Origin of the sequence: Chitinophaga barathri (genome assembly GCF_003807585.1) — a bacterium.
Classification (GTDB): domain Bacteria; phylum Bacteroidota; class Bacteroidia; order Chitinophagales; family Chitinophagaceae; genus Chitinophaga; species Chitinophaga barathri.
Window position 1 is genome coordinate 1 of record NZ_RMBX01000017.1, and the last position, 57,671, is coordinate 57,671.

At 50.9% G+C, this 57,671-nt stretch carries 40 protein-coding genes (1 of these 40 running past the window's edge); 19 read left to right on the forward strand and 21 right to left on the reverse strand.

Translation table 11 applies throughout. From position 1 onward, the window contains the following. Positions 1 to 279 precede the first annotated feature (279 nt). The 6 genes from panB to panC all read right to left on the reverse strand — a co-directional run bounded on the left by panB (position 280) and on the right by panC (position 7,088). The gene (gene panB / locus EG028_RS25755; protein ID WP_120516003.1) at positions 280 to 1,098 is read right to left on the reverse strand and encodes a 3-methyl-2-oxobutanoate hydroxymethyltransferase; all 819 of its coding nucleotides are present in this window, start codon (positions 1,096 to 1,098) and stop codon (positions 280 to 282) included. Between the two features lie 81 nt (positions 1,099 to 1,179). Beyond that, positions 1,180 to 2,073, reverse strand: coding sequence for a Ppx/GppA phosphatase family protein (locus tag EG028_RS25760; RefSeq protein WP_120516002.1), 894 nt, complete (start codon positions 2,071 to 2,073; stop codon positions 1,180 to 1,182). 84 nt (positions 2,074 to 2,157) lie between these two features. Beyond that, the gene (gene ppk1, locus EG028_RS25765; protein WP_120516033.1) at positions 2,158 to 4,314 is read right to left on the reverse strand and encodes a polyphosphate kinase 1; all 2,157 of its coding nucleotides are present in this window, start codon (positions 4,312 to 4,314) and stop codon (positions 2,158 to 2,160) included. 188 nt (positions 4,315 to 4,502) lie between these two features. After that, positions 4,503 to 5,525, reverse strand: coding sequence for a lysylphosphatidylglycerol synthase transmembrane domain-containing protein (locus EG028_RS25770; protein ID WP_162946380.1), 1,023 nt, complete (start codon positions 5,523 to 5,525; stop codon positions 4,503 to 4,505). A 28-nt stretch (positions 5,526 to 5,553) separates the two neighbouring features. After that, positions 5,554 to 5,898, reverse strand: a complete 345-nt coding sequence (gene panD / locus EG028_RS25775) for an aspartate 1-decarboxylase (RefSeq protein WP_120516000.1) — start codon at positions 5,896 to 5,898, stop codon at positions 5,554 to 5,556. A 344-nt stretch (positions 5,899 to 6,242) separates the two neighbouring features. Further along, positions 6,243 to 7,088 carry a pantoate--beta-alanine ligase gene (gene panC / locus EG028_RS25780; protein WP_120515999.1) on the reverse strand — a complete coding sequence of 282 codons (846 nt, stop codon included), beginning with the start codon at positions 7,086 to 7,088 and terminating at the stop codon, positions 6,243 to 6,245. A gap of 110 nt (positions 7,089 to 7,198) precedes the next feature. Here panC and EG028_RS25785 point away from each other — a divergent pair, with 110 nt between their 5' ends. The 5 genes from EG028_RS25785 (at position 7,199) to EG028_RS25805 (ending at position 17,456) form a co-directional block, all read left to right on the forward strand. Beyond that, positions 7,199 to 8,020: a glycogen/starch synthase gene (locus EG028_RS25785; protein WP_120515998.1), complete on the forward strand. Its 822-nt coding sequence runs from the start codon at positions 7,199 to 7,201 to the stop codon at positions 8,018 to 8,020. Positions 8,021 to 8,124: 104 nt separating this feature from the next. After that, positions 8,125 to 9,507, forward strand: a complete 1,383-nt coding sequence (locus EG028_RS25790; protein ID WP_120515997.1) for a DUF4270 domain-containing protein — start codon at positions 8,125 to 8,127, stop codon at positions 9,505 to 9,507. An 18-nt stretch (positions 9,508 to 9,525) separates the two neighbouring features. Continuing rightward, the gene (metK, locus tag EG028_RS25795; RefSeq protein ID WP_120515996.1) at positions 9,526 to 10,779 is read left to right on the forward strand and encodes a methionine adenosyltransferase; all 1,254 of its coding nucleotides are present in this window, start codon (positions 9,526 to 9,528) and stop codon (positions 10,777 to 10,779) included. A 109-nt stretch (positions 10,780 to 10,888) separates the two neighbouring features. Next, a complete protein-coding gene (locus tag EG028_RS25800; RefSeq protein WP_120515995.1) occupies positions 10,889 to 11,917 on the forward strand; it encodes a polysaccharide deacetylase family protein in 1,029 nt (342 codons plus the stop codon). A gap of 475 nt (positions 11,918 to 12,392) precedes the next feature. Continuing rightward, entirely contained in the window at positions 12,393 to 17,456 is a 5,064-nt protein-coding gene (locus EG028_RS25805) for a PKD domain-containing protein (protein ID WP_120515994.1), read from the forward strand. An 11-nt stretch (positions 17,457 to 17,467) separates the two neighbouring features. Here the strand turns inward: EG028_RS25805 and EG028_RS25810 are convergent, their stop codons facing one another. The 10 genes from EG028_RS25810 to EG028_RS25855 form a co-directional block, all read right to left on the reverse strand. Further along, positions 17,468 to 18,253 carry a carboxylesterase family protein gene (locus tag EG028_RS25810; RefSeq protein WP_120515993.1) on the reverse strand — a complete coding sequence of 262 codons (786 nt, stop codon included), beginning with the start codon at positions 18,251 to 18,253 and terminating at the stop codon, positions 17,468 to 17,470. 40 nt (positions 18,254 to 18,293) lie between these two features. Next, positions 18,294 to 18,998: a TolC family protein gene (locus EG028_RS25815; RefSeq protein WP_120515992.1), complete on the reverse strand. Its 705-nt coding sequence runs from the start codon at positions 18,996 to 18,998 to the stop codon at positions 18,294 to 18,296. A 12-nt stretch (positions 18,999 to 19,010) separates the two neighbouring features. After that, positions 19,011 to 20,513 (reverse strand): O-antigen ligase family protein, encoded by a 1,503-nt coding sequence (locus tag EG028_RS25820; RefSeq protein ID WP_120515991.1) that lies wholly within the window; start codon positions 20,511 to 20,513, stop codon positions 19,011 to 19,013. Positions 20,514 to 20,619: 106 nt separating this feature from the next. Continuing rightward, on the reverse strand, positions 20,620 to 21,855 hold the full coding sequence (locus EG028_RS25825) for a glycosyltransferase (protein ID WP_120515990.1): 1,236 nt from the start codon (positions 21,853 to 21,855) through the stop codon (positions 20,620 to 20,622). Continuing rightward, positions 21,840 to 23,189: a flippase gene (locus EG028_RS25830; RefSeq protein WP_120515989.1), complete on the reverse strand. Its 1,350-nt coding sequence runs from the start codon at positions 23,187 to 23,189 to the stop codon at positions 21,840 to 21,842. The genes EG028_RS25825 and EG028_RS25830 overlap by 16 nt, the downstream gene beginning before the upstream one ends. A 21-nt stretch (positions 23,190 to 23,210) precedes the next feature. After that, positions 23,211 to 24,293, reverse strand: coding sequence for an acyltransferase family protein (locus EG028_RS25835; protein ID WP_162946378.1), 1,083 nt, complete (start codon positions 24,291 to 24,293; stop codon positions 23,211 to 23,213). A gap of 34 nt (positions 24,294 to 24,327) precedes the next feature. After that, on the reverse strand, positions 24,328 to 26,517 hold the full coding sequence (locus EG028_RS25840) for an exopolysaccharide transport family protein (RefSeq protein ID WP_120515987.1): 2,190 nt from the start codon (positions 26,515 to 26,517) through the stop codon (positions 24,328 to 24,330). A 94-nt stretch (positions 26,518 to 26,611) separates the two neighbouring features. Continuing rightward, entirely contained in the window at positions 26,612 to 33,421 is a 6,810-nt protein-coding gene (locus EG028_RS25845; RefSeq protein WP_120515986.1) for a fibronectin type III domain-containing protein, read from the reverse strand. A 520-nt stretch (positions 33,422 to 33,941) separates the two neighbouring features. Further along, on the reverse strand, positions 33,942 to 34,700 hold the full coding sequence (locus EG028_RS25850) for a methyltransferase domain-containing protein (RefSeq protein ID WP_120515985.1): 759 nt from the start codon (positions 34,698 to 34,700) through the stop codon (positions 33,942 to 33,944). 38 nt (positions 34,701 to 34,738) lie between these two features. After that, positions 34,739 to 35,836 (reverse strand): glycosyltransferase family 2 protein, encoded by a 1,098-nt coding sequence (locus EG028_RS25855; RefSeq protein WP_241559084.1) that lies wholly within the window; start codon positions 35,834 to 35,836, stop codon positions 34,739 to 34,741. A gap of 565 nt (positions 35,837 to 36,401) precedes the next feature. On the opposite strand from EG028_RS25855, the gene EG028_RS25860 reads away from it, so the two are divergent. From EG028_RS25860 to EG028_RS25900, 9 genes are all read left to right on the forward strand, one after another. Continuing rightward, positions 36,402 to 36,788, forward strand: coding sequence for a response regulator (locus EG028_RS25860; RefSeq protein ID WP_120515984.1), 387 nt, complete (start codon positions 36,402 to 36,404; stop codon positions 36,786 to 36,788). 123 nt (positions 36,789 to 36,911) lie between these two features. Beyond that, positions 36,912 to 37,997 carry a sugar transferase gene (locus EG028_RS25865; protein ID WP_206614413.1) on the forward strand — a complete coding sequence of 362 codons (1,086 nt, stop codon included), beginning with the start codon at positions 36,912 to 36,914 and terminating at the stop codon, positions 37,995 to 37,997. Between the two features lie 55 nt (positions 37,998 to 38,052). Then, entirely contained in the window at positions 38,053 to 38,949 is an 897-nt protein-coding gene (locus EG028_RS25870) for a glycosyltransferase family 2 protein (protein WP_206614412.1), read from the forward strand. A 12-nt stretch (positions 38,950 to 38,961) separates the two neighbouring features. Beyond that, complete coding sequence (locus EG028_RS25875) at positions 38,962 to 39,987, forward strand: NAD-dependent epimerase/dehydratase family protein (RefSeq protein WP_120515982.1); 1,026 nt, start codon at positions 38,962 to 38,964, stop codon at positions 39,985 to 39,987. Positions 39,988 to 40,013: 26 nt separating this feature from the next. Next, positions 40,014 to 41,153 carry a glycosyltransferase family 4 protein gene (locus EG028_RS25880; RefSeq protein ID WP_241559083.1) on the forward strand — a complete coding sequence of 380 codons (1,140 nt, stop codon included), beginning with the start codon at positions 40,014 to 40,016 and terminating at the stop codon, positions 41,151 to 41,153. Then, the gene (locus EG028_RS25885) at positions 41,150 to 41,932 is read left to right on the forward strand and encodes a class I SAM-dependent methyltransferase (protein ID WP_120515980.1); all 783 of its coding nucleotides are present in this window, start codon (positions 41,150 to 41,152) and stop codon (positions 41,930 to 41,932) included. The genes EG028_RS25880 and EG028_RS25885 overlap by 4 nt, the downstream gene beginning before the upstream one ends. An 11-nt stretch (positions 41,933 to 41,943) precedes the next feature. Then, the gene (locus EG028_RS25890) at positions 41,944 to 43,176 is read left to right on the forward strand and encodes a glycosyltransferase (protein ID WP_120515979.1); all 1,233 of its coding nucleotides are present in this window, start codon (positions 41,944 to 41,946) and stop codon (positions 43,174 to 43,176) included. A gap of 53 nt (positions 43,177 to 43,229) precedes the next feature. After that, positions 43,230 to 44,753 (forward strand): carbon-nitrogen hydrolase family protein, encoded by a 1,524-nt coding sequence (locus tag EG028_RS25895; protein WP_120515978.1) that lies wholly within the window; start codon positions 43,230 to 43,232, stop codon positions 44,751 to 44,753. A gap of 3 nt (positions 44,754 to 44,756) precedes the next feature. Next, positions 44,757 to 45,056 carry a thiamine-binding protein gene (locus EG028_RS25900; RefSeq protein WP_120515977.1) on the forward strand — a complete coding sequence of 100 codons (300 nt, stop codon included), beginning with the start codon at positions 44,757 to 44,759 and terminating at the stop codon, positions 45,054 to 45,056. A 356-nt stretch (positions 45,057 to 45,412) separates the two neighbouring features. On the opposite strand, the gene EG028_RS25905 is transcribed toward EG028_RS25900, so the two are convergent. Further along, positions 45,413 to 46,195 carry a hypothetical protein gene (locus EG028_RS25905; protein WP_120515976.1) on the reverse strand — a complete coding sequence of 261 codons (783 nt, stop codon included), beginning with the start codon at positions 46,193 to 46,195 and terminating at the stop codon, positions 45,413 to 45,415. A 295-nt stretch (positions 46,196 to 46,490) separates the two neighbouring features. Between EG028_RS25905 and EG028_RS25910 the strand changes: the two genes are divergently transcribed. Together EG028_RS25910 and EG028_RS25915 are read left to right on the forward strand one after the other, a co-directional pair. After that, a complete protein-coding gene (locus tag EG028_RS25910; RefSeq protein WP_120515975.1) occupies positions 46,491 to 47,750 on the forward strand; it encodes an AAA family ATPase in 1,260 nt (419 codons plus the stop codon). Positions 47,751 to 47,777: 27 nt separating this feature from the next. After that, positions 47,778 to 48,521: an RloB family protein gene (locus EG028_RS25915; protein WP_120515974.1), complete on the forward strand. Its 744-nt coding sequence runs from the start codon at positions 47,778 to 47,780 to the stop codon at positions 48,519 to 48,521. On the opposite strand, the gene EG028_RS25920 is transcribed toward EG028_RS25915, so the two are convergent. Next, the gene (locus EG028_RS25920; RefSeq protein ID WP_120515973.1) at positions 48,518 to 49,786 is read right to left on the reverse strand and encodes a YeiH family protein; all 1,269 of its coding nucleotides are present in this window, start codon (positions 49,784 to 49,786) and stop codon (positions 48,518 to 48,520) included. The two genes, EG028_RS25915 and EG028_RS25920, sit on opposite strands and share 4 nt — an antisense overlap. Before the next feature lie 13 nt (positions 49,787 to 49,799). Further along, positions 49,800 to 51,038: a nucleoside recognition domain-containing protein gene (locus tag EG028_RS25925; RefSeq protein ID WP_120515972.1), complete on the reverse strand. Its 1,239-nt coding sequence runs from the start codon at positions 51,036 to 51,038 to the stop codon at positions 49,800 to 49,802. A 150-nt stretch (positions 51,039 to 51,188) separates the two neighbouring features. Between EG028_RS25925 and ychF the strand changes: the two genes are divergently transcribed. Next, complete coding sequence (ychF, locus tag EG028_RS25930) at positions 51,189 to 52,292, forward strand: redox-regulated ATPase YchF (protein WP_120516030.1); 1,104 nt, start codon at positions 51,189 to 51,191, stop codon at positions 52,290 to 52,292. A 95-nt stretch (positions 52,293 to 52,387) separates the two neighbouring features. Here ychF and EG028_RS25935 read toward each other — a convergent pair whose 3' ends face one another. Continuing rightward, positions 52,388 to 55,228 (reverse strand): TonB-dependent receptor, encoded by a 2,841-nt coding sequence (locus EG028_RS25935; protein WP_120515971.1) that lies wholly within the window; start codon positions 55,226 to 55,228, stop codon positions 52,388 to 52,390. A 365-nt stretch (positions 55,229 to 55,593) separates the two neighbouring features. Then, on the reverse strand, positions 55,594 to 56,712 hold the full coding sequence (locus EG028_RS25940; RefSeq protein WP_120515969.1) for a homoserine O-acetyltransferase family protein: 1,119 nt from the start codon (positions 56,710 to 56,712) through the stop codon (positions 55,594 to 55,596). Positions 56,713 to 56,869: 157 nt separating this feature from the next. Here EG028_RS25940 and EG028_RS25945 point away from each other — a divergent pair, with 157 nt between their 5' ends. Together EG028_RS25945 and EG028_RS25950 are read left to right on the forward strand one after the other, a co-directional pair. After that, on the forward strand, positions 56,870 to 57,289 hold the full coding sequence (locus EG028_RS25945; RefSeq protein ID WP_120515968.1) for an OsmC family protein: 420 nt from the start codon (positions 56,870 to 56,872) through the stop codon (positions 57,287 to 57,289). A gap of 19 nt (positions 57,290 to 57,308) precedes the next feature. Beyond that, positions 57,309 to 57,671, forward strand: the start of a protein-coding gene (locus EG028_RS25950; RefSeq protein WP_120515967.1) for a trans-sulfuration enzyme family protein. The gene runs 831 nt beyond the window's last position; 363 of the gene's 1,194 nt are visible here — the first part of the coding sequence; its start codon is at positions 57,309 to 57,311; the stop codon falls past the right edge of the window.

Consider the following 57,671-nt stretch of genomic DNA (forward strand, 5'->3'; position numbering starts at 1 on the left):
ATAAACTCATTTACAGAATGTTTGCTGTCATAAAACGCCAAACGCCTTTTGATAAGAACTATTTAGCAGCGGCCTGAATTTTTTTTTGGTAGTCTCTTTATCTTAGAATACGCAATGACGACCTTTTTAACAAAGACGCCCCAAACAAAGTCACCGCTGGCGCAAGTAACTGGTAAAATGCAAGATCCCCGGAGCACAGGCCCCGGGGATCTTTTATATACACCGGCAACGCCGGTAACGTTCATGTACATATGAAGCAGTTATACCGCCTCACGGTGGCTAATACTGCTCACGGTCCGTCGGGAAGTCCCTTCTTTTGACGTCGTGGATGTATTCCTGCGTGGCTTTGTAGATATCGTCGTACAGGTTCAGATAGCGGCGGAGGAAGCGGGGCTTGAACTCTTTGTTGATACCCAGCATATCGTGCATCACCAGCACCTGCCCGTCCACATATTTGCCGGCACCGATGCCGATCACGGGGATCGTAAGCTGCTCGGCTACCTGTTTGGCCAGCATGGCGGGTATTTTTTCCAGCACCAGTGCAAAAGCGCCTGCTTCCTGGAGCAGTTTGGCGTCCGCCAGCAGTTTGGTCGCTTCCACGTCGTCCGTGGCGCGTACGGCATAGGTGCCGAACTTGTAAATGGACTGCGGCGTGAGGCCGAGGTGGCCCATCACGGGCACGCCTGCACTAATGATCCTTTTTACGGATTCTATCACTTCTTCCCCGCCTTCGATCTTGATACCGTGCGCGCCGGTCTCTTTCATGATGCGGATCGTGGAAATGAGGGCTTCTTTGCTGTTGCCCTGGTAAGAGCCGAACGGAAGGTCCACTACCACAAAGCTCCGGCGGATGGCCCGCACTACGGAAGAAGCGTGGTAGATCATCTGGTCGAGGGTAATGGGCAGCGTGGTTTCGTGGCCTGCCATTACATTGGAGGCGGAGTCGCCTACCAGCAGGATGTCTATCCCCGCATCATCCAGTATCCTTGCCATGGAAAAATCGTAAGCGGTGAGCATGGATATTCTCTCGCCGTCGGTCTTCATTTTTTGCAGGATATGCGTGGTGATGCGTTTGATCTCTTTGTTTACAGCAGACATTGCAGATAAATTTATACCCGGCCAACCCCGGGAATCCACAAAGTTGCAACATAATTCGGATTTGACTGCATTTTTTTGATGTCAGGTAACGCTGAGCTTGCTGATCTCGTTGTAGAGGGAGCGTACAAGACCGTCCGCAAGACCTATTTTAGGCACAAATATCTCGGGGATGTCCATCCAGCGCATCACGTTCACGTAGATCTGGAGGGCGGGCACGATCACGTCTGCGCGGTCTTCACGGAGGTTGTATACGTGGATGCGTTCTTCCACGGTGAAGTTGCTGAATTCTTTATAATAATCCTTGAGCAGGTCCAGGGTGAGGGGTTTGCCTTCCTTCTTTTTGGACATGGAAAATATCTTGTTGATATTACCGCCGGACCCGATGGCCACTACGGGGCCGTATGCCCGCAATTGCTGCCGCAGGAAATCCTTCATCTGCTGCCAGTGCGATTCTTTCACCTGGTTCTGCATCAGGCGGATGGTGCCGATGTTAAAGGATTCTTTGAACACGAGGCGGTTGCCGCTGAAAAAGGTGAGCTCGGTGGAGCCGCCGCCTACGTCTATATAAAGGTAACCTTTGGTTTTATCGAGGTTTTCGGCAATGTGATTTTCGTAAATGTAGGATGCTTCTTCCTGGCCGGTGATCACTTTGATGTCCATCCCTGTTTCGTTCCTCACCCTTTCCAGTATTTCCTTCCCGTTGGCCGCGTCGCGCATGGCGGAGGTGGCGGCGGCTTTGAGGTATTTCACCTCGTACACGTCCAGCAGCAGTTTGTAGGCTTTGATGGTATTCACCAGGCTGTCCGCCCGTTTGTCTGAAATGGCGCCGGTGGAAAACACGTCGATACCTAAACGCAGGGGTACACGCACCAGGTTTACCTTGGTGAAGTCCATTTCGCCGGTAGATTTGGGAGAAGCCTCCGAAATCAGCAGACGCGCCGCATTGGATCCGATATCTATTGCTGCCAGCTTCATGCCTGTTCAGATTAACAATAACGTGTACACACTACAACAGGCTCAAAGATATTTAAAACGCTGCTGAAATCGAAACGCAATTGATCAGGAATATGACTTTTCCGCAAGGTATTTTCCTATCTCAAGCTGGGCGCGCATCTTACGGCCACTTGCATGTTTGTATGCGTTGCGCTGATCGTTGTCTATGATGCGCACTTTCACATTGCTGTTCAGCTGTATGTTGAGGATCTCTATCAGTTCCTGCCTGATGGAAGGGTCTTCTATGGCTGCTGCGGCCTCCACGCGGTGGTCCAGGTTGCGGATCATCCAGTCGGAGCTGGCGATGTATACTTTGTCCTGCCCGTTGTTGTGGAATACGAACACACGTGCATGCTCCAGGTATTCGTCTATGATGCTCACCGCTTCCATATTGCGTTTCCACTTTTTGTTCTCCGTATAGGCGCAGCAGATGCCGCGGATGATGAGTTTTACCTCCACACCGGCTTTGGCGGCGTCGTAGAGTTTAGAGATCATCTCATCGTCGGAGAGGGAGTTCATTTTCAGGATGACGGATGCCGGTTTTTTGCGGCGGGCGTTCCTGATCTCGCGGTCTATCATACGGAGGAAAAACTTCCGCATGTTATAAGGGCTTACGATCAGCGTTTTGCAGGCCTGGAGGAACTTCACGTCGTGACGCGGGCTTTCCAGGTAGGCGAATATCCGGTTGATGTCCGCCATGATGTTCCGGTTCGAGGTCAGCAGGCAATGATCGCCGTATACTTTGGCGGTCCTTTCGTTCATATTGCCGGTGCTCACGAAGCCGAACTGGGTGGTGGTGTTGCCGGTGCGTTTTTTGATCACGCAGAGTTTGGCGTGCACTTTCATGCCCGGTACGCCCAGGATCACTTTTACGCCATCTTCTTCCAGCCGTTCTTTCCATTGCAGGTTCGCTTCCTCGTCAAACCGGGCGCGCAGCTCCAGCACTACCACTACCTGTTTGCCGTTGCGCACGGCGTTGATCAGGGCGTTGATGATCTTGCTGTTCCGCGCCAGGCGGTAGGCGGTGATCTTGATGGTGGTCACTTCCGGGTCCATGGCCGCTTCGCGAAGCAGGTCTATCACGGTATCGAAAGAATGATAGGGCAGGTGCAGCATCACATCCTGTTCCTGCATCACTTTCATCACGCTGGGCGCGTTGTGGAACAGGGGATGGGTGAGTACTTTGCGGCGCATACGTTCCCGGGTGAACACCTTTTCGGGGAAGTCCATAAAGTCCTTGAAGTTATGAATGCGGCCGCCGGGTATCAGGTTGTCCTTTTTGGAAAGGCCCAGCCTGCGCATGAGGTATTCCAGCAGCAGCGGGTCTATCTGCTGGTCGTATATAAAACGGACGGGCTTGCCTTTGCGGCGCGCCTTGATGCCTTTTTCGATCTGGTGGATGATGCTGGTGGAAATGTCGTTGTCTATATCCAGCTCCGCGTCGCGGGTCACTTTGATGACCCAGGAGGAGAACTTGTCGTACCCGAAATACGAAAAGATATGCGGCAGGTTGTACCGGATCACGTCTTCCAGCAGCATGATGCTGTGCTCTCCTTCTTTGGAAGGCAGGATGAGGAAACGGCTCAGCACGGCCCTGGGCACTTCGATGAGGGCGAATTTCTGGCGGATGGAATTGTCTTCCTTCGCCAGCATCACGGCGAGATAAATGGATTTATCGCGCAGGTAGGGCATTTGCTGGATGCCTTCTATCATGAGGGGAATGATGTTCGTGCGCACTTCTTCGTTGAAGTAGTTCTGTACAAACTTCTGCTGCTCTCGGTTGAGCTGCTTTTCCGTATGGAGGGTGATCTTTTCGTGTTTCAGTTCTTCCTCGATCTCGTGCCAGATGCGGTTAAATTCAGCCTGCTGGCTGATCACGGTGCTTTGGATATCCTGCAGGATCTCGTCGGGATTTTCTTCGAGGTGCATTTTGGCGGTGCGGTTCATGATGTTGTCCATCCTTTTGAGGGTGGCCACGCGCACGCGGAAAAATTCGTCGAGGTTATTGGAAAAGATGCCGAGGAAGCGGAGCCTTTCGTAGAGGGGTACCGTGGTGTCCGCGGCTTCCTGCAATACACGGGCGTTGAAGGAGAGCCAGCTGATGTCCCTGACAATGGTCTTTCTTTTAGAGGTTACTGCTTTGCTGGTTTTCGTTGTTTTTTTCACCGGCGGTTTTTTTGTTTTTACCGGCTCTAAAGCGCTGGCGGCGGAGTCCAATTTCATATTCACGATGATTTGAGGCGCGGGCATAATACGCGGCACGCGGAAGTTATAAATTTCTCACCAACAAGGCCTTAGAGTCCGTGTTATCTTTTCATTAAATTACACAATTCCCGCCGGATTGTTTAACCCGTGGCAGTAGTAAGGCATCAGAAAGGGGAGGATCCGCACCTTTTTCTCCGGTAAGTAGTTTATGTTGTTTTCCTGGGAGCCGGCTGGTAATGTTTGTTGTACACGGGGAATCCCAGCATGCTGAGCAGGCCCAGTACGATCACCAGCAGGGTTTGGGCCACCCAGATGATCCAGCCGAAGGCGTAACCGATGGTTTGCTGGATGCCATAGAGCACGAGGGTATTTTGCACGATGATCTGGTATGCACCGATGCCGCCCTGGGTAACGATCATGCCTATACTGCCGAACGCGAGGATGGACAGGCCGGCTTTTACGCCCAGGCCCATGGTTTCAGGCAGGCAGCGGAAGGCGATGTATACCTGTGAGAAGTATAGCAGCCACATAGCCACGGTATAAAAAAGGAACCAGCCCTTTTGTTTCATTTTAAACACGGAGAAGATGCCTTCCATCACGCCGCGGATCAGTGCGCGGAGGGCAATGGCGGCTTTGGTGCGGGCAAAGCGGCGCAGCAGCCACACGAACAGCAGTACCACCCCGGCGATAATGGCCAGGATGATCAGCAGGCGGCTCACGCTGGCGTTCTGGTACATATTGTTCAGCGGGTTTGTAATATAACTTTCCACCACGCCGGCCACCACATCTACCTGCACCAGGATGGTGACGGTGATGAGGATAATGAGACAGATCAGGTCAAAACCTCTTTCCGCGATCATAGTGCCCACGAGTTTATCCACCGGGATCTTTTCGTACCGGGCCAGGATGCCGCAGCGGGTCACTTCTCCCAGGCGGGGCACGGCGAGGTTCACGAGGTAACCTATCATCACGGCAAAAAAGGTATTGAGTTTACGGGGCTGATAACCGAGCGGGAAAAAAAGCAGGCGCCAGCGCATGGCCCGTACCCAGTGACTGAGAAAACCCAGTACCGCGGCGGGCAGCAATATCCAGTAGTTCGCCCTGCGGAGGGCGTCTTTGATTTCTTCAACCTGTGAGGGGGTGAGATTTTTGGTGACCAGCCAAATCAGCAGGATGCCAATTCCCAGAAAACCGATGAACTTTAAAATGGTTTTGAGCAGTTTAGGCATTTGTTTGTGCTGATAATGGTGAACCAATCTATAATTTGTTGCCTTCTTTCGGGAATATGGCGATGGGGGTGAATTTTTTGGCTTCTTCGAAGTCCATGGTGGCATAGGAGATAATGATCACCACATCTCCCACGGCTACCAGGCGGGCTGCCGGGCCGTTCATACAGACTACCCCTGAGTTTCTTTTGCCTTTGATAACGTAGGTTTCCAGGCGTTCGCCGTTGTTCACGTTCACGACCTGCACTTTTTCATTGGCGATCAGGTTGGCCGCTTCCATCAGGTCTTCATCGATGGTGATGCTGCCTACGTAGTTCAGATTGGCTTCCGTAATAACCGCCCTGTGAATCTTGGATTTTAATACTTCGATCAACATATTTCTGGTGTAGTCCGCAAAGGTAGAGGAATTTTGATGAATACCGAGAACGGAGGGGAGTATTTGTGAATATGTTATGACAGGCTGGCTTTTTTCGTCAGTAAAACATCAGCGATCCTTCGGTCATCCTTCGGTGATCGTTCGGTCATCCTTCGGTGAAACACCCTCAAACCCGGGCTGCGACCGAACACCACCGAAGGATCACCGAAGGATGTCAGTAGCATGTCAGTAGCCTTGCCGGTCAAATGCGGCACCATGGCCGTTTGATGACTGGTTAATATCCTAGTGGTTAAGTAGGGAATGTGGTCAGGATGGCAGGAGGACTGATATTATTTTCACATGGTTTAGGTGAGCATATTGTCGATCAGGCGGATCTCTCCCAGTTTGGCGGCTATTAACATCACCATTTGGCCGGAAGGGAGCGGTTTATCCAGTAACTGCAAATCGTCCGCATTGGCGATCTCCACATAATCCGGCTGAAAACCAGCATCTTGCAGCTGTTTCCAGGCATTCTGCTTAATTTCCGGAAAGGGGAGCTGCTTTACATTTTCCTTTATATAAAGAAGCGTACGGCTGATCTGGGCGGCGGTTTGCCTTTCGGAGGGGCTGAGGCGCATATTCCGGCTGCTCATGGCCAAACCATCCGTTTCGCGGAGGGTAGGGCAAATGTGTAATTTTGCCGGAATTCCGGTTATTTCCAGTAACCGCTTGATAATCATACATTGCTGGAAATCTTTCTGTCCCATGAAGAGGTCATCGGGCTCCACGATGTTCAAAAGCTTGTGAACGACGATGCCGACCCCCTGGAAATGGTTGGGGCGGTAGGCGCCCTCGAGCACAGTTTCGAGGTATCCGAAGCCATAGTGGGGATGTTTGCCGTTAACACCCTCCGGGTACATCTCCTCCACGGAGGGTAGAAAAAGTATATCTGTGCCGGCCCCGCTGAGGGCGAGGATATCTTCTTTGATAGTGACCGGGTATTTCTCGAAATCCTTGGGGTCATTAAATTGTGTAGGATTCACGAAAATGCTGCTAACTACTATGTCGCACTGCGTTTTAGCTTCATTGATAAGGGAAATATGGCCCTGGTGCAGAGCACCCATGGTGGGAGCGAAGCCGATCCGTTTTCCTGCCTTTTTTTCCTGCCCTAGCGCCTCCTGTAGATCCGCTACCCGTTTGAATAGATACATAAACCTTTGCTTAAAAGGATGTTAAAAGTGACAATTTGGCCCTTTTTACCTAAATTTTTCGTAGTTTTGCAAGCCAAATTAAAAATAACTGCATTAATAATCAGCAATAAATGTCCACAAAGAAAAGAATTCTTTTTATTGCCCAGGAAATGTCGCCATACCTTGATCTGAGTGAATATGCGGCAATGGTCAATAAAATGGCGATCAAATCTAATGAGGCCGGTCTTGAAGTGAGGGTTATCATGCCAAGGTTTGGGAACATTAACGAACGGAGGCACCGGTTGCATGAAGTGGTTAGATTGTCCGGCATCAACATCGTGATAGACGGGGATGACTATCCCCTGATCATCAAGGTGGCGTCTTTGCCGAATGCGCGGCTCCAGGTGTACTTCCTGGACAACGAGGATTATTTCAAGCGGAAAGCTGTGTTTAATGACGATGACGGTACGTTTTACGACGATAACGCCGCGCGGATGGTATTTTTCTGTAAAGGAGCGCTTGAAACCGTTAAGAAATTCGGCTGGCCTCCGGACATTATCCATTGCAGCGGATGGATGACCTCCCTCATCCCCGTATACCTGAAGACGGCCTATAAAAAGGAACCGGTCTTCGCCCATTCCAGGACGGTCTATTCGATGGAGCCCAATTCCTTTAAGGAAAAACTGGGCGCCACCTTCCTGAAAAAGGCCGTGATCAGCAACCAGATCAAAGAAAAGGACCTGGAACTTTACAAAGAAGGAACCAATGCCGCCCTCAATAAAGGAGCTGCCAAATATGCGGACGCGGTGGTGCTTACCAGCGATAAAGCAGATAAAAAGATCGTGGATGAACTGAAGACCGAGAAAGGCAAAATTATTCTCCCCTTCAAAAAAGACAACGAAGACCTGGCAGATTACATCCAGCTTTATCACCAGCTGTTAGGCGCTAAATAAGACTGGGAATCAAAAAATGAAAAGTTAAAACTGTAACGTGTTCATCGTTTCCTGCGTTTAACTTTTTATTTTTAGTTTTTCAACAAACCGTTCAATTCAATTACGTGAAGATCAATTTCAGGAACCTGGGCTTTGCAGCTGCTTTTTTAACTGCCCTTTATGCTTTTTCCGGATGTAATGAAGCTACCGTACTCGGTAAGGACCTCATCCCCGGCGCTGATAAGGTGATAGTAAAAGATACGACCATTAATACGCTGATCACCCATAATATCGCCAACATCGATTCCAGCATCTTCACCGGGCAGGACAACTTTGTGGGCGCGCTGGGCAGTTTCAGCGACCCTCTCTTTGGCAAAAGCCATGGCTTCCTGTACACACAGGTAGGCCTTCCCAAGGCGGAATTCACCTTCGAAGGCACCGGCTGGACGGTGGACTCAGTGGTACTGTATATCGGCTGCGATACCGTATGGTACGGCGAAAATGCTCCGCAGAACCTCAGCGTGTACAGGATGAACGAGCCAACCTTTAAGATCGATTCCAATTACCGTTACGACCGCGCATTGTCTTACGACCCGTCCAAACAGCTGGCTTCCGCCACTGTGTACCCGGTATACCCGAAAGACTCCCTGAACATATATGGTACCAAAGTAGGCCCCCAGCTTCGTATTAAGCTGAACAACTCATTTGGCACCGAACTGTTCCAGCAGCGCGCGGACGGCGCCTTCCTGTCGGACTCCGCCTTCAACAAATGGCTGGGCGGCCTGGCCATCGTGCCGGATACCACCAGCGGAGCCAGCAAAACCATGCTGTTCACCAACCTGAACACCGGCGAGACCCGCCTGACGGTATACTATAAAAACTCAGAGAAAGATTCCATCATTGCGAACTTCCCGTTTGTGCCCAACCCGGGCGTAGGCGGCAGCGCGCATGCGAACTACTTCAGCCGCAACTACACCGGCACGGAAGTGGCGAACAATATCAATACAAACAGGCCCGGCGGGGACAACCTGCTGTATCTCCAGGAAGCGCCCGGCATCTATGCACAGCTGCAGCTGCCTGAGATAGAGAACATCCCGAAAGCCGTAATCAATAAAGCCGAACTGGTGATCACCGAGATCAACAGCGGCAGCAGCGGCAGGGACGACCTGTTCACCGAACCGGACCGCCTCTTCCTGATGCGTTATATCACGCACGACAGCCTTGGATTTCTTATAGACTACGGAAACCCCTCGCAGCCTGACCTGGCGTATTTCGGCGGTAATAAAACTGTCATTAGTGAGGTAGGGCCCTATAAAGTTGTCCAATATAAGTTTAATATTGCACGGCATTTGCAGTTCATCCTGGACAAAAAACTGGAGAACTCGGTGCTGAAACTCGAAGCTTTATCCAGCCGTTACCCGATAGACATGAGAAGATTGAAAGCAGGCGGCGGCAATGCCACGCCACCGGCTAATGTGAAGCTAAGGATCATTTACACTCAACTATAATCATAGAATTCATCTTTTATGCCTTATTTATTTACCTCAGAATCCGTGTCCGAGGGACATCCGGACAAAGTGGCCGACCAGATTTCAGACGCCCTTATCGATAACTTCCTTGCCTACGATCTTACCTCCAAGGTAGCATGCGAAACGCTTGTAACCACCGGCCAGGTAGTACTCGCCGGAGAAGTGAAATCAGATGCATATTTAGACGTACAGGACATTGCCCGTGAAGTGATCCGCCGTATTGGTTATACCAAAAGCGAGTACATGTTCGAGGCGAATTCCTGCGGCATTTTCTCCGCTATTCACGAACAGTCACCAGACATCAACCAGGGTGTTGAACGCAAAAGCCCCGAAGAGCAGGGTGCCGGCGACCAGGGTATGATGTTCGGTTATGCCACGAAAGAAACGGAAAACTTCATGCCGCTGGCGCTGGACCTGGCACACAAACTCCTCATCGAGCTGGCTGCCCTCCGCCGCGAAAATAAAGACATCCAATATCTGCGCCCCGATGCAAAATCACAGGTGACCATCGAATATTCCGATGACAACCAGCCCATCCGCATCGATACCATCGTGATCTCCACACAGCACGACGATTTCGAAAGCGAACAGGCTATGCTGGCCAAGATCAAGCAGGACATGATCGACATCCTGATCCCCCGCGTGAAAAAAGGCCTGAAACCTGAGCTGCAGAGCCTCTTTACAGACAAGATCACTTATCATATCAACCCGACCGGCAAGTTCGTGATCGGCGGCCCTCACGGCGATACCGGCCTCACCGGCCGCAAGATCATCGTGGATACCTACGGTGGTAAAGGCGCGCACGGCGGCGGTGCATTCTCCGGTAAAGATCCTTCCAAAGTGGACCGTTCCGCTGCATACGCTACCCGTCACATCGCCAAAAACCTGGTAGCTGCCGGTGTTGCGGACGAAGTACTGGTACAGGTTTCCTACGCTATCGGCGTGGCCAAACCCTGCGGCGTGTTCGTGGACACCTACGGTACCGCGAAAGTAGGCCTGAAAGATGGTGAGATCGCCCGCAAAGTGGAAGAGATCTTCGATCTCCGCCCTTACGCTATCGAGCAGCGCCTGAAACTGCGCAACCCGATGTACGGCGAAACCGCTGCTTACGGTCATATGGGCCGCGAAAGCAAAACGGTGACCAAAGTATTCAACGCAGGTAAAAAGAACGAAAAGAAAGTGGACGTGGAACTGTTTACCTGGGAGAAACTGGACTACGTAGATAAAGTGAAGGCAGCCTTCGGCTTGTAATACGGAACTTTAAAGATAAAAAGCCGGCAGGAAGCGTATGTTCCCTGCCGGTTTTGTTTTGGTATCATCAATTAAGCTTTAACTTTCACCCCAAGGAATTCCTGATACTATGGGCATCGCTAAAAATCTCTACTACAAGGGCGTGCGGCTTGTTAATTTATCCTTGCTGAAAAGCCTGACCCCACAGCGTTTGCTGTTACCTTACCATCACCTCGTTTCGGATGTGGATGTGCCGCATATCAAACACCTGTACCCCTACAAAGGCCTGGCGGCATTCAAAAAAGACCTTGATTACCTGCGTAAATATTTTAAACCGGTGACCTTGCAGGACGTGATCGGAAATATCCGCCGTCAAACGCCGTTGCCCGAACACAGCTTCCTGCTTACGTTCGACGACGGCCTGCGGGAGGTACATGAAACGATTGCACCGCTGCTGTACCGGGAAGGGATCCCGGCGGTGTTTTTCCTGAACAGCGCTTTTGTGGACAACAAAACACTGTTTTACAAATTCGGCGTAAGCCTGCTGACGGAAGCCCTGCTCACGAAACAATACAGCGCGGCCACGCTAAAGGCGCTGGGAGAAACGCTGGCCGTGCCTGCTGCCGGCAAACAGCAGCTGATCGACGCCATAAAAAGCATTACTTATGCCAACCGCGCGATGGTCCGGGCGGCGGCGGCAGTGCTGGAGATATCGCTGGAGGAGTACCTGGCGGAGAAAAGACCCTTTATGACCTCGGAGGAGATCAGCGGGCTGGCAGGGCAGGGGTTTGCCCTGGGCGGGCATAGTGTGGATCATCCGTATTATACGGGGCTTACGCTGGAGGAAATGATCCGGCAGACGGTGGAGTCGGTGGATTTTGTGACGGAACGGTTCAGGCTGGATTACCGGGCATTTGCGTTCCCGCATAGCGACGCGGGGGTGCCGCAGGCATTTTTTGACCGGTTGCTGGAGCGCCAGGCTCCGGCGCTGGATGTAATGTTCGGGACCAATAATCAGCGGCGGGAGATCTATCCGCAGATCCTGCACCGGTTCAATTGCGAGCGCCCTTCTATTGCTGTTGAATCCGCTGTGAAAGGCATTCTGGCGTTAAATTCACTGCAGGAGGTACGCGGTAAATCCGTCATCCGGCGTGACTGAGACCTTTTTTCTCTAATATATTAATACAGAAATACGTTAAAACATCGGTTCGTTCTTTTATTTGGAGGTTACGATTTTATGCATTAAATTTATTAATAAATGATCAGATAATTTATATGTGTTTTTTACTGAAAACACTATAATTAGTAGCATTTATGTGTTATTTTTGTAAGGATTAACGGAGAACAGGTGGGCTTTGTATTAGGAAAAGGTATTATTTAGAATCTGTAAAATTTAACCTTTAGTGAAAAACCGAACTATTGTAAAGGCATTTAACCGTGTCTTTCTATCCGCCTTACTATTCTCTTATTCCTGCCTATGTTTTGCGCAAGGCGATCAAAAAGCTATCCAAGTAAAGGTTAATGCCACCGGAACTACCGGTGCGTGGCTCCATCTTCCCGCCGATTACAACAGTACGACCGAAAAATATCCCCTTATAATATTTATTCATGGCGTTGGCGAAGGCGGGACGGATGTGAACAAAGTGTTGGCACAGGGTCTTCCGAAGGCGATAGCCCGGGGGGCGAAAATGGAGTTTACGGTAGGCGGCAAATTGTACAAATTTATTGTTGTATCCCCGCAGATCGCAGGAGGCTGGGCCAGTGAGGCCATGATCCAGAATGTGATGAACGACGTGAAGGCGAAATACCGTGTGGATGAAACCAGGGTATATCTGACTGGCTTGAGCGCGGGCGGTTACGGTACCTGGAATTATGTAGCCTCCGGCAAAGAATATGCAGACAATGTAGCCGCGATAGTGCCCGTTTCCCCGGCGGCCATCGCGGTAAATAAGCTGGATAATTTCTGTAACACGGTAGTTGCAGCCAATGTACCCGTGTGGCAGTTTTCCGGCGGCACCAGCGGAGATGCTTCTTTCCGCGGCAACATGGAGAAATTCGAAACCAGGTATAACAGCTGTAACCCTACTGTAAAAGCTATTTCTACCGTGATCGCAGGCGGCGGCCATGATGCCAATACCTGGGACAAGGCGTACGATGCAACGCATACGTACAATAATCCGAATATTTACGAGTGGATGCTGCAGTTCAAAAAGGGAGGCGTAACGCCGCCCCCGGCTGCCAATAAGCCCCCTGTAGCCAATGCCGGCACGAACGTTACCGTTACCTTACCGGTTAGTTCCGTGAGCCTGAACGGCAGCGCATCCGCCGATTCCGACGGGAATATTTCAGCTTACAGATGGGCGCAGGTGTCCGGCCCTGCCACCAGCACCATCAGCCCCAATACCGCGGCAAGAGCAACGGCATCCGGTCTTACGGTGGCCGGTACCTATGTGTTTGAACTGACCGTGACCGATAACTACAATGCAACCGCCAAAGCAAGAGTAACAGCAGTGGTGCAGGCGGCGGCAATACCGCCCCCGGTTGTAAATTTTGTCAGCAATAATATCAGCGTTACAGCTCCCGTAACGGCGGTCACGCTCGACGGCTCCCGGTCTTCCGCGCCCAGCAGTACGATCTCCAGCTACGAATGGGAAAAGGTCTCCGGCCCCACGGGCGGCGCCATCAGCTCACCCACAGCTGCAAAAACAAACATCACCAACCCGGCTGTCGGGAATTACGTATACAGTCTTACCGTTACCAATGCCGCGGGCATTTCCAGCTCAGGCACCGTAAACGTGGTGGTAGCCAATACACCGCCGCCCGCCGGCGGCTGCCATTGCAGTCATACCATTACCCCCGGCCCTGACGGCGGTATTTACAGCGACGGCAGCAAATACAATATCCAGCCGGGAGACACTATCTGTGTACCCGCCGGCAAATATCCCTACGCGCAATTCTTTAATTACTCCGGCACCGCTGAAAAGCCCCTGGTGTTCATCAACTGCGGCGGCATCGTTCAGATCGGCGACGGCGGTAAATACGGTCTTATCTTCAACCAGTGTAAGTTCTTTAAAGTAACCGGCTCCGGCACGGCGGACAAATACGGTTTTGTGGTAGACGGAAGGCCGAATGCCATCCCTTTGAATGCGGGCCTTTCCATGGGTAAAGGATGTACCGATTATGAAGCGGAAAGGATCGAGGTGTCCGGCGCATCCGCGGGCCTGCTTTGTAAAGTGAACCCGGACTGCGACCCCGCTACCCATTACCCGAATTTTAAGATCCGCAACGTAAGCCTGCACGATCTGTATGTGCATGATATCGGCGGCGAAGGTTTATATATCGGTCATACGCTGCCTAACCCGGGAGAAGTGACCTGTACGGACGGCAGCGTGATCATGGCGGCGCCCCCGCGCATCTACAACCTGAAGATCTACAATGTGACCACCCGCAATACAGGCTGGGACGGCATCCAGGTAGCCAGCGCACCGGAAGGCGTGGAGATCTACAACAATGATATCTACAACTACGGAACGGTGAACAAGGGCAGCCAGCAGGCGGGTATTATTATGGGCGGCGCATCCAGCGGCCTGATCTACAACAACAAAGTTGAAAAAGGCACCGGCAGCGGCATCCAGATATTCGGCTCAGGCCTTACCAAAGTATATGACAACATCGTGATAGACGCCGGATGGGATGGCGGCACCGTGGGCCAGGATGCTATTTTCGCGGATGACAGGCCTATTACCGACGGATATGTGCCCCTCCAGGTGGAGATCATCAATAACACCATTATAAATGCCAGGAGACACGGCGTCATGATCCTTAGCTCGAAAGGCACAACAGGCAAGAACAACATCGTATATAACAACCTGATCACGAAAGTTGGTTCCCCGATGACGGGAGACAGGGCTTACATCAATATCATGACCGGGGTTGATAATAAAACATCGAACAACGTGCTGCTGACGGACATTGCCGCGGCGGAATACAAAAACGTGGCAGGTGGCGATTACAGCCTCCTGGCCGGTTCCCAGGCTATAGACAAGGGCATTGATGCGAGAAGTTTTGGCGTGAACCTGGACTTTGACGGCAATGCAAGACCCTTCAACAATGTATTCGATGCGGGCGCATTTGAATATACAGGCGGCACTGCCGTGAATAAACCTCCCGTGGCGAAAGCAGGGAGCGACATCACTATTACGCTACCTGTCACCACCGCATCGCTGGACGGCAGCACCTCCACCGACGCGGATGGAACGATCAAATCATATAACTGGGCGAAGATCAGCGGGGGAAACGGAACCATAACATCCCCAAACGCCTCCAAGACAGACGTAACCGGCCTCGCCGCCGGTACTTACGTGTTTGAGCTGACCGTTACAGACGATAAAGACGCTTTTTCCCAGGACCGTATAACCGTAACCGTGAATCCGGCAGCCAACAAGCTGCCGGTGGCTAAGGCCGGCAACGATATTACCATCACCCTTCCCGCAAACGTTGTGGAGGTGAATGCCAATGCATCCACGGATGAAGACGGTACCATCCAGTCCTATAACTGGGCAAAGATCAGCGGCCCCGCCGCGACGATCGTTTCGGCCGGTTCAGCTATCACTGTTATCAACGGGCTGGTAGCCGGAACGTATGTGTTTGAATTAACGGTGACGGACGATAAAAACGCTACGGCAAAAGACCGGATCACCATTACGGTGAACCCGGCGGGCAATAAACCGCCCGTGGCCAAAGCGGGAAACGACATTACGCTCACCCTGCCTACGGACATTGCTGAGGTGAACGGCAATGCCTCCACCGATGAAGACGGCACCATCCAGTCCTATCAGTGGGCGAAGATCAGCGGCCCCGCGGCCAATATCGTATCGCCCGGCTCGGCCATCACGATCATTAACCATCTTTCAGCAGGCACGTATGTGTTTGAACTGACCGTGACGGACGACAAGAACATTACCGCAAAAGACCAGGTGACCATCATCGTGAACCCGGCGGCCAACAAACCGCCTGTGGCTGAAGCGGGGGATGACATCGTGATCACGCTGCCAACCGACGCCGTTGACCTGGACGGCCGTTCGTCCATCGATGAAGACGGTACTATCCGTTCTTATAGCTGGGCGAAGATCAGCGGTCCCGCCGCCAATATCGTATCGCCTGCCTCCTCGCTTACCACTGTCAACCATCTTTCAGCCGGCACGTATGTGTTTGAACTGACGGTGACAGACGATAAAAATACTACCGCAAAAGACCGCATTACCGTTACGGTGAACCCGTCGGAGAACATACCGCCGGTGGCCCGGGCGGGGAGTGATATTACCGTCACTCTTCCGGCCAACAGCGCTGAGCTGAACGGCAGTGAGTCCACCGATGAAGATGGAACAGTCAATACCTACAGCTGGACAAAGATCAGCGGGCCGGACGTGAGCATTGCCACGCCTGCCGCGGCAGTGAGCTCCATCAGCGGTCTTGAAGCCGGGGTATATGTATTCGAGCTGAGAGTGACAGACGACAAGGGCGCTACCGCCACGGACCAGGTGACCGTTATTGTTAACGCCGCGGACAACAAATCTCCTATAGCCCGGGCGGGGGACGATATCACCATCAAACTGCCGGTAAATTCCGTACAGCTCAATGGTACTGCCTCCACCGATGAAGACGGGACTATCAATGCATACAGCTGGGCAAAGATCAGCGGCCCCGCCGCCACGATCACGAATGCCAATGTTTCCTCCACCTTAGTGAACGGTTTGACGGCCGGTACTTATGTATTTGAACTGACGGTGAGGGATGATAAAAATGCTTCTTCCAAAGACAGGGTAACCGTTACGGTACAATCCGTGGACAATAAACTGCCCGTAGCCAATGCAGGCAGCGACATCACCATCAGGCTGCCGGAAAACACGGCGGATCTGAATGGCGCTGCTTCCCGTGACGAGGACGGCACGGTCGTTTCCTATCATTGGGAAAAAATAAGCGGCCCCGCCGCGAGCATTGCAACGCCTGGCGCTGCCGGCACGGCTATCAATGACCTGGTGGCCGGCACCTATGTGTTTGAACTGACGGTGACAGATAATGATAACGCTACGGCAAAGGACAGGGTAACGGTGAACGTACTGGAAGCTAACGAACCTGTGAATGAGGCGCCCATAGCCAATGCAGGGCCAGACAGGGAGGTGAATGCGGTAGATGAGGAATTTACGCTCGATGGCTCCGCTTCGAGGGACGTGGACGGCAGTATCGAAAGATACCAGTGGGAATATGTCTCCGGCAACCAGGGCATCATCATCCTTTCACCCAGCAGCGTTACTACAAAAGTGCGTATGGGCCTTGCCGGCGGTGTGCATGAATTCAGGCTGACCGTAACGGACAATAAGGGGCAGACCGCTTCCGATCTTGTAAGGATCACGGTATTGAGAGATTCAGTACCGCCCGCTCATGATATTGTCTCTATCTCACTATATCCGAATCCAGCTACTGACTTTATCCAGCTTAAACTGAATGATCCTTTGCCTGATAATGTGGTGGTAAATATCTTTAATACTTCCGGGAGGCTGGAACAAAGCATGCCCTTCAAAAAGGGAGATCTGATCCAGCAACCCATCGATATCAGCCGCCTCGCAAAAGGGTTTTACCTACTCCAGATCACGAACGGCAAAGACCTGAAAGAGGTCAGGAAATTTGTGAAACAATAACCTGACGCGAATTATTTACGCGTGTACTGGAGGAGCCATTCATACACATTAAGGCCGTTTGGCCTGTAGCTGGGATTGTAAATATCCTTAAAGCAGCAATGTTTGTTGCCATGAATGGTAACCCTCGCCAGCCCGGGTTTGTATTTATTGACACTGTCCGTATACTTCTGCGCGGTCTCCATAAAGTGAGGCTCGTGCTCGCCGGCCAGGAACCATACCGGTACGTTCGCATCCGCGATCAGTTTAAATTGCTGAACGTTTTTGTCTTCCAGTGAAGTAGGGGATAATGATACGATCGCGGCGATGCGTTTGGACAGCGCCGGTTTCTCCGTGATCGTCATCAGGGATACCCAGCCGCCCGCGCTATAGCCGGTAAGATATACGCGGGAAGGGTCTACACGGTACCTTTTCATTACATCATTCAGTACATTCTCCACTTCCCAGGGACGCAGGCCGAAGCTTTGCGATTGCGGCATCACTATAATAAACTTGTATAGTTTTTTATCCACGGGGTTCCTGCTGTCCAGTTTTACGCCTTTGTCCAGCCAGTAAGGCAGGCCGTCTATGATCAGTTTGCTGAGGTCGGTACCCGCTTTGCTTTTGCCGTGGAATACCAGCAGCAACGGATATTTTGCATTTCCCGTATTATAATCGTCAGGCAGCTGCACAAGCGCGCCTACCTTGTTGCCCCGTGCGGATACCGGCACCTGGGTCTTGTCCATATTCTTTTGAGCAAAAGCAGCTATCGCCGTGCCCAATAAAAGGCAGGCCGTGAAGGCAGTAAGTGTACATTTCATTCTCTGAATTTTAAGTTTCTGAATTGTTCTCCGGCAATGCTTACTTCAGCAGGAGTACATCTTCCAGCGGTACGCCGATCATCTCTTCGATCTCGAGCTTGGTAACATTCAGTTCTTTTTCCAGTATTCTCTGTTTGGCCATTTGTTCATTATACAGCTTGTTGGCAGTGCTGTATTCCTGGTAGGAGATGCTGCCGGTTGAGAATTTTTCTTCCAGCGTTTCAAAAGCAGTCTTATCGTCCAGCGTCATTTCGCTTTGCATTTTCAGTAGTTCTCTTTTGGAGATATATTCTTCGTACAGGGACAATACCTGTCTTTTCAGCAGGCGTGCCTGTCCGCTCTGATTCTCGGTGGCGATGTCTTTATTCCTTTTGGCGATCTTTACGTCCTGCGCTTTGCCGGTGAAAGAACCCAAAGGCACGTTGATGCCAATGTTCCATAAAGGATAATAAATATTGTTCAGGTCGGGATTATTCCTGCGCGCGCTTCCCGTAGTCACATCGTTGATATTTACGGTAGCCGTAACGTAGTTCAGCCAGTTGGAATTGGCTTTGGTCACTTCATACCTGGTTTTATCTTTTTCGTATCCGGCTATCTTCATGGCGGGATTTTGAAGGGCCAGTTCCACCAAACGGTTCCTTATCATTGAATCTGGTTGGGGCTGGGACTGCGTGGCGGTTTTGGTTTGCGCAAACAATCCTGATGAAAGCAATACGATGCAGAATAAAATGAAAGTGTGTTTCATACTGAGTTTGATTTATATTTTTTTCGGTTCTGGTTCTTTGTCAAATGTTTTAAGCTTAATCAGGACGGCCATCATAGCATAAAAGAAAAAGCACCCGGGCAGCTGACCGACGGCCACCTGGGCATAGTTCGCAATAATATATCCGTATAACGCAGCCAGGATGGCCAGGTATAATGCTTTAATCTCCTTCGAATGAGTCCGGTAATAATTCCGTATGCCGGTCCATAATACCACGAAGTACATCGCGCAGGTGAGGGCCAGCCCCAGCCAGCCAAGTTCCAGTGCGGTGTGCAGGTACCCGCTGTCCGGCGGGAAACCGGCCAGGTAATGCGCAGGGTTGTACCGCAGGCCCATCACGCCTGAAGTGGCAGGGCCGCCGCCCAGCGGATGCCGTATAATGTAAGGTTGTATCCTTTGCCGGTTCACCTCCCGGACGTTGTATGATCCATCTTCGGAGAAAAGGAAAGTAGTCCTTACACGGTTGATAGTGCCGTTGTGAAAAGGCCCGAAGAGAACCACCATAAACACCATGATGGAAAAGATCGCGAATGCAAGCGTCTTTTTGCTGGTGATGGTCATCAGGATAAAGATGATAATGCCCGCGGGCAGCATGGCATTGGCCGTGCGTGTACCGGAATAGGCCATGCTGAGGACCATCGGCACGATGATCAGGATCAGCAACCAGCGTTGTTTACGCGTGATATGCCCCATCATGATCACCAGCGCAAGGATGATCGCATCCGCCATCAGCATACCGAAAGCGGTAGGGTCCGACAGGAAGGAGAACTTTCGCATGGAGCCTGCCTGGAAATATAGTTTATACCGTTGCGGGTCATAATTCACCCACCGTTCCTCAAAGCCCAGCAGGCCGTGCCATTCCTGGAAGCAGCCGTATACGCCCGCGAAGAAACAGAGTAAAAGCCAGAGTTTGATGAACTCTTTTACCACCGCAAGGCTGTCAAATACATGCAGGGCAATATAGAAGATGAACAGGAAGTTCAGGTTTTTCCTGAATATAAAAAACCAGCCTGCGGTAGAATGCATGGAAGGGTTGAAAACTTCTACCAGCAGGTACGCCAGTGTGAGAAAGAAAAATACGGTAATGGCATTTTTGGAATGCAGCCAGTACTTTGCCTTCATGATCGTTTTCTTCAGGTAGATACCGATGAACGTCAGCAGTATCATGGCATCCACGGCTACACCCACCGGCAGGGCATCATTCAGCATCCTGTTCACATAAAAAACAAAAAACGCCACGATGACCGTGAGATAAAATCCCAGCCTTGTATGCAGCAAACAAACGAAAGCGACCGTGCCGCCAATAAGCCCGGCAATGATCAGGAATCCCAGCTTCTCATCTATTTTGGCTACCGCGAACGCTATCACGCCGGCTACGAGGCCCAGCAGACAGTATCCCAGTACTGAGTTCAGCTTCCTGTCCGCTATCTGCCGTTTCAGCATGTTGGCAAAACTATGGAAGATGCCTGTTTTTTTATTGATGGAAGAATAGTTCAATGTTTCGCTGCTTTAGAAAAATAACATTTTGAGAAAAAGCGCCAGCATGGTAAACGCTGCAAATGCAGTGACCATGATCTCGAGTATGCTGTCGTTGCTGAATCTTTTATCTGACATTATTTAGCGGTTTAGTTTTTTTCAAAGCCTGGAAATGCGCCGTCATTTTACCGAGGCTGGTTTCCCAGGTATGCGTCAGTGCAAATTCCTTACGGGCCTTTCTCATGTCGCTTTCAGGATCTTCCGCCAATGCTTTTTCGATATTGGTCACATAATCCTCTTTGGTCACGCATTGGTAGATGTACCCGTCGAACAGTTTCATGGCCAGCGTTTTGGTTACTACCACCGGCTTTTCCAGTACCAGGTATTCATCCAGTTTACGGGGATAGTTGCCGATGGTCATACCGTTCACCAGCTGGGGGTTCAGGCATACGTCGAAGAACTGGATGAACTGCGGCACCCTTACTTCGGTGGTGTTTCCCAGGAAGTGTACGTTGGGCATATGATGCAGCCTGCTCTTTTTGAAAGTGCTGTCTTCAGGGCCTACGAGTACGATGCTCCAGTCGGGACGTTCGGTCGCGATATGCTCCAGTATCTTTATATCCAGGCGTGATACGATCAGCGCTCCCATATAACCGATGATGGGCCCTTTGATATGCGCCATCTCTTCGGGCATAGTGAAGGGCGTGGAAGGGAAAAAGCGCTCGAAGTCGCAGCCTTGCAGGATGTTGTATGTTTCAGGATTGTATTTGCGGCCATAATCCTCCAGGTAATCGGAGTTGGTCACCACCATGGTAGCTTTGCGCATCAGGGAAGGTTCCAGGCGTTTGCCATGCCTTACAAAGAAGGGGTGGGTAGCGATGTTGTCCCGGCTGTAGTAGATACAATCCTTAACCGCCGGCAGCAGTTCGATCAGGTACTGGCCGCGGTAGAATTCGTTGTCGTTGAACAGCAGCACGTCTTTAAAACCGAGCCTTTCCATGGCTTTGTTGATCTCGCGCGCCAGCCGTTTGTTGTTTATTTTATTTACAAAATCAAATACGGGCGCCAGGGGGATCCAGTTTACGGATTCCAGCATAGTACGGGGATCCAGGGTCCAGAAGCTGTTGCCGATCTGCGTGATATCGTCCGTTTCTTTGTTCAGGCTTTTAAGACGTGTTTGTACTTTGGGGTCGTTTTTGGAACGAATAAGGGTGATCCTGTCCAGCGCGCGGTTCACATACAGCACGCGGTTGTAGGCGGATAATTCTTTCGCCACATTTTTGCAGTTACTGCCGATGGCAATATCCCAGGGTTGTAAACCCACTACAAGAACATCTCTGCCTTTAATCATCTTGCTTTCCATTTTAATAGAATTTTATGTTGTAAAACTGACATGATATCGGGGTAAAAAAGTATCATGTGCCTGAAAGTATTGCTAAGGCTGCTGCCTATTTTTTTATAGAGTATTACCTGTGTGATGATGAAACAGATACCGTAGGAGGTCATGGTGCCATAAGCGGCGCCCATCAGGCCGAACCGCCTGGTAAACCCCCAGCAGATAAAAATGTTGCAGATGGCCGTGATGGTGGTCACCGCGAAATTCGTTTTGGGCAGCCCGATGGAATCCATGATGGTGCCGAATTGTTTGATAAACGGGAGAAACAGCCCGTACAGGATGGTGATCTGCAATATAGGCGCCGCCTCTTCATAAGCAGGCCCTGCGATGATAAACAGCACGAGCTTGGGCAGCAGCAGGATAAATATACTCACCGGCACGCCGATGGCCAGTACGGCGCCCACCGCCTTTTCGTAATAGAACCGCACTTTTTCCATATTGCCGGCTTCCATCATCTGCGCGCTTTTCGGGAACAGGATATCCGCCAATACCTGCGAAGGCACATCCACGAGATTGGAAATGCGCAGGCATACCCCGTATAACGCGACGGAGGCGGTGGACAGGTAAGAAGAAATAACGAACTGGTCCGTATTGCGGAACACGGAGGCGCTGATGTTCGTCCCAAACACATAACGGCCGAACATCCAGAGTTTTTTCGTCCAGGCCATATCTATCTTTAAGTGGCCGGTCAGGAATTTCTTTGCAAAATACCCTGAAACGAAAGCGCCGCAGAGGATGCCGGCATTGTAATAAAGCACCAGCATGATCAGCGTTATATGCAGGTGAAGGACCAGGCTGATGATAATAAGCCCGAAAGAAACGCCCTGGCGGGTGAGGTAGGCCCAGAAGATACCTTTAAAATCCGCATTGGCATTCTGCACCCATTCAAAATGAGAGAAAGGTATCAGCAGCAGCAGGCCCGGCAGGAAATAATACATTACTTCCGCCAGCGACGGCGCATTCAGGAAGTTGCTCACCGGCGCGATGAACAATATGATCAGCAGGGCCAGGGAAAGCGTGGTAATGGCATTGAGCGTAAAGGAAGCCGAATGGATATGCGTGTGTGCTTCTTTGCCGGTGGTGTTGAGGTATTTGATCACTGCATTTTTGATCAGGGAATGCCTGATCACCTCGATGATGGCGGTGTACACAAGGAAGAGGTTCCAGGTGCCCATATCGGACTTGGAAAGGGTACGGGTCAGGATCAGGATGCTACCAACGCCGAATAGCAGCACAGCCGCCTTTTGAAGGCCGCTATAGATGCCGGATCGGAGCCAGTAGGTATATTTTTGATCGCTCATTGCTGTTGTTCAGTTCGACAGTTATGCATTTTGTACAGCCAGTGTTTTCCCGTTACCAGCGGGTTTTTCCAGGCTGTATAACCACCATGCGCCGTAGTGCATGGCAATATTATAGATCATGATAGGTATTATAATGGCCGCGGCGAGGCAGATGACCAGCAGCACCGGTACATTGGTAACGCCCAGCCCTTTCATCAGCACCAGTCTCACCGCGGAAGCTACCAATACATGTGAAACGTAGATGTACAGGGAATGGAACCCTACCACCCGCAGCATCCTGAGCGCGTTGTACCGTTGCAGCAGGAAAGCGATGCAGGCCATAAAGGCGCAGCCGCTCACGGCAATAACGGCAAAGAGGACCGGCTGCCAGGCTTCAACGTACAGGTTGTCATTCACTTCCAGGTTTTTGGTCAGGAAATAAAACTGCCCGGCAACAAAGACCGGCAACAGCAACAGGAACGTTTTCCAGGATGCGAAGCGGCTGAAATTGCCTTGGTCCAGTATCCTGGCGGACAGCAGGTCGCCCAGCGCAAAGAAGATATAATAATGCAGGATGTCGTATACAAATCCAAGGTCTATCGACTTCTGGGTCACATAACTGGAGACAAGGTACATTCCTGCGCCCAGTAGCAGCTGCTGCCAGATGCCGAGTTTCAGTTTCTCCCGGGTGAGCATATACAGCACGGTGACATTAAACAGCGCGTACAGGTACCAGAACTGGTCTATACGGCGCGGGAAAAACAGGATATAGGCATAATCCGCGGCATGCCTGTCCGCATTCACATATTTACTCAGCACCAGTTGCAACGTCACCTGCAAAATGGACCAGACGAAATAAGGGTACAGCAGGATGCTGAACTTGTTCGCGATCAATTTTCCAACCGGCCTTTTGGCAAGGCTTTTCCCGATGAATATACCGGACAGGATAAAAAACAAGGGCATCCTGAAGCTGTAAAATATGATATTGGCATGCTCCAGGTAGCTATATTCAGCTGTGGGGAGGCCGGTCCGGGAAATGCCCTCGAAAATATGCCGGTACAGCACGAGGATGATGGCTATACCACGTGTATAGTCCACCCAGGCCAGCCGGTTATTTTTAAGCATATCAGTATTGATGAGTTTGATTCCCATAACCGTTCTACATGTCAATATTTTCCTTGTTCACACAATTCAGCACGGCGCCGGTAAACTTACCATTGAGGCTTTGCAGGAACATGAAGGATTCTTTGTCAGTCTGTTTGATGGTGGATTTGGCGGATACTACGGAGATCATGGTATCGGCAAAACTCATCAGTTCCTTGCTGTCTGAGCGTACGTTCAGCGCAGCGCCCTCCATCAGGATATAATCATATTTTTCCTTGAGGGCGGACAGGTTGTTGAGCAGGTTCACATCACCCAGTACTTCGGCGGGCGTATAATCGCCGCCCTGGCAACCGATGATATCCACGTTGCTGATACCTGTTTCGGTAATGATCGTTTTTACTTTGGCATATCCGAAGTCTTTGCTGGAAGAAGAAAAACTCTCCAGTTCGGGTTTGGCTTCAAATTCCCGGGTAAGGGTATTGTTCACAAAGTTGGTATCGATGATCAGGACCTTTTTCTGGCTTTTGCTCAGGCTGTGCGCGAGGGCTTTGATGATGGTGGATTTACCTTCCCTGGGGCGGGCGCTGGTAAAGAGGTATACCTGGTGTTTGCCGTTCTCGATCTCGAAACGCAGCTTGCGCAGGTGCTCGCGGAAAGTGACGTTGGCGTCTTTTTTCTTCTTCGTCTCTCCATCAAATATATCATCGATGGTAGCGCGTTTCAGGTTTACTTTATTGACCACGCCCAGCAGTTTCAGTTCGATCGTTTTCAGGAACATAGACGGTGTTTTGATAGACACATCAATGTATTCCAGGAAAATGATGGCGATACAGCAGAAGATGAACATGCTCAGGCCCGCAAGGGCGAGGATGATCAGTCTTTTGGAACCTTCCGGCTCGGCGGAGGGCTGCCCGAAAAGGATCTGCCTGAAGTTGTCCAGCGGCACGATCGTGTTGTTCATCACCGCGTCGTACCGGGATTTGATGTTCTCATATTCGGATTGCGCGAGGCTTACTTCTTTCTGTAAAGCCTGGTTTGTGGCGCTCCTTGAAGCGGCGGCACCCACGCCGTAGTTCAGCGTGCGTATCTTTTGCTCGTAAGTTTCGATATTCTGGCGGGATGTACCGATCTGCAGTTCCAGTTCTCTTTGTTTCTGCTGAACGTCCGCCTTGGTGATAGTGCCGGCGGGAGCGGAGGTGCTGGCCAGGCTGGCCAGTTTGTCCCTGTAGGCTGCTTTTATCTTAAGATATTTGTTATACAACTCCTGGTCGTTGGACCCTTTGTTGATGTATTCCTGGTTGGCTTCATTCATCTGCGCCCGCAGCTTGCTGATCTCGGTGCCGGCGGCAGTCACGGCGCTGGCGGACTGGGCATTGGTACGGTCCATATCGGCCAGTTGCCTGTTCACCTGCTGAAGGGAGAGGGTAGCGCTGTTCAGCGTATTCTGTTCTTCGGTCATGCGGCTTTCGAAGATGCTGATCTGCTCCAGTTTGCTGGTGCTTTCCACCGCCACGTCCACACCGCCCATCGTGCGGAGGTTGTTGATCTTTTCGTCCAGGTCGGCTTTTTTCTGGCCTACCAGTTTTTCCATGGTCTGGATGGACTGTACGTTCTGCTGGGAGCGGGAAGATTCATTGCTTCTCATGAACTCGGAGCATACCTGGTTCACCATGTAAGCGGATAGTTCCGGGTGTTCGGACCAGAACTGGATGTCTATAAAGTCCGTTTTCTGAATACGGTTCACGGAAAGCATTTTGCGGGTGCTTTCCAGGTCGTATTTGTACAGCTTCATCAGCTCCTGTACTTTCCGCTCCTGCGGATCAAAGGAACTGAGCAGCTTTTCATTGATGTATTTGCCCTTTAAGATATTAATGGCCGACGCGGTGTTGATGGCCTGGTAGGCAGCGGTGGCCTTATCTTCGGCACTCAGTTTCCTGAAGGCCTTATCGGGTGTTTCCAGGTCGTGCAGCATCAGGTTATAGGTGACCATGCTCAATACCTTGGTGGAACGCAACGCTTCCATAACGTTGCTGAACTTCACATCTATTTCATAGATATTGAAGTTCTCGTCTTTCAACTTTACCTGATCGCTCGTTGTAAAACCTGTTGCAATCTGCGCAGCTGAGCGGTATAGTTTTTCCTGGTCAAAAGTGAGCAGAAATGCTATTACCACAGCCATTGCACTGCTGATAATAATCAGCCATTTCCTGCGCATTAATGAGTTAAACAAATAAATCAGATCCATATTGAAGGATTCTTTAAAGTATAAAATATTTTAACTTAAAGAACACTAAAAAATCCGGTGGTTAGCCGGATTTTTTAGTGGCCGGATTAACTTTTTATTGCTTTATCAATTTCACTACTTTGATAGTCTTATTGTCCGTTGTCAATAATTGTATCAGGTAGATGCCTGGTCTTACTGCTCCGTTGAAGTCGAGGCGGATCTGGTGAGTGCCGGTCGGTAATTCGAGGCCTGGTTTGGCGATTATCAATTTACCGGTGAGATCAAACATCTTGATCAGCACTTTTTCTGATTTGCCTTCATTCTTCACCAGCAGGTTCACGAATGATGAAGCAGGGTTCGGGTAGACATTTTCCACGGTAATAGCTGTCACGCCTGTTTTAGCGTTGTTGTTCGTTACCGCCTGGAAGTTGCCGCCATTGTTATCTGTTGCCATCACCAGGCTCGGGGGGCCGTAGCCGCCGCCACCGCCGGGCAGATCCGCTCTTGTGGTTGCCTGTATCACGAGTGCATTCAGGTAAGCCAGCTGGCCGGAAGGCGCAGTGTAGATGGTCAGTTTTACTTCACCGTTGGAATCTGGTACTACATTGTCTATCTGTACGGTTTCGCTGATGTTGTTCATACCATTCAGAGATACGGTCTTACCGTTGATCTCGTATGTGCCCAGCACCTTGTCGCCACCGCCTGCGCGGCTTGCGAAGAATACGAAGGAGTAAGCCATGGACTGGTTGAGGCCGGAGAAGGTTACGCCGGAGGTATCGCCCTTGTCCACATAGTAACAAACAGACATTACAGCGTCAGGGTAGATGCCGGAGTTGTTGCCGGTGTTCATACCGTTCGGGATGGTACCGGTAAAGTTCCGGTGGATCGTCATCACGGTAGATACAGGGCTGCCCTGGTCATCTATCATATTGTCAAGCTTCTGACCGATGTTATTACCCGCGTTCGGCAGGGTATTGGTGTTGTTCCACGGCGTCGGTGCAGGGTTGCTTACGTTGAAGTTGATATATACAGCGTGGCTGAGGGTAGAACCGGTAGCGGTTGCGCTGTAGTCGGAGAACTGTGCTGCGTTCTTCGCCCTGATCTTGTAATAGTAACGGGTGTTCTCGCTCAGGTTGATGTCCGGGTATGTAGTCACGGTAGCGCCTACGGTGGTCACCAGGCTGTAAGTCCCGTTCAGGGTAGCAGAGCGGTAGATCTCAACACCGGTAGCATTGCTGGCTTTGTTATTCCAGTTCAGCTGGATGGTGCTTCTTGATTTGCCTACAGCGGTCAGGTTGTCCGGAGACAGCGGTACTGCGGTTTCCACATATGACTGGATCACCAGGGCGTTCAGGTAAGCGATGATCGCGCCGGGAGCTCTCGCAATGGTGAACTCGATCGCGCCGGAACCGTCAGGAGTGAGGCCGTTCAGCTGCACCGTTTTGCTGGTGTTGCCGGAAGCCTGTAACTGTACGGACTGTGCACCTACGGTGTATACAGTGGTCCTGTTGTCGGACACATTGCCTTCGCTGCCGAAGAACACCAGGTTGTATTTGCGGCCTGCGTTCAGACCGGTCAGGCGGATGCGTTTCGCAGTAGTAGTCTGCTCGTAGTAGAGTGAGCTCATTACCCTGTCAGGGAACACGCCGGAGTTGTCTCCGGTTACGCCGCCCAGTGTGTTGGCACCGGTCAGCTGATCCACGAGGGTGATGGTAACACCGCTTGCCGCACCGGTTTCATCCAGCATATTGGTGATAGCGCGGCCGGCCATCGGCAGGGTATTGAAGTTGTTCCACGGAGCGGCTTCAGGGTTCACCTGGTTGCAGTTCACATAGATGGAGGTGATGTTCTTATCCCTTACAGTGATGGTAAAGGTTTGTGAACCTACGCCGCCGTGGTTATCCGTTGCTTTGAGGGTAACGGTGTATTTACCGATGCTGGTGTTTGTCGGGGTGAGGGCAAGTGTGCCTGCGCCATTACCGGAAGGGGTAAGGATGGCGAAGTCAGGCAGGTCGGTTGCACTCAGCGTCAGGGTTTCGCCCGGGCTGTCTGTTGAAGACAGTGCAATGTTCAGTACGTCGCCCGTCTTCATGGATACATTGGTCACTGCGTTCACCACAGGCAGCCTGTTGGCGGCTACGATGGAAACAGTGTCTGTATAGGAAGAGCTTGCGCCGCCGGTGCTCACCGCACGTACTGCATAGAAGTATTCTGAATTGGCAGCGGAAGTGTTGTCGGTATACGCTGTATCGTTCGGGCTGTAGATGCCGGGGTTCAGCAGCGTGTAAGTGCCGTTCAGGGTAGTAGCCCTGTACACTTCGTATGCGGATTCATTATAAGCCAGGTCTTTCCAGGAAAGCCTGATGCCGGTAGGCGTATTTCTTGCCGCCAGGTTGGTAGGCGCAACAGGTGCGGTACCGTCGTCGTACACCGCTTCGATCACCATCGCGCCGATGTGTGCGGCGGAAGAACCAGCGGGAGCCTGTAAGTGTACCGGGATCACACCATTTACATCCGGGGAGATGCCGCGGATAGATACTGCATTGGCAGTGTTCATGGCCGCATTCAGGGATACGGTGTCCGTACCGATGATGTAATTGGCGGTATAGTTACCGGAAGCGTTGCGGCTGGCGGTGAAGGTAAAGTTGTATTTGTAGTTGGAATTCAGACCTGCTACGTTCATCGTCTGTTTCACAGTGGTGGTCCAGTATGAACCGGACAGCACGTTGTCTGTGTACACGCCGGAGTTGTTGCCGGTGCGCAGGCCGCCGTTGAACAGGTTGCTGCCGCCGTTGATCTGCTGCCATGGGGTCATTACCTTCAGGCTGTAGCCGGTGTTCGCACCGCTGTTGTTCTTCAGGTTGGAGAACAGGTCGTTCAGTACCATGGCTGATTTGTGGGTGTTGTTCCACGGAGCCGCTTCATCATATACAGTACCGTTGAAGTTGATGTACACGAAGAAGTTCGGGTTCACCTCGTTCACGGTGATGGTGAAGTTCTTCGTATCGTCTCCGCCCACGTTGTCCGCTACTTTCACAGACACATTGTAGGTACCTCCATCGGCATAGCCGGGGTTCAGCGTAATGGTGGAGTTTTTACCTTCTGATACCACGGCTGCGAATGAAGGCAGGCCGGTGTAAGTCCAGGTAAGATCATCCGTACCGTTATCGTTGGTTACCGCTACATTGATCTGCGCGGTGCCTTTTTCGCTGATGGTCTGGTTCGCTACTGTGCCCAGGATGGGTTTGAAGTTCGCGTTAACGGTCAGGTCGAACGTTTTGCTTACCACGCCGCTGTGCTGATCCGTAGCGGTAATGGAAATGCCGCTGTAGGTCTGCTGTGCGGACTCGCCCGGGTTGCTGAACAGGAAGCTACCTGTACCGTCGCCGTTGTCCGTGAAGGTGCCGAATGCCGGTACGTTTGCCGCGGTGAGTGTTATGGGCTCGCCGTCAGGATCGTTTGCGGTTACATTCACCGTCAGCTGTGTGCCGAAGTGCATGTAACGGTGCGGCTGGTCTTCCAGTACGGGCACAGTGTTCAGGGTAAGGGCAGTTGTTTCGTTGCTGAAAGCGGAACTGCCGCCTACGTTCACCGCTCTCACCTTGTAGTAATAATTTACATTGGCGAACAGTGAGCTGTCTGTATATACCGCTTTGGAACTGTCGCTGCCGGCAATGGTTGCCTGCAGTTTGAAGTTGCTGTTATCGTTCACAGACCTGAAGATCTCGAAGGAGGTCTCGTTGTTGGAATTATCATTCCATTTCAGGCCGATCTTGTTGGATTGAACCAGTGTGGTTCCCAGCAGGCTGGGAGCTACAGGCGCACCCGGCAGCGGCAGGGTGGTAGCCATCATGTTCGGGTTTGCGAAAGCCGAGTTCGGGAATGCCTGTTTGGCAATGCCCGGGCCGGTATAGCCCGCACTCATGCCGTATCCGCCACCGCCCTGGTAGAAGGTGATGTAGATGGGATAGATGCCCGCATTCAGGGTCTTGTTGCCGGACCTTTCGGTAACTGGCTGGGCATAATCGTTGTTCACCACCAGGTCACCAGGTGCGAAACCGCCGATGTACAGTTTGCTGCCGTCGTCGGAAGCAGTGTAGAAGGTATAAGTACCGGTCGTCGGTATGCTGATGTAACCGGAGAACTTAAAGGCGATCTGTTCGTTCCTGTTGCGGGGGCTGATGTCCACATTCTCAACAACGCCGGATTTAACAGGCGTGAGTGTGTTGAAGTCCGGCAGCTGGCTAAAGCTGGCGGCTTCATAATAAGAATATTGCAATCCGCCTGCTTCTGATGCTGCAAAACCGGAGTTACCGTCTTTATTGATGGCCTGCACTTTATAATAATAAGTGGTGGCCGGTTGCAGTGTGCTGTCTGCAAACGATACGGTATTGGCGGGTTTGGTGGCGATGATCTCGAAAGTACCGCTCAGGCTGTTGCCACGGTAGATCTCAAAGCCGTATTCATTATTACTGTTGTCGTTCCAGGTGAGGTTGATCCGTTTGTAGGACACTGCGGTAGCCTTCACATTGGTGGGGGCAGCCGGTTTGGCGCCGCCTGCGGGAGGCTCGTCGCTGAAATAGCTGGCGGGGATCTCCTGCCTGGAAGTAACGCCATGCGCCGTGTTTTTCCAGAAGATCTGCATCACTTCGCCGCCGCCCTGCTCAAAGAACGTAGCTGCGAAAGGATGAACGCCGGCAGTGAGGTATTTGGTGCCCTCTGCATACTGGCTGCCGTGCAGGCCGTCGTTGTTCACAACAGCGGTTGCTCCGTGGCTGTAACTGCCGATGTACAGCTTGCTGCCATCGTCTGAATAAGTTTCAAACGTATAATTACCGGTCACAGGGATGTTAATGTAACCTTCCCAGAGGAAAGCGAAATTATCATTCTGTGTTCTTACAGTGATGTCTGCCCTGGGCGAAACGCCTGTCTTCACAGGAGTGAGCGTCGCAAAGTCCGGCAGTGTGCTGAAAGAGCCGTGATAATATTTATAGTTCAGACCCCTGTTCACAGCGGCTGCGGTAGCCTGGTTGCTGGCAGTGGATTCATTGCCGGTCAGGTCCCTTGCTTTGATCACAAAGGTGTAGGACTGCTGATAGATCAGGTTCGCGGCGGTGAAGGTGGTCTGTGTTCCGGGCAGTGTGTAGGCTTTGGAACCGTTGATGTACACGTCGTATTTATGAACGCCCACATCGTCTGTAGATGCTGTCCATGACAGGGATACAGAGTTTTTGGAAGTAGCCGTTACTGTTACTGCGCCGGGAGCGGTGGGAGGAGTGCTGTCCGCCTGCGTGATAGCATTGGCTTCATTGCTGGTGGTAGCGGCTCCGCTTTCGTTCACAGCCCTTACTACATAATAGTAAGTTTTGTTGGGATCCAGGTTGCTGTCGGTAAATGTTACCACGTTAGGAGCGGTAATACCGGCGAGGGTATAGCCGCTGCCGGCTGTGGTGCTCCTGTATACTTCAAAACCGGTTTCGTTGTTGGCAGGGTTGGGGTTTTCACTCCAATCCAGTTCTATCTGCGTTTTCGAAATGGCTTTTGCGATCAGGTTGCTGGCGGGCGAAGGAGCCGGTGTGCCGGTGGCTTTCACTACTTTGAAAGGAGCGGAGAAGTCGCTGGAGCAGCCGAACTGTTCGGTTACTTTCACTACATATAAACCGGAATCTTTTGCTACGAAAATACGCTGGGTGCCCAGGGTTGTATTGTCGGTGGCTTTTTTCCAGAGGTAGGAAGTGAAACCTGCGGGTACCTGCAGCACCACGCTGTCTTTACCATCCAGTGCGGGAATTACCTTGCTGGTTAAAGGAGGCGTTGTGATATTGGGGCTTACGGTAGCGGCTTTGATTTTGATCACTACGGGTACGGGAGACCAGGGAGTCCAGGTGGAACCGTCTCTCAGGCGTGCGTCATAAGTACCGATACTGTTTACCACCAGGGTATTGCCGGTGGCGCCGGGTATTACGGTGCCGTTCTTACGCCATTCGTATTGGTCAAAACCCGCGGTGAGGCCGAGGGTCACATTGATGGGGTCATTGGAACAGAATTCCGTTCTGCCGAAAAGCGGCCAGGGGTTGGCTTTGTGCGCGCGGGTCATGAATGGGAAATAATCCTGTTCCGCCCATGCGGCGTACCAGCAACCGTGGCCGTACGCAGCGTATTCACTTAACTTGAAATTTGCGCCGGCTGCGAGAGCGGCTGCATTTACGTTCTGCGCCGCGCTGGGGTGAGGGTTCACGTCGGAACCACCCTGGAACAGCCAAACGGGAGTGTATTTGTAAGAAGGAATGGCATCTTTAAATGCCAGTGTAACTGCGCTGATGGGAGCAGCGCCGGCCACCAGTTTCGGGTGGCGGATCATAAAGCCCCAAACGGCGGTACCACCACCGGAAAGACCGTTGGCGGTAATACGGAACTGGTCCACCTTTACCTGGGGAACCAGTACATTCATGATAAGGTCTCTTACGGCATCATATTGTGCATTACCGAAGAAGCCGGCCTGGCTCTGGGGGTAAAGCATAAAGCCGTCAAACTTGTCATTGTCAATTGCATTGCGGTGAACTTCGCCGCCGTGGAACAACTGGTATTCGTTGTCATACGCGGTGCCTTTTTCACCAAGGCCATGCCAGAATACGATCAGGGGATACTTTTTACCATCGGCAACGCCGTGCTGGTAAGACTTGGGGAACTTGATACGGAATTGAATACCGTTGTAGTAATAGCATTTGTAGGAGGAGGTGTTCCAGCCAACCCTTGTGGTCTTCACCCACTTGGCTATGATGCCCCAGGTAGGGGTAGCGGGGGGAGAAGCCGGGTTGTATTCAATAACTGGATCATTGGGGTCCAGAATGCCTGTTTGCGCCCGTAAAGAGCTTGATCCTATCACGCAGAGGAAGGATAATAACAGCATGTAGAATTTATTCATAGATCGTAATTGTGAATCCGGTAATGAAATATATGATGTTCATTAAAGCTCATGGCCTAATTGCATTCAGTATTTCCCAGTAACTATCCGTTACTGAAACATTACTCAGATCTTCCGCAGGATGTGATGGCTAAAACTATTTCAGGTATTTACGCCGGGGTATAGCGAATCAAACGCGACCTTAAATGATACTGTAAATCACCAGTGGTTTGAGATAGGAGATGGCAAAAATAATTGTGTCAGTTCTTCCGCTGTAGTTGGATATTCGGTATTTATCTCACTGGTTTTGTACGCTTTTTAGGTGTATAAACCGGAAAAACTGAATGCAAGATATAAAGAAAAAACAATCTGGTTCACAAAAATTGGTAAACGGTCGGATTTTGCCTGTGAATTGCGGTCTTTTCTGTGTGACCGCAGGTTGATTTCTTTTTCCGCTTATGAGATAAATATTCAAGTTAATGAATTTGGTGATCTGTTTCCTCCTGCATCGCAGGCTGAAACAGATGCATTTCGGGTTTGTTTATTTGCTGACCAGGTGGATCTCATCGGTACCTACCAGCCCGTAGCGCCTGATTTCGGCTTCGCTGATCATGTTGCTGAGCAGGATAAAGTGGGTCTTCAGACCCTGGGCCAGCAACCTTTGTTCGTAGTCCCTGCCATAGAACCGCACGTAGTTCGGGTCACCGAACTTACTGATCCTTTCCTGGGGATCGGAAAGGGTGAGGTCTTCGATGGTTACGGGCAGGTCTTCCCGTACAGGCACCTGGAGGATGGCCTTGCCGCCCGGTTTTAATACGCGGCGTACTTCACGGAATGCCTGGGCATCGTCCGGGATACAGCTCAGTACATGACTGCAAAGGATCACATCGTAAGTGTTGTCCGGTATGTTGTTCATATCCGTCAGGTCCAGGTAAATGGTATCTGCCGGGTAGGTGTCCTCGTATTCGGTGACGAACTTGTCTCCCGCGGTGTACTGGATGGAGGGGTCTTTCCGGAATCTCTTATAATAGATCTCCTCGGGGGCCACATGCAGCATCTTTACGCCGGGAAAAAGGAAGTCCGGATTTTTTTCCAGGAACAACCAGAAAGTTCTGTCCCTTTCATTGGAACGGCAGCGGGGACACTGCGCCGGGCGGTTGTTGTAGCCGATCTCCAGGAAGCGGGAAAACTTTCCTTTACATACGGGGCATTCCACTTTGCTGCCCTGGTAATACATTCCACGCAGCCTGAGATAGACCGGCAATGCTGTTTTTTTGAGAAGATTCTTTACGGTACTCATTTTGATCAGGTATAAAAATGGGTGTGTTGACTAATTTATCAGGAAACGGCGGCCATACTGCGGGCGGATTTTTCCCAGGCTGCGGACTGCCGTCCTTTAATATACCTGAAAAATCCCTCGAATATCGCCACATTCATAAAAAGAAAATAGAACGGTATATAAAACACCTTTATTTTGACGGAGCGGCCCGCCAGCCAGTATCCTGTAATGGCCAGCACGTAAAACGCGAGCTGTGCCGCCAGGAAAATGCTGTATCCCACACCGGCGCCCATCCATACCAGCGCCGCATTGCTGATCAGCAGCAGCGGCAGGCACAGCGGGCAAAGCGTCCAGCGCAATACCCGGTGCGAAATATACTGGAACGACAGAACGGGGTGGCGGAAAACATTCAGCAGGGCCTTTAGCCGCACAATTGACTGAAACCCGCCCGCACTGATACGTACTTTACGTTTATGCTCATCCGTTATGGAAAAAGACGGCGCCTCCATAGCGTAGGCATCCGGCGCATAAGCAATACGGTAGCCCATGAGATTGATCCGCAGCGAGATGATAAAGTCATCCAGCACCACATCACGCTCAACGGGCCTGAACAGGGCAGTGCGTACGGAGAACAGCTCTCCCGCCGCGCCTACCACCGTATACAGTTCCGCATCCAGCCGTTTCAGCGTGGATTCGTACTTCCAATACACGCCTTCCATGCCGGCGGCGCCTTCGTCCTGGCCTGCTATCACTTTCTTTTCGCCGGCAACGCCGCCCGTTCTGGGGTCTTCGTAATGTTTTACCAGGTTGAGGATAGCCGCTTTATTTAATAATGTATTGGCATCGCAAAAAACAACGATGGGCGTCGTTACCTGTTCCATAGCCCGGTTCAGTGCGGCGGTCTTGCCATTGCGCTGGTCTTCGTGCAGCAGCCGGATAGCAGGGTAGCGGCGGATGATCTCCGGCGTACGGTCTGTGGAACCGTCTGTGATGATCATCACCTGCAGTTTGCCCGCAGGATAGTCCAGCTCCTGCGTATTCGCGATCTTCCGCTCAATAAAGTCCTCTTCATTATAAGCGGCTATGAGCAGGGTTAGCTCCGGCAAGACGCCCGCGGGTACACGGCGGCGGGATAAAATGCGCCTGCATTTTACCATTATATATAGTAGCAGCCCATATCCGGCATAACTGTAAAACAGGATGAGAAAACTACAGAAGAATATAATTATCAATGCTTTCATGATGTATTTGGCTGTGCCCCGGGGTCTTTGTGAGGACAAACTTATAAAACAATTTAATTACCAGTATGCGGGAATGATACGAGAAACAAAAAAAACCAATCACTTACATTCCGATTCAAACCGTTTACCAAGAAAAACGGACCATTTACCAATTTGAGATATTACAGATTGATTATTATTATAGTTTTACGCCAGATTTGAATGAAAAATGGATGTTACCGTGTTAATTTTAAAGTAATTTGCATAGATCAAGAAATATCCATAATTTTATTCTTCATACAACCTGACCATCTCCTTTGAATTTCTGAATAACTTTTAACCTTAACCCTTGGAACCGAAAGTCGTGGCGCTTCAGGCGGGATTTTAATGTCCTTTCCTTATAGCTTCCCGGTTTTTTGACCAGCATCCTCATGGAAGATCACCAAAAAAAGTCTCTTGTTGTTTCAGGAGGCAGATTTGTGGTTAACGTTAAAAAGTTCAAATGAAAAAAACAGTACTTATAATAGACGATAGCGAACCGATCCGGTTTTTGTTGGAGACTTTCCTGAGCAAGAAACACAAAGTGGTGTCTGCGAAGGACGGGTACAGTGCGATGTTGTGGCTGGCGAAAGGGAACAAACCGGATCTGATCATTACAGATATTCATATGCCGAATATAGACGGATGGGAACTCATCGAACATCTGAACAGTAATGAACTGTATAGCGACGTACCTGTGATCGTATTATCCGGCACGGAAGCTCCCAGAGAAGGTGCAGCCTATAAAATCGCAAATTTTATCAGGAAACCGTTTGACCCCGTAAATCTGATGTCAATAGTTGACAAAAGTATGCAGATGGCTGGCAGCGCCGTTGCCATTACTGCTTAATGCTTTTGACCGAATACACAATATTCTTATTGCCGAATTTGTAAAGCCCTGAAAACTATGATTTACAATTTGTCAGAAAGCTTGCCTGTTACGAAAGAAATGAAGGAAATGTCGAGGCCCCGTATGGTTACACTCCCAGCAGCCACCAGCGTTTTTTTCAACTTATCCATTGGCAGAAGCGACGCGTATGATCATATTTTGTACAAGACCGATGCACTGATCATAACTACTGATGATTTTACCGGCATCAAACGGGTGCTGCCTTCAAAGGCCCGCTCCGCCGATCTTCCGGGATGCATTGTGTTCAACCTGGACGAACAGCCGGGTTTGTTCAAGCCGTTCATGGATTATGTGCGGCAGAGCAGTGCCCTGAGCGCCGTACCGATGTTCGTGTACAAAAATACACTGGACAAAGCCGGTAGGGACAAACTGGCCGCAACCGGGGGGATAGACGGTATACTCACTGCCGCGACCACTTACGAATCATTCAACGCCATATTACAATTCGCAAGAAAGATAAAACAGCTGGCGGCAGCCGAAGAGGCCCGCAAGCGTGAATACATCAGGGACAGCCTGCAGGTAAGCAGTAAAGTGGCCAAACGCGCTTTTGACATCTGCGTGTCCAGCGGCCTGTTACTGGCGCTAAGCCCCCTGTTCCTGCTGGTGGCCGCCGCTGTAAGGCTGGAATCGAAAGGCTCCATATTTTACGTGGCGCCCCGTGCCGGTAAACGTTACCAGGTATTCAGTTTCTATAAGTTCAGGACCATGGTGGCCGATGCGGACAAACGTGTAAAAGACCTGGAGCACCTGAACCAGTACGATAAAAAAGATGAGAACAACGGCCCCGTATTCTTCAAGCTCAACAATGATCCGAGAGTAACGAAGATCGGCGCTTTCCTGAGGAAGACCAGCCTGGACGAAATACCCCAGCTGATCAATGTGCTGAAAGGGGATATGTCGCTGGTGGGCAACAGGCCCTTGCCCCTGTATGAGGCAGCCTCGCTTACAACGGACAAATACGCTGAACGGTTTATAGCCCCGGCGGGCATCACCGGCCTCTGGCAGGTGAAAAAGAGAGGAAAAAAAGATATGAGCGTGGATGAAAGGATCGGGCTGGATATAGATTACGCAAAGAAAAACTCATTCTTTTACGATATGCGCATACTGGCGAACACACCGGGCGCATTGATTCAAAAGGAGAACGTATAGACTGGATATTTTTACTAACCACTGAACACTACTGAATTTTAAAATGGAACCACACTTGCAACCACTGGTATCGGTTATTGCATTGAATTATAACCAAACGGCTGTTACGTGCGAATTTCTGGAATCCACCAAATTGTTAACCTACCGGAACTTTGAAACAATTATAGTGGATAACGGCTCCAAGGTAAACCCTACCGAAGCGCTGAATGCAGGGAATTACCCGAACCTGAAGATCATCCTCAGCGATAAGAACCTCGGCTTTACCGGTGGCAACAACCTCGGTATGAAACATGCCAAAGGTGATTTTATTTTCATTGTCAATAATGATACGGAAGTAACCCCTGACCTGATAGAACGGCTGCTGGAGCCATTTTATGAGGATGCCACCATTGGTGTGGTATGCCCCAAGATCCGCTTCTTCCACAACCCGAATATCATCCAGTATGCAGGGTTTCATAAAATGAACCTGCTCACCGGGAGAACATGGGCGGTAGGCAGCAAGGAAGAAGATAACGGACAACACGACGGCGAAGGCCCCACCCATTGTGCACACGGAGCCGCGATGATGGTAAAAAAGGAAGTGATCGAAAAAGTTGGAATGTTTGCCGACAAGTTCTTTATCTACTACGAAGAATCCGACTGGTCCGCCAGGATCATCCGCGCCGGCTATAAAATATACTACAACGGTAAAGGGCTCATTTTCCATAAGGAATCCATTACCATGGGCAAAGAAAGCGCCGTGAAAGTATATTATCACACGCGCAACCGTATACTGTATATGAGAAGGAACACGAACAAGCTACAGCTGACCGGGTTCCTGTTGTTCTTTACATTTCTCACTTTCCCGAAATCAGTTTTACGCTATACTTTAAAAGGACAGTTTGAGCATCTGAAATCGTTTCTCAGAGGGACATTCTGGAATGTAACCCAATCAAGCTATTCCCCCGTTTAAAAAATAACAATCATGAAGATAAGATCTCTCGTTACCGGCGGCGCCGGATTTATCGGTTCCCATGTTGTGAACCATTGTTTGCAAATGGGCCACGAGGTGGTGGTGCTGGACGATCTGAGCGGAGGTTTTGAAGACCACATTCCCGCGGGCGCAGTGTTCGTACAAGGTTCTGTAACGGACGAACAACTGGTAGCCGGCCTGTTTGCCGAATATAAATTCGATTATGTATATCACCTGGCTGCCTATGCGGCAGAAGGCCTGTCTCACTTCATCCGCCGGTTCAACTATAACAATAACCTGATCGGCAGCATCAACCTGATCAACGAATCGGTGAAACATAAGGTGAAATGTTTTGTGTTCACTTCTTCTATTGCCGTATATGGCGCAGGGCAGCTGCCCATGCGGGAAGATATGATCCCGACGCCGGAAGATCCGTACGGTGTATCCAAATACGCTGTGGAGCTGGATCTCAAGGCCGCGCATGAAATGTTCGGGCTCAACTACGTAGTGTTCAGGCCGCACAATGTGTATGGTGAAAATCAGAACATCGGCGACAAATACCGCAACGTGATCGGCATATTTATGAACCAGATCATGCAGGGTAAACAACTGACAGTATTCGGAGACGGCGAGCAGACACGCGCTTTCAGCTATATCGATGATGTGGCTATCCCGATCGCGCAATCTGTTAACATCGAAGGCGCTTACAACCAGGTGTTCAACATCGGTGCGGATAAGCCTTATACGGTGAATGAACTGGCGAAAGTAGTATGTGCGAACTTCGGTGTGACCCCGGATATCAATTACCTGGAAGCGAGGAACGAAGTGATGCACGCTTACTCCGACCATAGCAAGGCGCACGGCGTGTTTGGCGAAGGCTCCGGTGTGACGCTCGCCGAAGGCATTGCCCGTATGGCAACCTGGGCGCAGAGAGTAGGCGCAAGGCAGAGCAAAGAGTTTGATAACATTGAAATAAACGAAAAACTGCCGCAGGGCTGGGCTCCCAAAGTTGAAGCCACTGTTGCAACAAACGTATAATGTCCGGAACAGGGAAAATACGCGTTTTGCAAACCATCCGCCAGGGATTGATCGGCGGCGGTGAAACCCATGTGCTGAGCCTCACAGGCCAGCTGGACCGTTCAAGGTTTGAGCCCGTGGTGCTGTCGTTTACAGACGGCCCCATGATAGATCAATTGCGCGAAGCAGGGGTGGAGCACTATGTGATCCCCACGCTGAAAGCGTTCGACCTGCGGCAATGGAAAAAGATCGGCAGCCTGCTGGCTGAAAAAAACATAGACATCGTGCACGCGCACGGTTCAAGAGCGGCCAGCAACCTGTTTTTCCCCGCCCGTAAACAAAAGATTCCTCTGCTTTACACTATACATGGCTGGTCATTTCATAATGACCAGTCATTGTTTGTAAAACGCCTCCGCGTATTGTCCGAACAGTTCCTGACGGCCAATATGCAGCGTAATATCTCCGTAAGCGCCTCCAATTTCGAGACGGGCAGGGAACATTTCCGCAATTTCAGGTCCACCGTGATCAACAACGGGATCGATCTGCAGAAATTCAGCCCGGCCAACGCGTATAAAAACATCCGGCAGAAACTGGATATCCCGGCCAGTCATATACTGATCGGTTTTGTAGCCCGCATGACGGCGCAAAAGGACCCGCTGACGATGATCAGCGGTTTTGCCAAAGCAGCCGCGCAACGGGAAGATATCACCCTGCTGATGGTAGGGGAAGGAGAGTTGCAGGCGGAAGCGCGGCAGCTCGCCGAACGGCTGGGCATTGCCCATCGTATTGTATTCCAGCCCTTCCGCCAGGATGTGCCGGACCTGTTGCACGCCACTGATATCTATTGCCTGCCCTCGCTTTGGGAAGGCATGCCTATCGGCCTCCTGGAAGCTATGGCCATGCACAATGCCGTGATCGTAACAAATGTGGACGGCTCCAAAGAGATCATCCGCGACCGGGAGAACGGCTGCATGACGGAAGCAAAAAATGAGGCCATGCTGGCCGGTACTATACTGGAACTGGCGGCGGACGGCACGCTCCGCAACCGCCTGGCCACCGCGGCCCGCGCTACGGTGCAGGAGCATTACAGCGTGGAGTTTATGACGCGCCAGGTGGAACAAATATATGAAGACGTATTCCGTACCGAAGGGAAGCGGCTTATTTCGCAATTAAGTGTACAATCATGACAACACCGATCACCTACGAATATAACAGGATCGCAGACAGGAAACGCCTCGATTTCATATCCGGCTCACTGGAAGGGAAAATACCCCCGGAAGGTGTAGTGCTGGACGTGGGCTGTGGAAACGGCGTTATCAGCCGTCACCTCGGCCGCCTGGGCTACAATGTGCTGGGCATAGATGTAAGCGATAAAACGATCCAGACCGCGCGTAGCCTGAATGATCTGCCGAATGTAAAATTTGACGTGATCAGTGCGGAGAACCTGGTAGCACAGGGCAATCAGTATGATGCGGTGATCTGCAGCGAAGTGCTGGAGCACCTGGACAATCCCTCGGCCCTGCTGAAAACATTGTACCAGTCGCTCAAAGCCGATGGCCAGCTGATCGTGACCGTGCCCAACGGGCAGGGCCCCCGTGAAATGCTGGTGACAAGGCCGGTGTTGAAGATCAGGAGTAAAAACAACTGGATGTGGAAACTGCTGCTGCGCACCAAAAAACTGCTGGGCTACAGCGGCACCACCGTTCAGTCCGCCGCGGACAACCTGGACCATGTGCAGTTCTTCAGCAAAAAAGACCTGGAAAAACTCTCCACTGAAAATCATTTCAGGATCGTGCGTTTTGGCAAGGCGAATTTCGTGGAAGACGTATTTCCTTTTTCCATCCTGGCCAAACGTATTTCCTTCTTTCAGAAACTGGATTGCAAACTGGCGGACCTGCTGCCCGACCGATTTACAGGCGGATTTTTTACCGCATGGAAAAAGGCTGACCAGCCGGGTACCGTTTGAATCTTTAGTATATGAATACCTTACTGCAAGTACTGTATGTACTGTTTGTGATACTCCAGGCAGTGATTGCCTTTTACCTGCTGCAACCTACCTTGCTGCTGGTCGTTTATGCGATCAAAAAAGTGCTGGGCCTCAGTAAGCCTGAAGTGAATGCCGCGGCCATCCAGGAAGGAACGCCGCGCAGCTTTGCCGCGATTATCACGGCGCATAAAAGCCTCTCGCTGGTGCCTCCGCTGGTGGATTCGCTGCTGAAACAACACTATGACAACTATGTGATCTATATTGTGGCGGACGCCTGTGAAGATGAACCGCTTACCTACGACCACCCAAAGGTAAAACTGCTGCGTCCCACTACCCGCCTCAATGCCAAGATCAGGTCCATAGACTTTGCCATCAACAACTTTATCCAGCCGCACGATGTATTGGTGATATTTGATTCGGACAACCTGGCGCATCCGGATTACCTGTCCGTGCTCAATCATTATTTTAACCAGGGCCACAGGGCTGTGCAGACAAACCTCCAGCCCAAAAACACCGATACCCTCTACGCCCGCCTCGACGCCGCCGGTAACCTGTACAACAACTTCTCCGACCGCCTGATGCGCAAGGAGCTGGGGCTTTCCTCCAATATATGGGGGCTGGGCATTGCCATGGAAACCAGCCTGTACAGGGAGATCATTTACCAGCATTTCCTCGGCGGCTTCGACAAAAAGATACAGGCGGATATCGTAAAAAAAATACCCCTGCTGGCTTATGCCCCTGAAGCGATGGTATATGATGAAAAGATCGATAACGGAGCCGCACTGGAAAAACAACGCACCCGCTGGATCAACGCTTATTTCAAATACTTCAAATACGGCTGGGATGTGCTGGCCACCGGCCTTGGAAGACCCAGCTTCAACCTTGTTTATTTCGGCATCAACCTGCTGCGCCCGCCTTTGTTCATCCTGCTCGCCGCCGCATTTTTCCTGGCAGCGGTCAATGTGTTTATTTCCCTGGCGATGACGGGTTTCTGGCTGGGTGTGGTGCTTACATTTGTCGTATCATTTTTCCTGATCGTATTGCTCATGCAGCGGGAGAAAAAGATATTCAGCTCTCTTTTTTATCTGCCATTCTTTGTATTGCGGCAGGTAAAAGCCTTGCTAAAGATCAAAGCCGCCAGCAAATCCTTCCTGCAAACGGAGAATAACAAAGTGCTGTACATCGAGGATATACTCAATAAACAACCCCTGCCCAAGATTTAATAACTTAGTTTTCAGTTTTTTAGTTAACTTTTGCTAATTGTAAATTATACAGTATGGCAGAAGAAACAGTAGAAGTGCGCCTGCTCACGGCGGAGGATTACCTGGACCTTAAAGAATCGATGGTGTCCGCCTACCAGGACATGCAGGGGAGTTACTGGCGCGAAGGCACCATTCAAAAGCTGATCAGCCTCTTCCCGGACGGCCAGATAGCCGTCACCGTAAACGGGAAAGTGGTAGGCTGCGCCCTCGCCATTATCGTGGATTACGAGAAATTCGGGGACGATCATACCTACGAGCAGATCACCGGGTATTACACCTTCAACACCCACAACCCTAAAGGAGACACGCTGTACGGCATAGAAGTGTTCGTGAACCCGGAATACCGCGGCAAACGCCTTGCCCGCCGGCTGTACGACGCAAGGAAAGCATTGTGCGAAAACCTCAACCTGGAGGGTATTGTAGCCGGCGGCCGTATTCCCAATTACGAGAAGTATGCGGACCAGATGAGCCCCCGTATTTACATCGAAAAGGTGCGGGACAAGGAGATCTACGACCCCACGCTCACTTTCCAGTTCAGCAACGACTTTATCGTTAAAAAGATCCTTCGCAATTACCTGCCGAACGACGCCGCCTCCAAGGGTTTTGCCACGTTATTGCAGTGGTTCAATATCTATTACGAAAAAGACCGCGATACCATCCGGTACAACAAATCCACCGTCCGCATCGGGCTGGTGCAGTGGCAGATGCGTACCTACAGCGGTATGAAGGGCCTCCTGCAGCAGGTGGAGTTTTTTGTGGATGCGGTGAGCGATTATGAAGCGGATTTTGTGGTGTTCCCCGAGTTTTTTAACGCGCCCATCATGATGGAGTTCAACGAACTTCAGCCGGGCGCAGCCATCAGGGGCCTCGCGAAATACACGGAACAGTTGCGGGAAGAATTCTCGCGTTTTGCGGTGAGTTATAATGTGAACATCATCTCCGGCACTATGCCGATCGTGGTGGATGAACAGTTGTACAATATATCCTACCTCTGCCGCAGGGACGGCACCTGGGAATCGTACAAAAAGATACATCCCACACCCAGCGAAGTGTACGCCTGGGGCATGAAAGGAGGGAATGAAGTAAAAGTGTTCGATACGGATTGCGGGAAGATCGGGATACAGATCTGTTATGATATCGAGTTCCCCGAGCTGGGCCGCATCATGGCGCAGCAGGGCGTTCAGATCATCTTTGTGCCTTTCCTCACGGATACGCAAAACGGCTATAACCGGGTGCGTTTCTGCGCGCAGGCAAGGGCCGTGGAAAATGAATGTTATGTGGCCATTGCGGGCTGTGTAGGCAATCTTCCCCGTGTTACGAACATGGACCTTCAATATGCGCAAAGCGCCGTGCTCACGCCTTCGGATTTTGCATTCCCGGTAACGGGCATAAAGGCGGATGCCACACCCAATACGGAAATGATCGTGGTGGCGGACGTGGACCTGGTGCTGCTGAAAGAACTGCACGCATTTGGAAGTGTGCAAAACCTGAAAGATCTTCGCACAGATCTGTATGAAGTAACGACGAAGAAAAAATAAGCCATGCATCAACACAACATTAACCTGGCGTTGCAGATACTGCCGCAGGTGCCCTCAGAGCAGGTATACGCCGTAGTAGACGAAGCTATTGCCGTAATTCAGCAATCCGGCGTGAAATACCGCGTCTGCCCCTTCGAAACCGTCATGGAAGGCCCGTATGACCTGCTGATGGATATCGTAAAACGTACGCAGGAAGTATGTTTTAAAGCAGGAGCGGGGCAGCTGCTCGTGTATATCAAGATCCAGAACAATTCGGCCGGTCCGGTAACGATAGAGGATAAGACCGGGAAGTACGACGGGTGAGGGTATGAACATTCTTTAAAGCAGAAGGCTGTCTCCTGTGAGGCAGCCTTCTTTTATAGTAGTCTGGAAGATATAGTGTAACTATATGATTGATACAGGATATGCGCTGGTGAGGTGGAGTTGATCAGGACTTGTTGCGGGGGCGGGCAGAAGGGGTGTCCGAAGTGGTAAAATGACAGGAAATGTGTAGCATACCAGGTAAAAGACAGTGATGTGAGAAGGAAATGAAGGCGCTGAAAGGCAGCGTAGGCAAGGAAAAGAGCGGATCGTTGAGGAGCGGGCACAGGTTTCCCCGGCGCGGTGCCGCACCAGGTAAATTAAAAACAGTGAGAAGGAGGGCGGCGGAAGAAAAGGGTTTATTCACGCTGGCAGTAATAACCGGTCTGCTGCCTGTGATAATGCGACGGAACTGATACCCGGCGAACGGCCCGCTGATTGATCCGTATGATCCTTTTACCGCGGACAACGCCGGCAGAGGCGGCAGGCGCGGGAATCACCGCCACAATGTCCGCCGCTATATACCGCCGGTCGCCCGAAGGATATAGTTTGCCATTAACCATTGTACACGCCCGCACCTGGAGCGTTACCAGCAATACGCCTTTCGCCGGAGCGGAAAACCCCAGCTCCAGCCCTTCAAAAGGCTGATCGAGATCAATGATCTCCCCGGAAACGTCCGTTTCTTCTACCTTCCGTTCTTCAAAACTGATCCTTGAGGTGATCACGCTGATTTCAAGGTGTGTTGCTTTCCCGGGTTTGTCCGGGGTTTGCGGGGGGATGCGCAATACACCGTCCTGCGTAAATACGGGTGGAACGGGCAGCAGTTTTTCCAGGCCCGCGTGTGCATTGAACCGGAAGCCTTCTATGGCGGGAAGGAATTGTTTCCCCGCCAGCATCACTGTTTTGTTCAGCCGGTTCACCAGCGAACTGTTGTGCCTTACGTCCAGGTGCGGCACGATGGCTTCACGGATGAGCCTTGCTTTCCTGCTGGCGATGCCGAAGGCGCGCGAAGCCCTGCGGGTTGCGGGCGTCTGCCGTACTTCTTCCGGCGCGCTGCGCAGGAAATACTCCCCGTTGCGCCGGTAGCCGATCACGTTCCCGAGCCGGCCTGTAAATTGTAATAAACCTGTTTGTTTTCCCATAATTCAATGTTTTTCCATGAATGTACGGGATCGCCGGGAATGGCACGGAGAGGGCAGATGACGGTTATCTAAGGGCTGTTCGACCGTCGTTGGAATTTATTCAATGCCGCATATACTGACTTTAGAAGTTAACGAAAGGGCATTCGACGGGGTTTGGATATTATCGAAAAAAGGAATTTCCAAAGAGATGAATTCGTTTAAAAAGGTAAAATTTGCACTTTTTCTGCAATTAGAAGAAAAATATGCCTAGTTTTGGATAGATGTTCTGCGAAAATAACTTGTAAAACAGCGTGTTATGTTAATTGAATTTAGTCTTGCTAACTTCCATTCGTTTAACAAAGTTCAAACTTTAAGCTTTAAAGCTACAGGGCTTGTTTCGGAAGAGAAAAGTGTGGATGAGGAGAATATTATAACTGAAGGTAAGAGTAAGTTTCTAAAAATTGTCGGTGTATACGGAGCCAACGCAAGTGGAAAATCTAATTTAATAAAGGGGTTGTCTTTTTTAAAGGAGATGGTTGCCAGTTCACTGGAATCTGATAGGCTTGCTATGTTTGGGACGAATCCCTTTAAACTTTCCGGGGATGGGAATGAAAATTTCGGTTATTTCCAGATCATGCTTTTAATTGGCGGAAATCGGTTCCGATATGGGTTTACGCTGGATGATCAATGGAATATTCAAACTGAATGGTTGTTTGGCCCCGCTGAGAAAAATGAAACCTATTATTTCAAAAGAGATGAAAAAGGGGTTACATCAAATCCTGACAGATTCAAAGAAGGATTATCGCTTCCATATGATAAGTTAAGAGACGATGCATTGTTCTTGAGTTTTTGTGCGGCTTATGACGGCGAGATTACCCGAATGATCAAAGAATATATTGTAAATAACGTTTCAATCGATGGGGATTTTTTGATAGGTCCTCCAACTTCAAGGTTTTTTGATCACAGCAACCTGCGTCGATCTACTAATGCGTTGATTTCAAGTGGCAGGAAAGAGGTTATTCTCCAATGGATGAAAGAAGCAGGCCTAATGTATGATGATGTGAACATAAGAAAAATCGGCTCCGATAAAAGCTCTTGGGCGGAAATGGTTTATTTTACTAAGAATCGTTATAACGATAAGGGTGAAATAGCAGGGAAAGCCAGCATGAGCCTGGACGGAGAGGAATCCGCCGGGACACAAAAATTTTACTCATATATTGGTCATTTACACAGCATATTTGAAAAAGGAGGAATTTTCATTTCAGATGAAATAGATAGTAACTTTCATCCATCCCTATTAAGAAAACTGATCAGCCTTTTCCAGAATAGTGATGTTAACAAAGCCAATGCCCAGCTTTTGTTCACTAGTCACGATACTAACCTGATGAGCCCGGATTATATGAGAAGAGATCAATTCTATTTTACTGAAAAAACCATTTTTGAAGAAACCCACCTATATTCGCTTTCCGACCTTAAAGGAATCAGGAATAACGCTGATTTCGCCAGGCAATATCTGGCCGGATTCTACGGAGCATTACCACAACTCGGGAATTACCTGGAAGATACCGATCAATAATCCTTTACCTCAACTTTATACAAAACAATGGCTCACGTAGACCCCTGGGATATTAAAGTGGACGATGAGAGGCAAGAAGATAGTTTGGAAACATTTATAATTTTCTGTGAAGATGACAATAGCGAACCCCTGTATTTCCGTTCGTTCTCGAATGACAAGATAAAAGTAAATGCTATCCCTAATCAGAAACAAGGAAAGCTGAATATACTAAATGCCCTCCAAAAATGTAAAGCGGATGGGCTTGTTGCTTTTGATGCGAATTGTTATCGGCTGATAGATGGCATTACTGAGCATATCTGGTGTGTGTATGACCGGGATTTAGAATCCGAACAATGGGAGAACATTAGCGATGAGGATCATCTTGAATTTGATTACTCTATTCAAACTGCCCAACAAACGGGCTTACATGTGGCCTGGAGTAACGACGCGTTTGAATTATGGATACTACTCCATTTTGAAGATATGCCTGCACGGCAAAGGCTTCACAGAAATTATATTTATGGCCGTTTAACTGAAATATTCAAGGTAATAACACCCCGAACTGAGGAACTGGATGCTATTACCGGAAATATTCACTTTAATTATAAAAACAGTTTTAAAAAACGCAGTCACTTTTTAAAGCATATACTGCCCTTGTTAAAAAACAATACATCAGCAGCTATTACACGTGCCGAAGAATTGGAAGCACAATTTGCCAATGCAGTGCCCTTTCATATGCGTAATCCCTGCACGCTCGTCCATCACCTGGTAAAGGAAATTATTGCTATTTAGGATTCCCCGCCAAACAGCCCTCCAAACACGAGATAAGCCATGCCCAGCGTAACGAGGATATTAAACACCTGCGCTATGATAAAAGCCATGGCCGGGCGCCCGTTTTCCATCTTAAAAATGTCTGTGAACTTCGTTTCAAGGCCAATGCAGGCAAAGGCGATCGCGAAGAAACAGGTTTGCAGGTCTTTGATATTGCCTTTTATTTCTTTTACAAAAGCCGGCGACAATACAAAAGAGAACAACAGCGACACCAGGATAAAACCCAGTACAAACTTCGGGAAACGGTCCCAGATGGTGCGCAGGCCTGGTTTGGGCTGGTTGGTTTCTTTTTTGGAATACGTCCACCACACGGAGATCAGGAAAGCGGCGATACCCAATAATACGTTCTGCGAAAACTTCACCAGCGTCGCGTATTTCAGCGCTTCTTCACCCAGCATGGTGCCAGCCGCCACTACCGCGCCGGAAGTATCTATCGTGCCGCCCAGCCATGCGCCCGCTACTTCAGGGGGCATGTTCATCCATCTTGCCACGTAAGGCATAAAGATCATCATGGGAATAGCCACGATCAGCACCAGCGAGATCACATGCGAGAGTTTTTTATTATCCCCTTCGATAGCCCCGGAAGTGGCTATGGCAGCGGATACGCCGCAGATGGACACCGCGCTGGAGATCATCATCCTGAACTCATCGTCCAGTTTAAATTGTTTGCACAGCCAGAAAGTAAAATACCAAACGGTGAATACCACCACTACGGATTGCAGCACGCCGAGGCCCCCGCCTTTCACCAGTTCCTGGAATATAATGCCCGAGCCGAGTAATACCAGGCCGGTTTTGATAAACAGTTCCGTTTGCAGCACCGCCCTCAGCCAGGCGGGCACCCCCAGCACATTGCTGATAAAAAGGCCCAGCAGCAGGCTGAACAATACGATCTCGATACCAAGGTCTTTCACCCAGGCATTGCCCGTGATCACCTGCGCGAACATGGAAATGGCCATGATGGCCAGCAGGCCGGTTGCCAGCTGGAAAGTGATCTTTTTGCCACCCAGCAGGAACGCAATAATCAGCGCGCCCAGCACCCACAGGTACAGGCTGCCCATTTTACCGAGATTGGAGAGGTCTGTGAGTTTGGCAACGAGGGAGTCCCCGTTGTTCCAGTCGAATTTGGGCATGGAAGGGCGCAGGCCCAGGCATATCAGCAAAATGGCGGTAAACGCGAGGATCACGGCGATCCAGTCTTCGTGCAATGGTTTTTTCTGAGTAGTCATCTTGTTTTAATGGTTAGTGGAAGAAAATATATCCTATAATGATCGCGGCTACAATTCCCACGAAATCCGCAATCAGGCCGCAGGTCAGCGCATAACGTGTCTTTTTGATATTCACGGAGCCGAAATATACGGCCAGGATGTAAAAGGTTGTCTCGGTGGATCCTTGTAAAATGCAGGCCAGGCGGCCCACGAACGAATCCGGGCCGTAGTTCTGCGGCAGCATCAGCTCCGCCATAATGGCCCTGGCGCCGCCGCCGCTGAATATTTTCATGATACCAACGGGCAATGCGGGTACAAAGTCCGTGTTAAAGCCCAGCCAGCCGAAGAACGCGCCGATACCGTTGTTGATGAAGTCCATACAGCCGGTGGTGCGGAATATCGCGATGCCTACGATGATGGCCACGAGGTAAGGAATGATCATCACCACGGTGGTAAAACCTTCTTTAGCCCCGTCTATAAAGGCTTCGTAGACATTGATCTTTTTTTTCAGGCCCAGCAGCAGGAACGAAACGATCACGGTAAAGATGAGCAAACCGCCCACCATCGCCGTGTTTGTGGCGATCTGCTGAGGAGGCATGTCTTTCATCCAGGTATAAAACCCGTACAGGATGGCCAGGAATCCGCCGATAAATACAAATACGGGGAGGCGGAACAGGTTGATGCGCTGGTACATGGCCACCGCGATCATGCCGGATATAAAGGAAATAAAGGTGCCGATCATGGTGGGGATGAAGATGTCCGCCGGGTTTGCAGAGCCCGCGGAGAGGCGCAGGGCCATCACTGAAGTGGGAATGATGGTGATGCCGGCCGTATTCAGCACCAGGAACATGATCTGGGCATTGGTGGCGGTATCTTTCTGCGGGTTCAGGTCCTGGAGCTCTTTCATGGCTTTGAGGCCCATGGGGGTGGCCGCATTGTCCAGCCCGAGGGCGTTCGCGGAGAAGTTCAGCACGATGCTGCCCATGGCCGGGTCTTTTTTAGGGATGCCGGGGAAAAGTTTCGAGAACAGGGGGTTCACGAACCGGGCGAACATTTCGATCATACCTGCCCTTTCGCCCACCTTCATGATGCCGAGCCAGAAGGTCATGGTACCGGTGAGGCCGATGGCCAGTTCCGCGCTGCTTTTACCGCTTTCGAACAGGCTGGTGATCATCTTCCCGAAGATCTCCGTATTGCCGAAAAATATCAGCTGTCCCAGGGCTACAAGGAATGAGATCACAAAGAAGCCGATCCAGACGTAGTTTAAAGCCATAATGCGTGTTGATTGAAATAATGAGCCAAAATACGCAATTCGTAATATCAATAAAGAAAAATTCTTACCTGTAATTCCCTCTAAACATTCATGATCTGTCATTCCCATTTTCCCTATACTTTCATTATCTTTGCGCAAATTTTTGAAGAAATGGCTTTGCAAGCAGGAATTGTAGGATTACCCAATGTAGGAAAGTCCACTTTGTTTAATGCGGTTTCCAACAGCGCGAAAGCGGAAGCAAGTAACTACCGCTTTTGTACGATAGAACCGAACGTAGGCCTGGTGGACGTACCGGATGAGCGTATTTCCAAGCTTGAAGAGCTGGTGAAGCCCAACCGGACCGTGCCTACTGTCATCGAGTTCGTGGACATTGCCGGCCTCGTAAAGGGCGCCAGCAAGGGAGACGGGCTGGGTAACAAGTTCCTTGGCAACATCCGCGAGGTGGACGCCATTGTGCATGTGATCCGCTGTTTTGAAGACGAAAATATCCTCCGCGACGAAGGGGACATCAATCCCGTAAGCGACAAGGAGATCATTGATACGGAACTGCAGCTGAAGGACCTGGAAAGCGTGGAAAAGAAAATAGCCCGTACCGAAAAGATGGCTAAAACCGGCGGCGATCCCAAAGCCAAAGCCGAGTTTGAAGTGCTGAAACGCTGCAAGGAACACCTCGAAAAAGGTAAAAATATCCGCGAACTGGGTCTGGCGAAAGAAGAAGAAACCGCTATCGCGGACCTCTTCCTGCTCACGTCCAAACCCGTGCTGTATGTAGCGAACGTGGACGAAGCGTCCCTGCACACGGGCAACAAATACTCCAAAGCGCTGGAAGAAGCCGTGAAGGCCGAAAGAGCTGAGGTGATCGTGATGAACAACTCCATTGAAGCGCAGATATCCGAACTGGAAGATCCCGCGGACAAAGAACTGTTCTTCTCCGAATACGGCCTCACAGAGCCGGGCCTGCACCGCCTGATCCGCTCCGCCTACAAACTGCTGGACCTGATCACCTACTTCACCGCAGGTGTCCAGGAAGTACGCGCCTGGACCATCCACAAAGGCTGGAAAGCCCCGCAGGCCGCCAGCGTGATCCATACCGATTTTGAAAAAGGATTCATCAAAGCGGAAGTGATCGCTTATGATGATTATGTAAAATATGGCTCCGAAGCAGGTGCCCGCGACAACGGCCGCCTGCGTATTGAAGGAAAGGAGTACGTGGTAAACGATGGTGATGTGATGCACTTCCGTTTTAACGTGTAAAGATACCCATGAGCAATCATGAGGGTTACAACAAAATAGAAGGCCCCGGTGTAAAACCGGGGCCTTCGCTATTATATATTATGGCAAAGAGACGGCTATCGTAAAAGCTCGTCAAAAGTAAGACTGATGTAATAAATACCGCCTATCATCGGGTTGCCGTAGGAGGTGTTGTAATAGTGGTTCAGCAGGTTGGAACCGCCGAGCTTGATAGTGGCTTTGGCGGTAGGTACCCTGTAGCTGATCTGCGCGTCCAGCGTGCTGAAGGCGGGGATGTCTCCCACGGCGAAGGTGGAATTCCACTGGTAGCTGTCCTGCCAGCGGTAGCTGATATTAAAACCAAGGTTCTTGTACACGTTCCTGTTGCCGAAACCGAGGTTCACACGGTATTTCGGGGTATTGAAGTCGTTGTACAGGCTCACGGGCTGCTTGGTCATATCGTTATAAGACACGTTGCCGCTGATGTTCCAGGTGTTCACTACATAATCCAGGCCCAGCGCCCAGCCCTGTGTAACTACCTGCTCGGGGTTGTTGTCCACGGTGGAGAATATCCTCGGGGCGGCAAGGCCGGCGGGCGTTCCGTCAGGGCTTTGTATCAGCACGATCGTATTGATGAAGTCTTTGTAACTGTTGTAATAATAATACGCGTCGATCAGCAGCCTGTTCTTAATCAGGCCACGGTAACCGATCTCATACGCCTGTACCTTTTCCGGTTTGAACTCGGTGGGCGTGTATTGTTTCAGGTCAGCAGGATTGCCGGTCTGCTGGAAACGCTGTACGCTGGCCTGTGTATATCCTTTATTGGTGTTCAGGTTGTATTTGTTCAGCAGTTCGGGCAGGCCGCCTATCTGGCGGGTATTTGCCCTTACTTCCAGGTCAATGTACTGGTTCTGCGTGGTGGGGTTGCGGAAGCCGGTCTGGTAGGAGAGACGGATGTTGTTGTCTTTCGCAACGGTGAACACGCCGGTGAAACGGGGTGTGAAGCGGCCCTCGAAGTTTTCATTCTTGTCAAAACGCATGGAGGCCGTCAGTTTGATGCGGTCTTTCACCAGCTTTTTGCCCACCTGGAGGAACGCGCCGTATTCGTCTATTTTGATATCGCGGTTGGCGTCGTCAAAGATGGTGCCGCCGGAGTTCAGATCGTAGCGGCGGTAAGACGCGCCGGCCTGCAATTCGAATATCTTCACGAGATGGCTGAAGTTGTACATGCCCTCGTAGTGGTAAAGATTGGTTTTATCGTCAAAGCGGGCGCCGTTTTTGCCGGCTCCCACGCCAATGTATTTATTGGAGATGGTATCCTTTGCGGTCTGGAACTGCGGGGAGCCCGGTGTAAAACGGCCTACATCCGCTGCATTTCTGGCGGCGGCATGAGCTGCTGCATCATCCAGGCCGGCACCTCTTGCGCCAACATAATTACCCACATACTGCGGGAACCAGGCGGTGCTGGGTTTCCAGCCTTCATTGATCAGGGAAGCCAGCGCCGTGGCGTTGTAGGCTTCGCCGGAGCGTTCCTGCGTGGTATAGCCGCGCAGGAAGAAGTTCTTGCCTTTCAGTTCCAGTTTATATTGCCCGAGGTTGAAGTTGCGGAGGGAATAACGGTCTGTGCCGGTATACACGCTGGTGCCCATGCCCCAGTTGCCCTGTACGATGGCTTCCAGCTCTGAATTGAAGCGGTAATGGAAAGCCGCGCCGGTACGGAGGCTTTTGGTATCGTAATCCACGAGGTCCGACTCGCGGTAGCCGGTGCGGGATACGCTCTGGTTCGGGATAATGCCACCCTGCAGGCCCAGGAAGAAGGGTCTTACGTTGGGATTGGTGGTCTGGAAATTCAGTATCTCAGCCGGGGTTGGGGCCCTGCCCGCCGTTGCGGTGAACTGCTGAATGAAGGCATTGGTGCCTACAGCCACGGCCGAGTTGGCCACGGAGCGCATATTGGCGTTGATCTCGTCACCATAAACGTTTACGCCGTCGTAGTTCGGGTCGGAGCCGTGGTTGAAGCCGTTCTTTTTGGTGAGGTTCAGCCTGTCGAAGTTCGTGGAGTCCGCGGCCCACCAGTCGTTTGCCTGGAGGTAACCCACGGTCACTTTAAAGGCGAACTTGCCGAAGGACTTGGCATACCGCGCGTTGATCTCGGGGATAAAGCCGGAAGAGCCACGTGCGGAGGGGCCTACATTATTCATAGCGGCTTTCAGCTGGAGGCTGAGGCCCTGGTAGTCGTAAGGGTTTTTGCTGGTCATCAGCAGCGTACCGTTGATGCCACCCGCGCCATACAGCGCGGAAGAAGCGCCGGGCAGCAGTTCCACGCTTTCCACATCCAGGTCGGAGATACCCACGATGTTGCCCACGGAGAAGTTGAGGCCGGGGGCCTGGTTGTCCATACCGTCTATGAACTGGTTGAAGCGGGTATTACCATTGGCATTGAAGCCGCGGGTGGTGATGGAGCGGAAAGTGAGGCTTTGCACACTGCTTTCCACGCCTTTGAAGTTCGTAATGGCGTCGTAGAAGCTGAGGGTGGGGGTTTCTTTGATGGCCCTGGTGCTCAGCTTTTCGATGGACACGGGGGATTCCATGATGCTTTCCGCCACGCGGCTGGCGGATACAACTACTTCCTGGCCAAGGATCTCGGTGGAGGCCAGTTGTATATTCACGCTGGCGGAAGCGTCCTGTACGCTTATTTCCTGCGTTTTGAAACCTACATAAGTGAACACGAGGGTGACAGGCAGGGATCTGGTGGTCTTGACAGTGAATTCACCGTTGTTGTTGGTAACCGCTCCCGTGGCTGCGCCTTTCACAGACACCGTTACGCCCGGCAGGGCCTGGCTGGTGGTTGCGTTTACTACAGTTCCGGAAATGGTGTGCTGGGTCTGACCATAGGTTAAATGTCCAAGCAGCAGGAGCACTACAATGAGCCAACGATGCTTTTGTCGAGTTAATTTCATAAAGTGAGAATTTGATGATAGGATCGGCAGTCTTAGATTGAGTTAATGCTGGATTTGAGTTAATTATTGATTGTAAAGGACTAAAAAAGGTACAAGCGTTTTTGGTTGTTATTGGTATGACGGTATCAGTTGTATTATAGAGAGAAGTTACATATTTTTTAGAATACCAACAATTTTTCTATTAAAGAATAGGTTAATACTTGATGCGTTGGAGGGCCTGTCTATCAGGGTTTTCAGTGCGGGCGCGCGCAGGCCCGGGAATGGGTCCGGAACCGCTGCAAACCGGTTGGTATTTCCACCATGATCTTCACCGGTGGCCGTAGGGAAGACGAGTGGGAACGTCATGCCGTGTTTCATCGGGAATGTCAGGCCTTGTCCAGGAATTCCGCCAGTATGCGCCCGATCTTTTCAAATTCGATCAGGAAGCCATCATGGCCGTAGGGGGAGTCTATTTCGTGGTACAGGGTATTGTGCATGTGTTGTGCCAGCAGCAGCTGCTCTTCGGGAGGGCAGAGGATGTCGCTGGTGATGCCGATCAGCAGGGTTTTCTGTTCTATCTGGCGCAGGGTGGTGGCTACGTCCCCATGGCGGCCGCGGGCAATGTTGTGACTGTCCATGGCTTTGGTGAGCAGCCAGTAGCTTTGGGCATTGAACCGTTTCACCAGTTTTTCGCCCTGGTATTCAATATAGGAGGATGCTTTGAAACCGTCGGTTTTTTCCTTGTCCGGGTCCGTCTGGGTGGCCATAAAGGTTTTGTAGTTGCGGTAAGTGAGCATCCCGATGGCCCTTGCAGCCTTGAGGCCGGCGGCGCCGGCGTCTTTGCGGGGTTGCTCCCATGTGCTGTCCGCCTCAATGGCCAGCCTTTGGGAAGTATGTACCGCAATGCCCCAGGCGCTTTCGGCAGCCCCGGTGCAGAGCAGGAACAGCCGCCCGATACGTTCCGGCTCGGTCAATGCCCATTCCAGCACCTGGTAGCCGCCCATGGAGCCGCCTACCAGCAGGTGGATGTGGTCTATATTAAGGTGTTTGCGGAGCAGCATGTGCGCATGCACGATGTCGCGGATGGTGACCTGTGGGAAATCGCGGTACCAGCGCTGCCCGTCGTAGGAGTCATCACCTTCGTCGTTCAGTTCGGAGGTATTGAAGTCCGGCAGCAGTTCGCTCAGTACGGCGCCTTTTTTCCTTTTGGGATAATGAGCCGCCCGGTTGATGGAAAGCGGCCCCGAGCTGCCGTAGCAGGAGCCGAGGATATTGGCGCAGACAATAAAATATTTAGCGGGGTCGATCACTCTTCCTTCGCCCACCAGCCCCTGCCACCAGTCCGCCACGTCTGAATTGGCGGTGAGGGCATGACAGATCCATACCACATTATCGGCATGTTTGTTCAGGGTCCCGTAAGTATGAAATGTAATGTCGATGCCGGGTAAAACCTCCCCGGATTCCAGTGTAAATGGCTGGTTGTTATGATGGGTCTGTGCTGACAACGTCCTCTCTATAATTTCCGCAAACTTACAAAAGCCCTCCCGATTTTCCTATCCGCTTTTACGAACTCCATTTGTCACCTGCATGTTATTACATGTAAAGAATTATCTTTGTTTGTCGGGTTTACTCCTAATTTTGTATAAAATATCAGCACCAAATATGAAGATCGCTTTAAAACGTATAGACGACGGGTTTAACATGGAAGCGGTGGACGAACAGGGCCACAAGGTATTAATGGATTCCTCCGTGGAGAACGGCGGTAAGAACAACGGCGTGCGCCCCATGCAGATGCTGCTGATGGGCCTGGGCGGTTGCTCCGCCATAGACGTGGTGATGATCCTGAAAAAACAGCGCCAGGAGATCACAGACTTCCGCATTGAGGTGGAAGCCGAGCGCGAAAAAGGCAAAGAGCCTTCCCTCTGGGAAAAAGCGCATATTATCTTTCATCTCAGTGGCAAAATTGATCCGGACAAAGCGGCCCGCGCCGTGGAATTGTCCATGAACAAATACTGCTCCGTGGCCGAAACGCTCCGCCAGGGCAAAACCCAGCTGACCTGGGAAGTAAAACTGAACGCCTGATCCAAGTCCAGATAATACAATGAAGAAAAGAGAGAATAAGCCAACGTGGCACGCGGAAACGCAGGCCATCAGGATACAATCGGAAAGAACATCACACATGGAGCACAGTGGCCCGATGTACCTTACATCGAGTTTCTGTTATGACGATGCCGAAGCCATGCGCGCCGCCTTTGCGGACGAAACGGACGCATTTATCTACACCCGTTTCAGCAATCCTACCGTAGAAGAGTTTATAGACCGTATGCGCGCGCTGGAAGGCGCCGAAGCCGGCTTTGCCACCGCTTCGGGCATGAGCGCCGTATTTGCCAGTTTTATGGCTTTCCTCAAAACGGGAGACCACCTGGTAAGCTCTTCTTCCATATTCGGCTCCACCCACACCGTT

What these genes read in the sequence shown, in the direction of transcription:
- panB (WP_120516003.1), bottom strand. Translation starts at nt 1,098, where the DNA reads ATGTCTGCTGTAAACAAAGAGATCAAACGCATCACCACGCATATCCTG.
- EG028_RS25760 (WP_120516002.1), bottom strand. Translation starts at nt 2,073, where the DNA reads ATGAAGCTGGCAGCAATAGATATCGGATCCAATGCGGCGCGTCTGCTG.
- ppk1 (WP_120516033.1), bottom strand. Translation starts at nt 4,314, where the DNA reads ATGAAATTGGACTCCGCCGCCAGCGCTTTAGAGCCGGTAAAAACAAAA.
- EG028_RS25770 (WP_162946380.1), bottom strand. Translation starts at nt 5,525, where the DNA reads ATGCCTAAACTGCTCAAAACCATTTTAAAGTTCATCGGTTTTCTGGGA.
- panD (WP_120516000.1), bottom strand. Translation starts at nt 5,898, where the DNA reads ATGTTGATCGAAGTATTAAAATCCAAGATTCACAGGGCGGTTATTACG.
- panC (WP_120515999.1), bottom strand. Translation starts at nt 7,088, where the DNA reads ATGTATCTATTCAAACGGGTAGCGGATCTACAGGAGGCGCTAGGGCAG.
- EG028_RS25785 (WP_120515998.1), top strand. Translation starts at nt 7,199, where the DNA reads ATGTCCACAAAGAAAAGAATTCTTTTTATTGCCCAGGAAATGTCGCCA.
- metK (WP_120515996.1), top strand. Translation starts at nt 9,526, where the DNA reads ATGCCTTATTTATTTACCTCAGAATCCGTGTCCGAGGGACATCCGGAC.
- EG028_RS25800 (WP_120515995.1), top strand. Translation starts at nt 10,889, where the DNA reads ATGGGCATCGCTAAAAATCTCTACTACAAGGGCGTGCGGCTTGTTAAT.
- EG028_RS25810 (WP_120515993.1), bottom strand. Translation starts at nt 18,253, where the DNA reads ATGAAATGTACACTTACTGCCTTCACGGCCTGCCTTTTATTGGGCACG.
- EG028_RS25815 (WP_120515992.1), bottom strand. Translation starts at nt 18,998, where the DNA reads ATGAAACACACTTTCATTTTATTCTGCATCGTATTGCTTTCATCAGGA.
- EG028_RS25825 (WP_120515990.1), bottom strand. Translation starts at nt 21,855, where the DNA reads ATGGAAAGCAAGATGATTAAAGGCAGAGATGTTCTTGTAGTGGGTTTA.
- EG028_RS25830 (WP_120515989.1), bottom strand. Translation starts at nt 23,189, where the DNA reads ATGAGCGATCAAAAATATACCTACTGGCTCCGATCCGGCATCTATAGC.
- EG028_RS25835 (WP_162946378.1), bottom strand. Translation starts at nt 24,293, where the DNA reads ATGCTTAAAAATAACCGGCTGGCCTGGGTGGACTATACACGTGGTATA.
- EG028_RS25840 (WP_120515987.1), bottom strand. Translation starts at nt 26,517, where the DNA reads ATGGATCTGATTTATTTGTTTAACTCATTAATGCGCAGGAAATGGCTG.
- EG028_RS25845 (WP_120515986.1), bottom strand. Translation starts at nt 33,421, where the DNA reads ATGAATAAATTCTACATGCTGTTATTATCCTTCCTCTGCGTGATAGGA.
- EG028_RS25850 (WP_120515985.1), bottom strand. Translation starts at nt 34,700, where the DNA reads ATGAGTACCGTAAAGAATCTTCTCAAAAAAACAGCATTGCCGGTCTAT.
- EG028_RS25855 (WP_241559084.1), bottom strand. Translation starts at nt 35,836, where the DNA reads ATGGTAAAATGCAGGCGCATTTTATCCCGCCGCCGTGTACCCGCGGGC.
- EG028_RS25860 (WP_120515984.1), top strand. Translation starts at nt 36,402, where the DNA reads ATGAAAAAAACAGTACTTATAATAGACGATAGCGAACCGATCCGGTTT.
- EG028_RS25865 (WP_206614413.1), top strand. Translation starts at nt 36,912, where the DNA reads ATGGTTACACTCCCAGCAGCCACCAGCGTTTTTTTCAACTTATCCATT.
- EG028_RS25875 (WP_120515982.1), top strand. Translation starts at nt 38,962, where the DNA reads ATGAAGATAAGATCTCTCGTTACCGGCGGCGCCGGATTTATCGGTTCC.
- EG028_RS25885 (WP_120515980.1), top strand. Translation starts at nt 41,150, where the DNA reads ATGACAACACCGATCACCTACGAATATAACAGGATCGCAGACAGGAAA.
- EG028_RS25890 (WP_120515979.1), top strand. Translation starts at nt 41,944, where the DNA reads ATGAATACCTTACTGCAAGTACTGTATGTACTGTTTGTGATACTCCAG.
- EG028_RS25895 (WP_120515978.1), top strand. Translation starts at nt 43,230, where the DNA reads ATGGCAGAAGAAACAGTAGAAGTGCGCCTGCTCACGGCGGAGGATTAC.
- EG028_RS25900 (WP_120515977.1), top strand. Translation starts at nt 44,757, where the DNA reads ATGCATCAACACAACATTAACCTGGCGTTGCAGATACTGCCGCAGGTG.
- EG028_RS25905 (WP_120515976.1), bottom strand. Translation starts at nt 46,195, where the DNA reads ATGGGAAAACAAACAGGTTTATTACAATTTACAGGCCGGCTCGGGAAC.
- EG028_RS25910 (WP_120515975.1), top strand. Translation starts at nt 46,491, where the DNA reads ATGTTAATTGAATTTAGTCTTGCTAACTTCCATTCGTTTAACAAAGTT.
- EG028_RS25915 (WP_120515974.1), top strand. Translation starts at nt 47,778, where the DNA reads ATGGCTCACGTAGACCCCTGGGATATTAAAGTGGACGATGAGAGGCAA.
- EG028_RS25920 (WP_120515973.1), bottom strand. Translation starts at nt 49,786, where the DNA reads ATGACTACTCAGAAAAAACCATTGCACGAAGACTGGATCGCCGTGATC.
- EG028_RS25925 (WP_120515972.1), bottom strand. Translation starts at nt 51,038, where the DNA reads ATGGCTTTAAACTACGTCTGGATCGGCTTCTTTGTGATCTCATTCCTT.
- ychF (WP_120516030.1), top strand. Translation starts at nt 51,189, where the DNA reads ATGGCTTTGCAAGCAGGAATTGTAGGATTACCCAATGTAGGAAAGTCC.
- EG028_RS25935 (WP_120515971.1), bottom strand. Translation starts at nt 55,228, where the DNA reads ATGAAATTAACTCGACAAAAGCATCGTTGGCTCATTGTAGTGCTCCTG.
- EG028_RS25945 (WP_120515968.1), top strand. Translation starts at nt 56,870, where the DNA reads ATGAAGATCGCTTTAAAACGTATAGACGACGGGTTTAACATGGAAGCG.